General features: G+C 43.7%; 43 protein-coding genes and 2 rRNA genes (1 of these 45 running past the window's edge). 25 read left to right on the top strand and 20 right to left on the bottom strand.

Annotated elements, in window-relative coordinates:
- The 3 genes from mmsB to ACXAGK_RS04980 form a co-directional block, all read left to right on the top strand.
- A protein-coding gene (mmsB, locus tag ACXAGK_RS04990) for a 3-hydroxyisobutyrate dehydrogenase (protein WP_474854562.1) crosses the window boundary here: on the top strand, positions 1-213 show its 3' portion. The gene continues 663 nt to the left of window position 1, outside the view; only the last 213 of its 876 coding nucleotides appear in the window; the start codon falls outside the window, past its left edge; its stop codon occupies positions 211-213.
- A 547-nt stretch (positions 214-760) separates the two neighbouring features.
- The gene (locus ACXAGK_RS04985) at positions 761-1,483 is read left to right on the top strand and encodes a lipocalin/fatty-acid binding family protein (protein WP_474854560.1); all 723 of its coding nucleotides are present in this window, start codon (positions 761-763) and stop codon (positions 1,481-1,483) included.
- Positions 1,484-1,553: 70 nt separating this feature from the next.
- A complete protein-coding gene (locus tag ACXAGK_RS04980; RefSeq protein ID WP_474854558.1) occupies positions 1,554-2,318 on the top strand; it encodes a M12 family metallo-peptidase in 765 nt (254 codons plus the stop codon).
- Positions 2,319-2,388: 70 nt separating this feature from the next.
- On the opposite strand, the gene ACXAGK_RS04975 is transcribed toward ACXAGK_RS04980, so the two are convergent.
- Both ACXAGK_RS04975 and dld read right to left on the bottom strand, forming a co-directional pair.
- Complete coding sequence (locus ACXAGK_RS04975) at positions 2,389-4,419, bottom strand: BCCT family transporter (RefSeq protein WP_474854556.1); 2,031 nt, start codon at positions 4,417-4,419, stop codon at positions 2,389-2,391.
- Positions 4,420-4,665: 246 nt separating this feature from the next.
- On the bottom strand, positions 4,666-6,399 hold the full coding sequence (gene dld, locus ACXAGK_RS04970; protein ID WP_474854554.1) for a D-lactate dehydrogenase: 1,734 nt from the start codon (positions 6,397-6,399) through the stop codon (positions 4,666-4,668).
- A 275-nt stretch (positions 6,400-6,674) separates the two neighbouring features.
- On the opposite strand from dld, the gene ACXAGK_RS04965 reads away from it, so the two are divergent.
- Positions 6,675-7,352 carry a helix-turn-helix transcriptional regulator gene (locus ACXAGK_RS04965; RefSeq protein ID WP_474804939.1) on the top strand — a complete coding sequence of 226 codons (678 nt, stop codon included), beginning with the start codon at positions 6,675-6,677 and terminating at the stop codon, positions 7,350-7,352.
- Between the two features lie 37 nt (positions 7,353-7,389).
- Here the strand turns inward: ACXAGK_RS04965 and ACXAGK_RS04960 are convergent, their stop codons facing one another.
- The 5 genes from ACXAGK_RS04960 to ACXAGK_RS04940 form a co-directional block, all read right to left on the bottom strand.
- Positions 7,390-8,151 carry a CsgG/HfaB family protein gene (locus ACXAGK_RS04960; protein ID WP_474804937.1) on the bottom strand — a complete coding sequence of 254 codons (762 nt, stop codon included), beginning with the start codon at positions 8,149-8,151 and terminating at the stop codon, positions 7,390-7,392.
- Positions 8,152-8,159: 8 nt separating this feature from the next.
- Entirely contained in the window at positions 8,160-8,609 is a 450-nt protein-coding gene (locus tag ACXAGK_RS04955; protein ID WP_474854551.1) for a curli assembly protein CsgF, read from the bottom strand.
- Positions 8,609-8,956 carry a CsgE family curli-type amyloid fiber assembly protein gene (locus ACXAGK_RS04950; RefSeq protein ID WP_474804935.1) on the bottom strand — a complete coding sequence of 116 codons (348 nt, stop codon included), beginning with the start codon at positions 8,954-8,956 and terminating at the stop codon, positions 8,609-8,611. Before ACXAGK_RS04950 ends, ACXAGK_RS04955 begins: the two co-directional genes overlap by 1 nt.
- 100 nt (positions 8,957-9,056) lie before the next feature.
- Positions 9,057-10,502, bottom strand: a complete 1,446-nt coding sequence (locus tag ACXAGK_RS04945) for a curlin (protein ID WP_474854549.1) — start codon at positions 10,500-10,502, stop codon at positions 9,057-9,059.
- Positions 10,503-10,532: 30 nt separating this feature from the next.
- Entirely contained in the window at positions 10,533-11,045 is a 513-nt protein-coding gene (locus ACXAGK_RS04940) for a curlin subunit CsgB (RefSeq protein ID WP_474854547.1), read from the bottom strand.
- Between the two features lie 441 nt (positions 11,046-11,486).
- Here ACXAGK_RS04940 and ACXAGK_RS04935 point away from each other — a divergent pair, with 441 nt between their 5' ends.
- The 6 genes from ACXAGK_RS04935 to ACXAGK_RS04910 all read left to right on the top strand — a co-directional run bounded on the left by ACXAGK_RS04935 (position 11,487) and on the right by ACXAGK_RS04910 (position 19,245).
- On the top strand, positions 11,487-14,009 hold the full coding sequence (locus ACXAGK_RS04935; RefSeq protein WP_474854545.1) for a S8 family serine peptidase: 2,523 nt from the start codon (positions 11,487-11,489) through the stop codon (positions 14,007-14,009).
- Between the two features lie 206 nt (positions 14,010-14,215).
- Complete coding sequence (locus ACXAGK_RS04930; protein ID WP_474804927.1) at positions 14,216-14,872, top strand: response regulator; 657 nt, start codon at positions 14,216-14,218, stop codon at positions 14,870-14,872.
- Positions 14,872-16,443, top strand: a complete 1,572-nt coding sequence (locus ACXAGK_RS04925) for a sensor histidine kinase (RefSeq protein ID WP_474854543.1) — start codon at positions 14,872-14,874, stop codon at positions 16,441-16,443. The genes ACXAGK_RS04930 and ACXAGK_RS04925 overlap by 1 nt, the downstream gene beginning before the upstream one ends.
- Before the next feature lie 293 nt (positions 16,444-16,736).
- The gene (locus ACXAGK_RS04920; RefSeq protein ID WP_474804923.1) at positions 16,737-17,492 is read left to right on the top strand and encodes an SDR family NAD(P)-dependent oxidoreductase; all 756 of its coding nucleotides are present in this window, start codon (positions 16,737-16,739) and stop codon (positions 17,490-17,492) included.
- Between the two features lie 8 nt (positions 17,493-17,500).
- Positions 17,501-18,325 (top strand): 2-keto-4-pentenoate hydratase, encoded by an 825-nt coding sequence (locus ACXAGK_RS04915; protein WP_474854541.1) that lies wholly within the window; start codon positions 17,501-17,503, stop codon positions 18,323-18,325.
- A 101-nt stretch (positions 18,326-18,426) separates the two neighbouring features.
- Complete coding sequence (locus ACXAGK_RS04910; RefSeq protein ID WP_474854539.1) at positions 18,427-19,245, top strand: thioredoxin family protein; 819 nt, start codon at positions 18,427-18,429, stop codon at positions 19,243-19,245.
- A 99-nt stretch (positions 19,246-19,344) separates the two neighbouring features.
- Here ACXAGK_RS04910 and ACXAGK_RS04905 read toward each other — a convergent pair whose 3' ends face one another.
- Positions 19,345-20,793: a DEAD/DEAH box helicase gene (locus tag ACXAGK_RS04905; RefSeq protein WP_474854538.1), complete on the bottom strand. Its 1,449-nt coding sequence runs from the start codon at positions 20,791-20,793 to the stop codon at positions 19,345-19,347.
- A gap of 409 nt (positions 20,794-21,202) precedes the next feature.
- Between ACXAGK_RS04905 and ACXAGK_RS04900 the strand changes: the two genes are divergently transcribed.
- Entirely contained in the window at positions 21,203-23,299 is a 2,097-nt protein-coding gene (locus ACXAGK_RS04900; protein WP_474854536.1) for an EAL domain-containing protein, read from the top strand.
- A gap of 13 nt (positions 23,300-23,312) precedes the next feature.
- Here the strand turns inward: ACXAGK_RS04900 and ACXAGK_RS04895 are convergent, their stop codons facing one another.
- The 5 genes from ACXAGK_RS04895 to ACXAGK_RS04875 form a co-directional block, all read right to left on the bottom strand.
- Complete coding sequence (locus tag ACXAGK_RS04895) at positions 23,313-23,732, bottom strand: hypothetical protein (RefSeq protein WP_474854534.1); 420 nt, start codon at positions 23,730-23,732, stop codon at positions 23,313-23,315.
- Positions 23,732-24,922, bottom strand: coding sequence for a hypothetical protein (locus ACXAGK_RS04890; RefSeq protein WP_474854533.1), 1,191 nt, complete (start codon positions 24,920-24,922; stop codon positions 23,732-23,734). Before ACXAGK_RS04890 ends, ACXAGK_RS04895 begins: the two co-directional genes overlap by 1 nt.
- Before the next feature lie 174 nt (positions 24,923-25,096).
- The gene (gene eda, locus ACXAGK_RS04885; RefSeq protein WP_474854531.1) at positions 25,097-25,708 is read right to left on the bottom strand and encodes a bifunctional 4-hydroxy-2-oxoglutarate aldolase/2-dehydro-3-deoxy-phosphogluconate aldolase; all 612 of its coding nucleotides are present in this window, start codon (positions 25,706-25,708) and stop codon (positions 25,097-25,099) included.
- 89 nt (positions 25,709-25,797) lie between these two features.
- A complete protein-coding gene (locus ACXAGK_RS04880) occupies positions 25,798-26,724 on the bottom strand; it encodes a sugar kinase (RefSeq protein ID WP_474854529.1) in 927 nt (308 codons plus the stop codon).
- 83 nt (positions 26,725-26,807) lie between these two features.
- Positions 26,808-29,036, bottom strand: a complete 2,229-nt coding sequence (locus ACXAGK_RS04875) for a polysaccharide lyase 6 family protein (protein ID WP_474854527.1) — start codon at positions 29,034-29,036, stop codon at positions 26,808-26,810.
- 372 nt (positions 29,037-29,408) lie between these two features.
- Here ACXAGK_RS04875 and ACXAGK_RS04870 point away from each other — a divergent pair, with 372 nt between their 5' ends.
- Positions 29,409-30,140 carry a FadR/GntR family transcriptional regulator gene (locus ACXAGK_RS04870; protein ID WP_179984532.1) on the top strand — a complete coding sequence of 244 codons (732 nt, stop codon included), beginning with the start codon at positions 29,409-29,411 and terminating at the stop codon, positions 30,138-30,140.
- Positions 30,141-30,782: 642 nt separating this feature from the next.
- Complete coding sequence (locus ACXAGK_RS04865) at positions 30,783-32,108, top strand: mechanosensitive ion channel family protein (protein ID WP_474804900.1); 1,326 nt, start codon at positions 30,783-30,785, stop codon at positions 32,106-32,108.
- A 52-nt stretch (positions 32,109-32,160) separates the two neighbouring features.
- Here ACXAGK_RS04865 and ACXAGK_RS04860 read toward each other — a convergent pair whose 3' ends face one another.
- Both ACXAGK_RS04860 and katG read right to left on the bottom strand, forming a co-directional pair.
- Entirely contained in the window at positions 32,161-32,727 is a 567-nt protein-coding gene (locus ACXAGK_RS04860) for a hypothetical protein (protein ID WP_474804898.1), read from the bottom strand.
- Between the two features lie 119 nt (positions 32,728-32,846).
- On the bottom strand, positions 32,847-35,147 hold the full coding sequence (gene katG, locus ACXAGK_RS04855) for a catalase/peroxidase HPI (protein WP_474854524.1): 2,301 nt from the start codon (positions 35,145-35,147) through the stop codon (positions 32,847-32,849).
- Between the two features lie 510 nt (positions 35,148-35,657).
- Between katG and ACXAGK_RS04850 the strand changes: the two genes are divergently transcribed.
- Entirely contained in the window at positions 35,658-36,254 is a 597-nt protein-coding gene (locus tag ACXAGK_RS04850) for a porin family protein (protein ID WP_474804894.1), read from the top strand.
- A gap of 75 nt (positions 36,255-36,329) precedes the next feature.
- Here ACXAGK_RS04850 and ACXAGK_RS04845 read toward each other — a convergent pair whose 3' ends face one another.
- Positions 36,330-38,072 carry a PAS domain S-box protein gene (locus ACXAGK_RS04845; RefSeq protein WP_474804892.1) on the bottom strand — a complete coding sequence of 581 codons (1,743 nt, stop codon included), beginning with the start codon at positions 38,070-38,072 and terminating at the stop codon, positions 36,330-36,332.
- Between the two features lie 252 nt (positions 38,073-38,324).
- Between ACXAGK_RS04845 and ACXAGK_RS04840 the strand changes: the two genes are divergently transcribed.
- Positions 38,325-40,541, top strand: a complete 2,217-nt coding sequence (locus ACXAGK_RS04840) for a VTT domain-containing protein (protein WP_474854522.1) — start codon at positions 38,325-38,327, stop codon at positions 40,539-40,541.
- Positions 40,529-41,236, top strand: coding sequence for an endonuclease/exonuclease/phosphatase family protein (locus tag ACXAGK_RS04835; RefSeq protein WP_474804888.1), 708 nt, complete (start codon positions 40,529-40,531; stop codon positions 41,234-41,236). The genes ACXAGK_RS04840 and ACXAGK_RS04835 overlap by 13 nt, the downstream gene beginning before the upstream one ends.
- Positions 41,237-41,280: 44 nt before the next feature.
- Here the strand turns inward: ACXAGK_RS04835 and ACXAGK_RS04830 are convergent, their stop codons facing one another.
- Positions 41,281-42,261 (bottom strand): LysR family transcriptional regulator, encoded by a 981-nt coding sequence (locus ACXAGK_RS04830; RefSeq protein WP_474854520.1) that lies wholly within the window; start codon positions 42,259-42,261, stop codon positions 41,281-41,283.
- Positions 42,262-42,659: 398 nt separating this feature from the next.
- On the opposite strand from ACXAGK_RS04830, the gene ACXAGK_RS04825 reads away from it, so the two are divergent.
- The 6 genes from ACXAGK_RS04825 to ACXAGK_RS04800 all read left to right on the top strand — a co-directional run bounded on the left by ACXAGK_RS04825 (position 42,660) and on the right by ACXAGK_RS04800 (position 49,864).
- Positions 42,660-45,254, top strand: coding sequence for a TonB-dependent receptor plug domain-containing protein (locus ACXAGK_RS04825; protein ID WP_474854518.1), 2,595 nt, complete (start codon positions 42,660-42,662; stop codon positions 45,252-45,254).
- Positions 45,255-45,370: 116 nt separating this feature from the next.
- Positions 45,371-46,192, top strand: a complete 822-nt coding sequence (locus ACXAGK_RS04820) for a sulfite exporter TauE/SafE family protein (RefSeq protein ID WP_474854516.1) — start codon at positions 45,371-45,373, stop codon at positions 46,190-46,192.
- Between the two features lie 19 nt (positions 46,193-46,211).
- Positions 46,212-47,390: a pyridoxal phosphate-dependent aminotransferase gene (locus ACXAGK_RS04815; protein ID WP_474854514.1), complete on the top strand. Its 1,179-nt coding sequence runs from the start codon at positions 46,212-46,214 to the stop codon at positions 47,388-47,390.
- Positions 47,391-47,640: 250 nt separating this feature from the next.
- Positions 47,641-48,006, top strand: a complete 366-nt coding sequence (locus tag ACXAGK_RS04810; protein ID WP_474854513.1) for a response regulator — start codon at positions 47,641-47,643, stop codon at positions 48,004-48,006.
- The gene (locus ACXAGK_RS04805; protein WP_474854511.1) at positions 48,003-48,587 is read left to right on the top strand and encodes a chemotaxis protein CheX; all 585 of its coding nucleotides are present in this window, start codon (positions 48,003-48,005) and stop codon (positions 48,585-48,587) included. The genes ACXAGK_RS04810 and ACXAGK_RS04805 overlap by 4 nt, the downstream gene beginning before the upstream one ends.
- Positions 48,587-49,864 carry a sensor histidine kinase gene (locus ACXAGK_RS04800; protein ID WP_474854510.1) on the top strand — a complete coding sequence of 426 codons (1,278 nt, stop codon included), beginning with the start codon at positions 48,587-48,589 and terminating at the stop codon, positions 49,862-49,864. Before ACXAGK_RS04805 ends, ACXAGK_RS04800 begins: the two co-directional genes overlap by 1 nt.
- On the opposite strand, the gene ACXAGK_RS04795 is transcribed toward ACXAGK_RS04800, so the two are convergent.
- The gene (locus ACXAGK_RS04795; RefSeq protein WP_474854507.1) at positions 49,861-50,892 is read right to left on the bottom strand and encodes an MBL fold metallo-hydrolase; all 1,032 of its coding nucleotides are present in this window, start codon (positions 50,890-50,892) and stop codon (positions 49,861-49,863) included. The two genes, ACXAGK_RS04800 and ACXAGK_RS04795, sit on opposite strands and share 4 nt — an antisense overlap.
- A 435-nt stretch (positions 50,893-51,327) precedes the next feature.
- On the opposite strand from ACXAGK_RS04795, the gene ACXAGK_RS04790 reads away from it, so the two are divergent.
- The 3 genes from ACXAGK_RS04790 to ACXAGK_RS04780 all read left to right on the top strand — a co-directional run bounded on the left by ACXAGK_RS04790 (position 51,328) and on the right by ACXAGK_RS04780 (position 56,625).
- The gene (locus ACXAGK_RS04790) at positions 51,328-53,697 is read left to right on the top strand and encodes a DNA polymerase II (RefSeq protein WP_474854505.1); all 2,370 of its coding nucleotides are present in this window, start codon (positions 51,328-51,330) and stop codon (positions 53,695-53,697) included.
- Between the two features lie 256 nt (positions 53,698-53,953).
- Positions 53,954-54,532, top strand: coding sequence for an EF-hand domain-containing protein (locus ACXAGK_RS04785; RefSeq protein WP_474854504.1), 579 nt, complete (start codon positions 53,954-53,956; stop codon positions 54,530-54,532).
- Between the two features lie 356 nt (positions 54,533-54,888).
- The gene (locus ACXAGK_RS04780) at positions 54,889-56,625 is read left to right on the top strand and encodes an AMP-binding protein (protein WP_474854502.1); all 1,737 of its coding nucleotides are present in this window, start codon (positions 54,889-54,891) and stop codon (positions 56,623-56,625) included.
- 104 nt (positions 56,626-56,729) lie between these two features.
- On the opposite strand, the gene rrf is transcribed toward ACXAGK_RS04780, so the two are convergent.
- Positions 56,730-56,845, bottom strand: a 5S ribosomal RNA gene (rrf, locus tag ACXAGK_RS04775).
- A gap of 135 nt (positions 56,846-56,980) precedes the next feature.
- Positions 56,981-57,671, bottom strand: a 23S ribosomal RNA gene (locus ACXAGK_RS04770); the annotation flags it as partial.

Here is a 57,671-nt window from a genome sequence, read left to right as displayed (position 1 = left end):
GGTGTGGGGCCACAAAGCCCTGCTGATAGCGATTTTGCTGGCGGTTTCGCTTCTGCGCTTATGCTCAAAGACTTGGGGCTGGCCATGCAGGGCGCGAAGGGCGTCAACGCGCAAGTACCTATGGGTGAGCTTGCTGCAAAGTGGTTTGAAATGCATTGTGAAGAAGGCAATGCAGGAATGGATTTCTCTTCAATAATCAACCGATTAGCATAAGAGAAAACCAACATTTCTCCGACGGCTACTTTCCCTCAGAAGAGGTGGCCTTCTTACTGAGCGAGTAAAGGATTTTACTCGCTCTTTTTTTATTTCAACTTATATCAGTCCACACAGATAATTACCCACTCAGATGGCGCTGTTGTTACATTCGCTAACCCCCGTACCAAGCGGGATTATTCCTTTGTTATTTGGTGTTCCCTTTTCACCATCAAAAATCCACTTTTAGGTGACTTATTCGTTCTCACCAACCTGATTAAAACAAGCTGATTCGATGTTAGGTCTACATCTTGCAGTCCGCTATTTCAACGAAGAAATTTACACTGCACTAAAGGGCTAAATTTTATACCCCCTTATGCAAAGCGATACTTTTTTAACCGTAAAAATATTATACGTTTTAATGACTTACTTAATTCACTAAGCAATTTCACTAAACAAATTGGTTCTTCGTGCCGCTCATTTAAAGCAAGCTTGAAGAAGCAGGGTGTCGCTAATTTCGAACGTTCAACTTCCTAAATTCAGTAAGTAAAAATAAAAGGAACACACTATGAAAAAGCGTATTGTTGCCGCTTCGACGGCAATTGTAGCTATTGGTTGTATTTTCGCCTTTATCGATACTACGTCCTCGGGCAAAAAAGAGGTAGTAGCGACCAAAACGGAGTCAAAATCGGTTGGTAACGGAGGCGCTGTTGAAAAGCAACGAAACGGCAAAGTGCTATCGACAGGTGTCGATACCTTCAAACCGAAAAATAAAGCCGACTTAAAAGCTCAGGCTGTAACTAACACCAACGGTAAGTCAGAGAAAGATACCATCGTCTGGACGACATCAGAAGAAGGTAAAAAGGTACTTCAAGCAGAAGGCCATATTCCCGCTGATGTGACCGATGAAGCTTACATTGAGCTTGATCGTGAAGAATTAATGACGGTAGAAGTTGGCGAGTATCTCGATTTATACATCCCACAGTTCGGTGGCAGTTACACCGGTGAAGTTGACCACGTTGTCACTCATCCAAACGGCGACCGCACTGTAGAGGCGCATATCCCAGGTGCGGGCTCTCTCTACGCTGCCGTTATAACGCTTGGCGAAAATGCTACCTATGGAAACTTAGCCACGCCTCGCGATGTGTTTGTGCTTGAAGGCAACGATAAATACGCATGGATCGCGCCGAAGTCTTCAATGATGCAAAACCACATCGAACGCGAACCCGACAGTGAGCGCCCGCTTAGTGACGATAACGCTGAAGAAGTCTTCGATCTCGGCCAAAACTAATCCCCTAGTGCCTGTTGAGCTTCACAGGAAATTCAACAAGCTCAAATAAAACAACAAGAAGGAAATAAAAATGAAACACACATTTAAGTGTTTAACGGCAATGGCAGTTTCACTGCTTTGTGCAACATCAGTAACAGCAGCCACCATCGATGTAATGGTGCTTTACACCCAACCTGCTGCAAACAATGTGTCTAATATCGACACTAAAATTAACCAATACATTTCACACGCCAACCGTGTTTATCAAAATAATGCTATAGATTTACAGTTGCGTTTAGTGGGCGCTCAGTCTTCTGCTGCTACATCTAGCGACCTACAACCCACTGAAAGTGCATTAGATTTGTTAACTGATAGCAGTGGTGTACAAAACGCGCGAACCTCTAACGGCGCAGACATGGTTGTGCTTCTAGGTAACCGTGAAAACATTTACGAAGGCGGCCAATTGGCAGGCTATGTGTGCGGTATTGGCTGGGTAGGCCAAGGCAACAACGGTACATTGTACTCTAGTTCGCAAAGTCGTATGTACAGCATCAGCGCCGTTGATTGCGGGTTATCTACATTCGTTCATGAGCTTGGTCACAACATGGGCTTAGGTCACTCTGTGCGCCAGGGTTCAGTTGGTGGTGTTTATAGTGACGGTATAGGACACGGCGTTGATAATAACTTCTCAACTATCATGGCCTACCCTCAGGCATTCGGTAGTGCTACCCAGCTAGATTATTTTTCTGACCCTTACTGGTCGGGCTGTAATGGTCAAGCGTGTGGTGTTGAGAATGAGTCAAATGCTTATCGTGCGGTAAACGCGGTCATCAACCAGATCGCTAATTACTATTAAGTAAATAAGCAATTAGGGGATACGAGGGGAAAGCGATAATGCTTTCCCTTCAATTCACTAATAAGTTCATCTACTTTTTTGGCTGGTTAAGCATGTCGTCATAAGCATCCATTTCCCAAGGAAGTTCACCTGGACTGGTATCAAGGAAATGCAAGTAGCTTTCAAACTGGTCTAAGATATCCTTGGCGATACTCTCCTTATCATAGCCATAAATATCGTAGGCTTGACCGCCGCGTCGAAGGAACACTTCAGCACGAAAGTACTTTTCCGACTCGTCATCTTCCGAGCGCAGCTCTGCGTAGCTAAACCCTGGTACTAAATACTCGGTCATGCGAATGTCGTAGATAAAGTCCATATGATCGTGACGCTCAACAGTGAAGGTGGCTCTTCCCGTTTCCTCATCAAGTCTAACGAACGCCTCCCACTCTCGCGCTTTCAAAGCAGCCTGAACGTCTTTCATCCCTGCAATCACCGTTTTATCAATAAATTCATGCACCTCGTTTCGACTCGGGTAATCGACCATTGCGGCAAACCGGCCTTTAAGGCTAGTTGTCCGACCATGATTTCTATTCAGCGTATTTGCCGTCAAACTATTATTTCGATAGCCCTCGATGACAAGTGCACGCCACAGACCAGCTGCAGACGCTAGCATTATGAAAGCAAAAGGTAAGGCGCTTGCTATGGTCATCGTTTGCAGGGCATTCAGTCCACCTGCCAACAGCAACACTGCTGCAACGGTTCCTTCCAAACACGCCCAGAATATGCGCTGCCATACCGGACTTTCTTCTTTCCCCCCAGAAGCAAGCGAGTCGATAACCAGCGATCCTGAATCTGATGAGGTCACAAAAAACGTAATGATTAATAACACGGTCAAACCTGACATGATTGACGCGCCGGGCAACAAGTCGTAAAGCTTGAACAAAGCTACGGCTTCGTTTTCCTGTACATCACTAATAAGCGTTGTCATCCCTTGGTTCATAATGGCGTTTAACGCTGTGTCACCAAACACGGAAAACCAAAGGAAAGTAAACATGGTAGGCACTAGCATTACACCAAACACAAACTGTCTAATGGTCCTGCCTCGACTTATTTTGGCGATAAACATGCCTACAAACGGCGCCCAAGCGATGGTCCAGCCAAAAATAAACAGGGTCCAGTTCCCTATCCAGTCACTACGACTGTAAGCTTGAAGGTTAAAAGTGCGCTCGATAATACCGTTGACATAACTCCCTGTGTTTTGCAGAAAGGTCTCTAAAATATGAACGGTTTCCCCCATGACAAAAACTGTACCCATAAGAGATACAGCCAAAAGCATGTTCAGAATAGAAAGTCGCTTGATGCCTTTATCCATTCCCGCAATAACCGATATTGTTGCGGCTATCGTCACTATAGCGATAGTACCTACCTGTACCATGATGTCGATGGGGATATCACCGGACAGATAGTTAAGCCCCGCATTGATTTGCGTAACAGATAGTCCAAGGGTAGTGGCGATACCAAACAGTGTTCCTAGAATGGCAAATACATCTACTGCATGACCTATTGGGCCATAAATCTTATCTCCTATCAGCGGATACAAAGCAGAGCGAATAGATAGGGGCAAACCATGACGAAAAGCGAAATAGGCAAGCACCAAGCCCACTAACCCATAAATCGCCCATATGTGGAAACCCCAGTGAAAAAACGCGATTTGCATAGCTTGTTTCGCCGCATCAACAGTTTCAGCCGATCCTGCTGGCGGTGAAGAATAGTGTAAAACAGGCTCTGCCACGCCAAAATAGAGCAGCGCTACCCCGTAGCCCGCAGAAAATAACATTGAAAACCACTCAGGAAAGCTATATTGAGGCTCAGCATGATCGGGCCCCAATTTGATATTCCCCCAGCTAGATGATGCAATCGATACGATAAAGACCAAAAAGATCGCCACCGACAGCATATAGAACCAACCGAAGCTTTCGGTGATCCATGCCAGTGTACTGTTAAAAGCTTCGGCGGCGAGTTCGGGGTTACTGATTGTTCCGATAACCAGAAGCAGAATAATGGCAACGGCGGGGAGAAATACAGGAAGAAGAATGGTGGAGTTGTTTACTTGACCTTTCATAGCAAATCCCTTTTCACTTACAGGTAAACTAATAACCTGCGAAAGTTTAAACACTTTCTTTTGTTACTAGCGGAGAGCGGGTTTGGTTCAGGTTAGTCCAGATTTAACAAGGTGGTGTAGATCTCAGAACTTGTTTAAAGCGCTAACTGCAAAAAGTTAGCTAGAAAGAAAAAGGGTTCTACTTGGTTTTAATTTAGAAAACAACAAGCAGAACCCTTTTAAAGTGCTTTTTATGTCATCGGGCTTTTAGTGATGCCCACCACAACAGCCACCTTCATGCTCAGCCCAGTTTTTGAGTTTGGTGGTTTTACCTATGCCCGGGTTAAAGCTGTTGGTTGGGTCAAGTTCGCGATAGAAGTTCTTAAGAGCGTCTTTGGCGAAGTACTCATGACCCACGTTGTGCTCTGCAGGATACTCAGCACTTCTAGCATCAAAGGTTTCAAGGATTTTTCCTTTTAGCACTTTCGCGTCGGCGCCTTTCTTCAATACATAGTTTTGGTGCATTACGTGGCAAAACAAATGACCGTAATAGAGTTTGGTATCTATCTGGTCGTCTATTTCTTTAGGCAACACTTCAAACCAATCAGGGTCGTTACGGCGAAGCGCAACGTCTATGGTCATCATGGCACCCACTTCTTTGCTGTGCATTACGTGGTAACGACCTATTGCTCCACCGGCAACAAAACGATGTAAAATCGCTTTATCAGCTTCGTCTTCTGTACACTCAAAGTAGCTGCCGTCGTTGGTTTTAAAGAATTCATCAAGGTAAGCTCTGGCCTCATCTACCCCATCGTTACTCATTTCCAAAATCCAGTGATGCTGATATTTGTCCCTAAACGCTTCCATGCGCTTGGGTAAGTGATTAGGAAAAATATAGCTCATGTACTGCATGACGCGGTCTGACATCTTGTTGGGTAAAAAACCCAACTTGTCAGTAAATGCATCGAATTTGCGTTTAAACGCAAACAGTTTTGGAATGAACTTCGCCCCAAGCTTGCTGATAACGATAAACATATCTTTGCCGTATTTCTTCGACACGTCGTAGCAATCGCGGTGAAGGTACTCACCCGAGTCAGGCAAGTTCTCAAAGGTAGAAAGAATGTCGCGACGAACTTTGGTAAACACTGCAGCGTCGTTAGACCCCACATAAAATACCTGCTTTTTCTCAGGAATAGGAAACGTGTCTAGCCTCACTGCGAACACGGCAAGTTTACCCGCACAGCCTGAAGCCTCATGAAGTCGCCTGCCGTCATTGTTGAAACGCGATGGCGTGTTAGAGTCAACGTCTCGTACACGTTCGTCATATTCATTATCTGAGGCGCGAGCGTCGGGGTGCTGTACATCAGTTTCTTTATAACGCTTGTTTTCAAGATTATTTAAAATCTCTTCTGGTTCGCTACCTAGATTGATGCCAAGGTTGTTTACTAAAGATAACTTGCCGCTGGCATCAATTTGCGCAAAAAGAGCAAGCTCGGTATAGGCAGGGCCTCTCTTTACTAAAGCGCCACCGGAGTTATTGCAAATACCACCCACGATAGAAGCACCAATGCACGAAGAGCCAATAACCGAATGTGGCTCTCGACCGTAAGGCGCAAGCGTCTCTTCCAACCCAAACAAAGTGCTACCCGCTAAGCCAACAATTTGCTTTCCATTGTCCACCAGCTGAATCTCATCAATTCGCATGGTGCTTATGATAACAAGAGGCCTATCGTAATCTTTACCGTCTGGCGTAGAACCACCTGTCAATCCTGTATTTGCCGCCTGCATAATTACCGCAACATCGGCTTCAACACAAAGCTTCAACACGCGCCAAATTTCGACCAATGTCCCCGGTCTTACTACCGCGAGCGCCTCACCTGCGCCAAAGCGAAACCCTTTGGTATAAGGCTGCTTCTTCGCTTTATCAGTTAACAAATAGGCTTGCCCTACTACATCGCGCATAGATGCAATCAAAGACTGAGTGTCAACATTTACGGTCATGGTTCTCTCTGTGTGTTGAAGTTTTGGAAGGATTAGCTTGGTGATGAACTATACACTAACGTCATTTTTAACAAAGGGGGCAAACGTTTTTTATAGAGATAATTTACTTATATTTAATTCACCGATTACTTAAAAAACAGCTTTTTTTAAGCAAAATTAATATAAGTTTTTCACTGTTACATTTTGTTACGCTTTGGCGCCGCAAGTAAGACCACAGGAGTATTGTAAAGCTATTGTATAGTTCGTAAGGTTGATGTACACGAAAAGGAGCTTTCATGTCACACCAAGCGTTCGTTTTAACAAAAAGTAGTTTCTCGGAAAATACTAAAAAGGATGGGGCTTACGAACGATTCCTTAGTATTTTGCCTTCGTGTGGATTTAACGTTACGACTGGCGCTATCCACCCGCCTAGAAGCGTGCTCAACAACACTTATACCTTCTTCATTGATGCACAGTATTGTGACCCTGCCGCTATGTTCAGCTTGCCGGTCGTTAACGATTACCCTGAATTAAACAAGGTGATTTTCAACGTGCCAGAAAGTAACATCGACTTTCATTACGCGGCACTTCAACACGGTATCAATGGGGTGTTTCATATCGAAGATAGTTTAGAGTTGTTAGTTAGAGGTGTTCAGCAGGTTCAGGCAGGAAACAAATGGTTTAGTCGCGAAATTATGAGCCGTTATATTGATGCCAATCTAGTACCAAAAACTAAGCCCGTTGCTGCGCTTCAATCGTCAACGACTGTCTTAACCAAACGAGAATTGGCCATTACACGAAAAATTGCCGATGGCGCACAGAACCAAGAAATTGCAGATTGCTTGCATATCAGTGTGAATACGGTGAAAACACACGTATACAGCATATTCAGGAAAACAGAATGCAGAAATAGGGTTGAACTCATCAAATGGTTCGACCATCAGTTTAGCCAGCCCCAGCAGGTAAGCTACTAAACTGACGAGCAATGTAAGTTAAAACACTGTATGGCGCTTACGCTTTGGCGCGCCATACTCCTTTCTCCATTCCTTGTAATACTAATTCACTCACCGCTTTCTCTATGCTTTGTTTAACGCATTCAAACATGGGTTCGTTAGTGGTGTAACCCGTCTCTGCTTCAAGCAAGCGCTTTAAAGAAACGTATCTGAATAACCCCGCTCTAATCTCTTGGCTAAGCACCTTTTTAGATGTAGAAACTGATACCAATACTTGACCCGTTCTTACGTCAACCGCGCGCATATATATAGAAATTTGATCTTCTCTAAACAGCTCGCTCGCGCCGATACCAAAGTACTCAACGCCAGCCCCGCCAGTACGAATATTGGTGTCGTAGCTAATTATGCCGCCTTCTATAATAATTCTAGCAGTCGTGAGTGGCGGTAAATCGCCCCCGCTTTTTTCGTCGGCCCGGATAATTTTTCTTTCAGTAAGAATATTTTGTAGCCCTTCGCGCTCAACAGGCAAAAACCACGATGTTTCACTTAGGGTTTGTACAAGGATAGACGTAGCCCCTTGAGTCACTGCAGTTGAAAAAGAGCTCGCTCCCGTACTCGGTTTATATTGCCCAGTTTGATCTCTAAACGCATAAACGGAAACCGGAATTTGCCCCATGGGTGCCGGTAGGCTTTTGACTTCAGAAAGGGTGGCGCTATCTTTGATAATATCCGCAGCCGTAGTATCAGGCGGGATTGTATTTGTGATGGACTGGCAACCAGTTAGTGCCAGAGCCAATAATAAATAAACGGTACTTCTCATGTGTTTCCCTACCCAAACCGTGGAATTTCTACAATGGTGACTTCACCAGTCAATAAGTTAGTAATGTTGACGACTATGCTGTCAGGATTACTTGTTATAAGCTCAACCTGGAAGTCACCGCTAACAAAAATACTATCTTGGTTGAAAATACTGTCTATCGGATTGCCATCTTCGTCGTATTCTTGCTCGCCAAAAGCGATATCTGTAATTTCACGAACGATGCGATTTATATAGGCACGCTCTAGTGACTCTTGAAGACGCTCATCATAGGAGCGCTCGCTTAGAGAAGCACTATGCGCATTTTGTGAATTTGCTTTACTTAATAAAAATGAACCGTTGAGTGGGTTGCCACCAAAAGACGGGTTTATTGGCTCATAAACTAATTCAGTTGCCTGCGTTATTGCAGGCGCTACTGCCGTCGCCGCTGCAAGCGCTGCAATTACAATTTTTTTCTTCATTACCATTCGTCCCCTGCTAAATCTGGGCTTCTACTGTCTATACTCGCATTTGCTACTGCGTCTAATACCAACATGATTGCTTGCTGCACTTTCTCATCTATTGGAACTTGCCTACGCCCCATATAAGTTTGGTAAACCACTTTGTTGTCGTAGATTACTGATAGCAAGGTACCTGCTTGAGGCACTATGATTTCTTTGACTACCAGGTTTTTACCTGAGCTGTCGGGAACCTCCCGCCAATATTGACTAATTCGAGAAGCAAATTCGTGCCCTTGGCGGCTTATACTGTTATCGAGCAGTAACCCGCCTAAGCGAATTTCTTCCGCGTGAATCGGAGAAAAGAGCACACCTAAAACTAGTGTAAGAAAGGAGAATCGATACAGATACTTCATTTTATTGAACTGAGCCGGGCACTCGCCCGGCTATTCACTTTGTACGTTAGTACATTTACATCTGAACAACGGTAGCTACGTTGTAGTCACCAACCTGCGTAACACTTACCGTGCCGCCATTGCCAGTGATGCTACCTGTAACTAAGTTGTCGTTACCCATTTGCGTAACTTCAAAGGTATTCATATCGCCTGAAATAACAAACTGCCCACCCGTTTCGTCCGTTACCCAGTTTCCAACACCTTCTTGCATAACACTAACTATATTTTCGTCACCGTTAACCAGCAGGTCTAGTAAGTTAAGCTCACCTGTTTGGGAAACCATAATTTCGTTGTAGCTTGAAGTAACATTGCTAGCTAACTCAACTGATGCCGTATTTTCAATGCCCTCTTGCGACATTTCGATGATATTGCCATCTGCATAGTAAGTTGCATCACCAATACCGGCTTGCGCTAACGCCAAGTTAGCATCACCATCCTGTTCAATCTCAACCGTATTAAACAGGCCATCAAAGTTTACTGTGCTGATTTCGTTGCCATCACCTACCTGGGTTAAGTCGAACTCGTTTAATAAGCCAATCACGCCAGCGTAAGCCGTATTTCCTTCGCCCACTTGGTTAATTTCGAACGTATTAGATGCTCCGCCGACAGTTTCAACGGTAGCAAGGTTTACATCGCCAATTTGGTCAACATTGACTTCGTTACCCGAACCTTCAAACACGCCAGTGGCAATTTCATTGCCATCGCCGTCTTGTTCGAACTCAAGCACATTAGCATCGCCAACCATGGTCCAACCGATAACGTTCTGATCGCCATCTTGGTCAATTTCAACTTCATTGTCAGAACCAATTACAGTTAAATCTGAAATGTTGTAGTAACCATCTTGAATAACGTCAATTACGTTAGCATCGCCGCTTAGTTCGCGAACATAGGATTCGTGCCAGTCACCGCTTTGATCAACAAAGATTGTGTTGTCGTTACCAGAAATCGCGTTATTAGCCCAGTTTCCGCCGTCGCCTTGATATACTGATAGCGTATTGCCGCTACCCACTATGCTATTTATTGAGCGGTTGAAGATAAAGCCAATGGGGCCGCCGTCACCTAATTGAACAAGTGAAACCGTGTTGTCATCACCCTCAACTACGAAATCAGCCGTGCTGCTTAAGCTATCTTGCTCTGATTCCAAGAAGTTGCCGTTGCCAGTCACACTTGCAAAAAAGGTGTTACCCGATTGCATTTGCGATGCAAGCACTTCGTTAGCGTCACCAGTTACCTCTACAACGATAGCGTTAAGGTCGCCTTCTTGGCTTAATACTGATTCATTACCTACTTCGTTTCCCTCTGGTGCCGTTTGAGTTAGCGTAATTTCATTGCCTTCTGCCGCTGCTACAAAATCTGCTGTGGCGTTAAAATCGACAGTTTTAGTTGCAGGAACTTCTTGAGCTGACGCCCATCCTGACGCTGCGACTAAAAGCAATGCACTAGCTATTTTTGTTTTTTTCATTTTCACATTTGTCTCCCTATGGCAATCACATCATTCTTGATATTGTGTGATGTTAATTACCATTTCGTTCCCTATCTGATAAACAGTGAAAGACTGCTCACCTAATTGATTAACATTGGCAACATTGTCGAACCCGTCTTGAATAATTTCGAAATAGTTGTTGTTATTTTGCTGCAGCAAATTCACAACGTTGCCTTCACCAAGTTGAGTGATGATAGCTTCGTTATTACTGCCGTTTTGAACAACGTTCGATAGGTTGGCGCCGTTGCCGCTTTGGATAATGTTAGTTATGTTATTCAGCCCAAACTGACTGACAGCAATGAAGACCGTTTCATCGTCTATCGTAATAGCTTGAGCATTCAGACTCATTGAAAGAGAAGATTCCACCATGTCGGAGCTTGTTGATAAATCAGACTGTTGGGCATAGACAGAAGAGTTGACGGTTAGAAGACCACACACCGCTGAAGCTAAAAGCGAAGAGGCTTTTAATGCTCTTACGTTTTTGGCGCATTGGGATTTTTTAACCTTTAATTTCTTATCCATTAGAACGACTGCTTCCTTGATTAACAACAAAGGTGACCCTTCTATAAAACGCCTTAAAAGCGAGAGAATCCATCACCATTAAGTTGTATTTATTGCAATCGAAATAACATCATTATGCGCTTCATTAGCGTTCTTGCGGTTAAAGCTAATACCTTAGTACTAGTTTTGTTTAAAAATCACACCAAAAAAATTTATTGGTAAGACCTCTTGATGAAAATAGGAGACAGCGCCTCGTTTTGGGTACGCTGCCTAATAATTAAGTACCACATTACTCATTATTTATAGTAATGGCCTAGTGGTTAAGTTGTATTTTTGTACTATTTTTTGCGTTAAGGGTGGCAGGTTTTAAAATTTGCGTTATAAGTTTTAACCGTTAGTTATATCAGACCGAATGAGAAGGTTTCGTAATTAAAGCATTATTGCTAATTATGGAATCTAACTATGAAAACAACGCCTTTTAAAACAGGCCTTTCAGCACTGTCATTAGCCCTACTTCCGCTAATGGCTTCTAGCCACGCACATGCTGCGAAAGCCGAAATTTTCGATGACAGCGTTATTGTTGTATACAAAGAAAATGTGAGCAAAGCGGAAAAAATGCGCGCTCGTTCATCAGTGGGCGCAAGAATCAGCGACGCTAATCGCGATGAGGTTGATGATCGCTTCGCCAACCTTCTAAATGGCCGCATTGCCAAACTTCAACTTCGTGGAAAATCGGTTAAAGACGCCATTGAAACGTTAAAGAAAAACCCGGCGGTTAAAATTGCCGAGCCAAACTTTTTATATCGCAAAGCATTAATTCCTAACGACCCGTCTTACGGTGATTTGTGGGGCTTGGATAATACCGGGCAAGCAGGCGGCACAACTGATGTAGATATCGATGCACCAGAAGCATGGGATATTACAACAGGTGATAGCGATGTAGTGATAGGTGTTATCGATACCGGCGTTGACTACAACCATGAAGACCTTGCAGATAATGCATGGGTAAACCCAGGTGAAATCGCCGGCAACGGTATTGATGATGATGGCAACGGCTACATTGATGACGTTTACGGAATTGATACAGCAAACGGTGATACCGACCCTATGGACGATGATTCTCATGGTACGCACGTAGCTGGGACTATTGGCGCTGTGGGCGGAAACGGTATAGGTGTAGTTGGCGTAAACCACGATGTGTCTATCGCTGCCTGTAAATTCCTCGGTGCAGATGGAACGGGGTCAACCGCTGGCGCTATCGAATGTATTGATTACTTCACCGACCTGAAAGAAAACCGTGGCGTCAACGTAAAAGCTACGAACAACAGCTGGGGCGGTGGCGGCTACAGTGAAGCGCTAGAGACAGCTATTGAAGTGGCAGGCCAAGCTGGAATTTTGTTTGTTGCTGCAGCAGGTAACTCTGGTTCAGACAATGACAACGTCGACAACTATCCGTCTAACTATGTCACTACAACAAACAGTTTATTGGCAGTTGCAAGCCACACTAGAACTGACGGCGATAGCGGCTATTCATACGGTCTGGAAACGGTGGATATTGCAGCGCCAGGTACAGCTATTTTATCTACTATACCGGGCGACGGCTACGCCGCATACTCTGGTACATCAATGGCTACGCCACATGTTGCGGGTGCAGCGGCCCTTGTATGGTCGTTAAACCCAGAGCTTACGCCGTCAGAAATGAAAGAGCTGTTAATGACTACCGGTGAAACGAGTCTTTGGGCTGACGGTCGCACAGTTTCAGGCAACCGTCTTAATGTGCTAAATGCATTAGAAGAAGCCGACCCAACACCTGGCTTTAAACTAGGCATCACACCAGGCTCAGCGGAAATTGAGGCGGGTGAAGCTTATACTTTCACTATTGAAGTTGGTTCAATTGCTGGCTACGAAGAAGAAGTGCAGCTTTCTCTTGCCGAAGAAAGTGACATTGCTTATTTAAGTGCTAACACGGCAATGCCTGGCGACACCGTTACGCTAACAGTAGAAACCTCTGAAGATACCCCTTGGGGCGCTTATAGCTTTACTGTTAATGGTGTAAGTGGCGAAATTGAAAAGTCTAAATCCGCCAACCTTTACGTTTACCCGCAAGGGCTAAACGAATTCCCTTACGCATATTCAGGCGATGCTGTACCTACGTTACCGAATGAAGAAGATCCAGATGATGTAGGCGTTGACCTAGTGATAAACGTACCGGATGACTTAACGGTGTTTGGTATGCAAGCCTCGGTAGATATTACGCATACATATAGCGGTGACTTAGTGCTATCACTCACTTCTCCACAAGGAACAACTACCGTTCTGCGCCAAAACCAAGGTGGTGGTACAGATGATATCGTTGAAAGCTACAACACTGATGCCTTTAACGGCGAAGTGGCTACCGGCGATTGGACCTTAAACGTGCTTGATACCTTTAACGGAGATAACGGTACCGTTAACACATGGAGCCTAGTAGTTACCGGTATTGGTGAAGTAGGACCAACACCGCCAAACTCTGCATTTACTTATGACGCTTCAGGTCTATCAGTGAGCTTTACTAACAATAGTAATGACGTTAATGACGACATTGTTAGCTACAGCTGGGACTTCGGTGATGGTGCGACTTCAACAGAAGAGAACCCAACTCATGAGTACGCAAGTACAGGCGCCTATGATGTAACCCTTACGGTTACCGACTCTGAAGGCCAAACTGGCGTTTCAACAGAGACAGTGTCGGTTTCAGACAGTAATATTGTTGCAGAAATTGACCGCGCTATGCTTTCTCGCTTCGGCTCACTACGTGTAGACTTATCTTACAGCGGCTCAATGGCTGATACTGTAATGATTTATCGCAATGGTGAACTACTTGAAGAAGTAAGCAATACTGGTCGTTATCGCGATAGAAGCCGTGGCGTTCAGCCTGGCGAATATACCTATATGGTGTGTGATGAAACCTCTGCATGTTCAGCGCCAGTGACGGTAAACCTTTAATACCGCGTTTGGTATTGCTATTACACGCATAGTAGTTCTTAGCATTTAGCATGCTAAACACTAAAGCTTAAGTAACTGCCGGCCATGGATAGGCCGGCTTTTTTATGCACAAAATTGAATACACCACCAATCTAAGCCATCGGCTTATTCCCTATAAGCCAAATACAACGTAAACTTGATGCATTAAGAAATAGATTGATTTTTTCATGCACATACTCCTCATTGATGACCATGAAATTGTAAGGGACGGCATTAAGACTCTCATCGAGCAAGAGTATGGCTGGCACGTTGCTTACGCTGTAAGTTCATTAAGCGCACTCCCCGCCTTCGCATCTTTAGACGATATAGATGTGGCAGTTTTGGATATTTCCTTAGCCCAAGAAAATGGTTTTGACACGCTTATCAAAATTAAGAAAGAGGCGCCATTTGTTAAATGCTTGATGCTAAGCATGTACGATCACGTAGGTTATATTAGTAAAGCACTTGAACTTGGCGCTGATGGCTATGTTACAAAAAGTGCCGCTACGAAAGAGTTAATGGACGCGCTGGAGTCGCTAGAAAAAGATGAAAACTACCTCAGCTCAGATATCAGTAAAAAATTAGCGTTTGGCGATAAGCGTCTGACTTCCATTCTTACAGAAAGAGAAAAGGAAGTTTTTTTACTACTAGCGAAAGGTTTCCAACCTAAACAAATTGCCTATCACATAGATACTGCGCCAAAGACAGTCATGGTTCACAGAACTAATATTTACAAAAAACTGAATGTTACGTCTCAATTTGGCTTGCTTCGCATAGCATTAGAAACCGGATACTTAGATGTATCTGATGTCATTTATGATGACACCTTAGTCAAAGCGGATTAATGAATATTACACGGTATATCAACACTACCTATTTGATGATGGGTTTGATATATACCGGTCTATTTCATAGCGTATGGCTATTTAGCACCCAATTTGAAATTATATCAGGGACTGTGAGTTGGTATTTACCCGCTGGCGTTCGCTTGGCCGCCTTTTTGTTATTACCGTTAGCAAGCTGGCCCTTATTGCTTTTTTCAGAAAAGTTAATCCACTTCATTTTATTTCACCCAGGGGGCGTTCTTGATAACACCGCCTTTTTAAGCGGAAGTGTTGGCTGGTATTTAGTGCACTTATTCATATCGCCCGCGGTAGTTTGCGGATGTGTTTATGTCTTTAGACGCCGTTTTGCAGCACCTTATTTCGATAATGTCCGCAGTACCCTTGCCACCTTGGCATTCGGCATGCTGATAAGCGTAGCGCTAGGGACAGTGTTTCTAGGCAGACGGGCTATTGAATTACAAACTGACGTAGCGGCTTTTCTTTCTATTTTGTTCGATTTCTCTCTTGGTGACTTTGTAGGAATTATCGTCCTTTGCCCCCTTCTATTTGCGCTATACACTCGCCAGTATATTAATAAAAACGAATCAACACTGTTTATAACCGTAGGAACATGGTTACTTACTTTAGTTTTCAGTAGTTATCTTTACTCTCAAAATATTAATATCAGCTATCAAATTAAATACATTGCGGTATTTCCAGCCCTTTTCTTATCGTATCGCTATGCTGTGTTCGGTAGTGCGCTATCTTGTTTGTTTATTGGGATTACAGCGTTTGTGGTAGCCAGTCAGAGCGCTTTACCTCCCATAGAGCATCAATTTTATATTTTAGCGCTATGCGTAAGTTGCCTCATCCTAGGGTCTTCTATCAACCAGTCGAATAAATTGAATAAAAAACTGGCTCGAAACAACGAAGACCTTGAAATTGCAGTGCAAAACGCACAAGCCCTCGCGGCCAAGCTAGTAGCAGTACAAGAGGATGAAAGAAAGCGTTTATCTCGCGATCTGCACGACGATTTTGGCCACCGCATCGTTGATTTAAAACTCCAGTTATCACTAATTGACACAACCAAAGACCACGAGATATTAGTCGGCAAGATAGATGCTTTGTATCAGGCAATGAAAAAGAGCCTAGGCGGTTTACGCCCCTCTGGCATCGACACTCTTCCCATCGAGAGCGTTATTGAACGCTCCGACATCACAACTACGCTTAAGCGCGCAAAAATAGATTTTTCTTTCAATCTTAGCGGTACGCCTATTACTTTTAAGCCCGAGCAGAAAATACATATCTATCGCATAGTTCAGGAAGCGGTAACTAATAGCATCAAGTACGCTGATGCGAAGACACTTTCTATTGATATTTCCTATGAGTCGCAAAGTGCTACCTTCACTGTAGCAGATGATGGTGCGGGTATACCCGAAACCATTGAGGATTCAGTTAACGCTCAGCCCACCCTCGGCCTGCTTTCCATGAGAGAGCGCGCTAAGTTGATAGATGGAGCCCTCAATATAAGCCGCGATTACCCAATGGGGACTGTGGTACGCCTTTCTATTCCTATAAACAAAACCCAATAACGTTTTCTACCAATTTAACTCAAGCACAAATTGGACTTACCAATAAGCATAATAACACCTGCATTATTGTCATTTCATTCGTTCTTGTTGGCACTCTAACCACCCTCTTTCGAATTGCAACCAAAAGCAATAAAATTCAAGTATTTATATATGAGTAAAGTTTAACACCGCTATACATTTGAAGATGAATTTATAAAAGCATGACAAAAAACACACAAAACAGGTAGACCAATTAATTTTATTAACCTAAGATTGGTTATACACAATGTAATACAACACAAAGAGTTATTGTTATGACGAAGAAAGTAGCACTGGTAACTGGAGCAACAGGCGGCATCGGATTTGAAGTTGCTAAAAGACTTGGCCAAGACGGTTTCATTGTTGTTTTAAATGGCATTGAAGACGATAAGGGCGCAGAGCGTGTAAAAGAGCTTAGCGACTTAGGTATTGAAGCAGAATACTATGGCTTTGACGTTACAAGCGATGAAGCCGTTGATAAAAACGTAAAAGCGATTGGCGATAAATACGGCAAGATCGACGCCGTCATTAATAACGCCGGCGGCCTTGGCGGACGCAGCCCAATGGAAGAGATGACAACAGAGTTTTATCGCTTTGTTATGGCACTGAACCTTGATAGTGCGTTCTTCGTTTCTCGTGCAGCTATTCCTTATTTAAAGAAATCTGACAGCGGCTCTATCGTAAATTACACATCTAATGCTGGTTGGAACGCTGGTGGCCCTGGTGCAGGTATCTATGGTGTTTCAAAAGGTGCGGTACATACTTTGACCCGTGCACTTGCTAAAGAACTTGCACCAGCTGGTATTCGTGTAAATGCTGTTTCTCCTGGCACCATTGATACGCCTTTCCATGCGCAAATTAAAGCGACTAAGCCAGAAGTATTTGCTTCTTGGAAAGATAACATCATGCTTGGTCGCCTAGGACAGCCTGAAGAGGTCGCGTCTGTAGTGTCTTTCTTGGTAAGTGAAGATGCGTCATTTATTACTGCCGAAACCGTTCAAATTGGTGGCGGTCAGGCACTAGGGATTTAATCGTCACGATGTTTCCTGATAAACCACTTACAGAAGACAACCTGAAAACGCTTTCGAATACCCTGGTTAACGCACGCAAGCAAGCCACTGTATTAGAAACTTTTCCAGGTGATGTTCCGACAACTTTGGACGCGGCCTACCGCGTTCAAGACATGTCGCTTGAACAGTGGAACGACGAGATCACCGGCTGGAAAGTAGGCATGGTGATCCCCGAACTTCGCGATCAGATGGGCGCAGAGCGCTTAATGGGCCCAATTTTTAAAAAGGTTACCCATTTCATTGGTCGTTCCCACGCAGACGATGAATTCGTTGAGCTAGAAGTCTACGCAGGCGGTATGGTTGCTGTTGAAGCCGAACTGGTATTTGAACTGGGAGAAGATATTACGCCCGGTTCAATTGATACCAAGGGACCATTGAAACACCTAATCAAAGCTGTATATGCAGGCGTAGAAATAGCGAGTAGCCCTGTTATTGATTTAAATAGCTATGGCCCCACTGCCATCATCAGTGACTTTGGTGTAAACCAAGGTATGGTAATTGGCGCCCCTATCGCGTCGTGGGATACGGTGATTGAAAACATGCAGACATCTGTGTTCATTGATAAAGATCACATCAATACTGCACCATCAAACAACGTATTACGTGGGCCTATGGCGGCTGTAGCTTATTTAATTGACCAAGCTGCAGCGCGGAATATTACTCTTCCAAAAGGCTGTATGATCTGCTCAGGCGCTATTACTGGCGTACATGACACTGTGGCTGGTGCCACATCTACAGTCACTTTCGAGGGTGTTGGGAATATCAACATGAAGCTGATCCCTGTATCAGCTTGAACCGACCTGCTAAAGCGGTAGTTTACTACGGTCAATTACCGCTTTTCTCTTTACTTTTTATGCTACATTGATGTTGATTTAACTACTATTTTGATCATTGTATGCAAAACACTTTCTTTGAACGTCAAGCCCAGTTGATTAAGCGCAGCTTAACCATAGCTACTTTTATAGCCGCTTTCTCTATCTTAAATGGCTGTGTCAGCACCCAAAATGAAAACCCTTATACTTATTCCCCTTCTTCCTCACCTTATCAAGACGTGGTTAACGCGCAGCAACGAGCTGTGGAGGAAAGCAAGTTGCTTCTGGTTGTCCTGGGAGCACAGTGGTGCCACGACAGTACAGGCTTAGCTGAGCGCTTCGCAACAAAAGAAATGGATCTTATTCTACGCGCCCATTATGAAACTGTATTTGTTGACGTAGGAACGCTTGAAGACAGAAGAAATATTACCGAGCGATTCAACTATCCGATTTACTACGCAACGCCAACTGTGATGGTAGTTGAGCCTAAAACCAGTGCTTTGCTGAACAGAACGACGATGGATATTTGGGGGCGGGCCGATAGCATCCCCTTATCAGAGTACATAACGTACTTTTCCCGTTTTCCTGCTATGACAGATGCGCAGAAAGCCCCATTCATTAATTGGAAAGCTACGGGTGAAGAAGCTGCCTATAACAAAGAACAGGCAATTAGGCTTCAAAGCGCGTATGACAAGCTTGGGCCGCTGCTTACACAAGATTTACAAGGTGATACTCCAGAAGGGCTTAACCAGCTATGGAAAGAAACCAAAGGCTTTCGTACTGAGCTACAACAAACACTCATTAAACGTGCTGAGCTCACGCTAGACGCTGCGAATAGCAACGGAGTAAACACCACGCCAGCGCTGCGCCATTACAACCCGTTTTCATGGGAGCATAACTAAAGCATTAGTTTTTAGTTTCTAAGGAACATCAAAAAAGGGCCTTTTATACAAAAGGCCCTTTATCAATTAACCATAGCTTTATTGATAAAATATAACTATTTACGCTTTTGCGCTGTTGGAAGTCCTATTACTAGTCGAACTGTTGGACGGGCTGTTTCTGCGCTTAGCAGGTCGTCTAGCAGCATTACCTTCGCTTCCTGAGTGTCTTTGACCTGCAGGTTTACCGCCGCCACTGTTACGAGTATTTGGCTTGCCCCCGTGAGAGCTACCATTTCCACTACGGTTGCCCTGTCGTTGTCCCGCTTTCTTATTACCGCCAGTTGACTTCCCCGCACCGCTCTCACCTTGTGATGCTTTAGGTTTTTTCGGTTTTTTGGGCTTTTTCGGCTTAGAAAGCGTGGTAACAGGTACTTCTTGCTGAGGCTCAAAACCTTCAAGGGTTTTGCGAGGGAGCAGCTTTTGAATGAGTGTTTCGATATCTTTTAGGTTCTGTAACTCTTCGGCAGAAGCAAACGACCAAGCTTGTCCACTCGCTCCAGCGCGCCCAGTACGACCGATTCTGTGAACGTAGTCAGCCGCTGTGTTCGGCAAATCCAGGTTAACCACTATCGGCAGTTCGCTGATATCTATACCGCGTGCAGCGATATCGGTAGCCACCAGAACTTTAATCTCGCCACTTTTAAAATCAGCAAGGGCTTTAGTTCTTGCCCCCTGACTTTTGTTTCCGTGAATGGCTGCACTTGGAATTTTCGAGCGAGTCAGCTTTTCCGCAATTCGGTTAGCGCCATGCTTGGTACGGCTGAAAACCAATACTTGCTGCCACTTTTGCTGTTTAATCAAACAAATCAGCGCAGTCGTCTTTTTAGACTTATCAATGGTCACCAAGTGCTGCTCGACAGCGTCCACCGTTGTATTGGCAGGGGCGGTAGAAATACTTACAGGATCACGAGTTATCGTTTTCGCCAGCGCTGTAATTTCATCAGAAAATGTGGCTGAGAAAAGTAGGCTCTGACGCTCCTGTGGCAATAGCTTCAATACCTTTTTGATGTCGTGAATAAAGCCCATATCAAGCATTCTATCGGCTTCATCTAATACCAATACCTCAAGCTGTGAAAACTTCACGGCGTTTTGCTGATACAAATCGAGTAATCGTCCAGGGGTCGCAATTAGTACGTCCACGCCCTTACGAAGCTTCATCATTTGAGGGTTTATGCCCACACCACCGAATACCACAGCGGTCTTTAATGGTAAAAACTCACTAAATGCTCGAATGCTTTCTTCCACCTGAGCAGCAAGCTCGCGAGTTGGTGTTAAGATAAGCGCGCGAACATTATTGCCAGATACTGGCTTGCCAGACATCAGTCTTTGTAAAATAGGAAGTCCAAATCCCGCGGTTTTCCCTGTTCCCGTTTGCGCAGCCGCCAGCACATCCTTTCCTTGCAATACTTCTGGTATTGCCTTTTCCTGGATCGGTGATGGCGTACTAAACCCTCGTTTTTCAATAGCTTTTAACAAGGGTTCAGCGAGCCCTAATTGGGTAAATGACATTAATAAACTCCTGTCATAGGTATTTATAAAAAGTTGCATACCGCAAAGGTATAAGCGTTAGTGCTTTATTGCTAACCGTGGGGGGTTATAGATTACTGGGAAAACCTAAAGAGACACGCCATTGCCAACTTGGCTTATTGGTGTTTGACATCAAGAAAAGAACGTAGGTGTTTACTCTTACAAATTGCGTGCGGAGTCTACCACTAAACACCTTAGGCCACCAGCGCATTTTTTGTTCAAAAGACATCTAAATAAAGCATAGCTCTACCCCTTCATACAATTTCAATCTAATTACTAATTAAGAAATGACGAAAACCGTCTATACTAGATTTGTGAATAGGTGACGGTCCTTTCCTACATTTTATTCAAAGTCGTTACTGCGATCCCATTCAACTTAAAAGAGCATTTTTTGAAAAGTCTTAGGTCAGAGATATCCTTCAATACACTTGCATCTATCGCTATAGTCAGTGCCCTTATTATCGGCCTGTCTATTTATGTTTATGAAAAGCTTTATATTGAATTTGTCTCAGAAGAGGTCGACGCATTAAGCGTAAACATGGCTGTCGATCTCATTGACTATATAGAAGAGCCATCCGGCAGTTTCAATCAAACGGAAATTCTGCTTCGCTTAGATGAATATGAATATGCTGAAGCAGCTTATATTTTCAGTAATAGCGGTACGCTGTTGAATCATTATGTGGGTCCTGCCGGTTTTGAAGGGAGGCTCACTAAACCGCAAGAACAAACGTCCTCGCAGCTCAGAGGGACCAACATTGATCGTAATATCGCGACGCTACCCATTGGCTTACATCGCACTTCTAGCAAAGTAATAGTAGTAAAAACAGTGGGCGAAGACGTTTTTCCGTTGGGAAAACTTGCCCTGGTCTTCAATCTTGAAGAAGCATTAAAAGTAAGTCGGCAACGATACATTATTTTGGTCACGCCTTCCGTGGTACTTCTCATTATCATCTCGTTATTTGTATCATCACGAGCGCAGCGCAGAGCAATGCGTCCGCTAAACACCCTAATTAAAACAATGGACAGTGTCGTGGATGACAACGCTTACGATGTCAAGGTTGAGGAAGTAGACAAAGAGGAAATGCTTGCTTTGTCTCGAGCCTTTAACAATATGATGGAGAATATAAAAAACCAGTCTGAAGCGAACCGGCAAAAAAACGAAATGCTAGAGAAGCAACAATCTCAGATGGAGCGGCTTGCTAATTTCGACGCCTTAACAGGGCTGCCTAATCGACAATGCTTAATGAAGCTTTTATCAAATGAACTCGCTATAGCGCAGAAGAATGCTCACGAACTGGGTTTGTTGTTTATCGATTTAGACGGTTTTAAGACTATCAACGATTCGTTTGGGCACGACACGGGAGATAAGTTTCTCCTTCATATCAGTTTGTTGATGGACAGTACACTTGAGGATAACTGCACACTGGGGCGTTTAGGCGGTGACGAGTTTATTGTTATTGTACCCGAGCTTACATCCCCTAGTTTTTTAGAAGAAACAGCGCTAAAACTCGTAGAAGCAGTATCTCAACCTCATATCATTAACCGGCTGAGGCTAGACTCAAGTGCTAGCATAGGTCTTGCACTTGCAAGTGACTGTGAATACTCACTAACCAACCTCATAACTAACGCTGACGTTGCCATGTATAAAGCTAAGGACGATGGCAAATCTCGATTTGTATGGTTTACCGATGAAATGCTGGCGCATACGCAGCGCAAAATACTCATATCTACTCGCATTACTGAAGCTCTTGAAAACGATGCGTTTTACCTAACTTATCAGGCTAAAGTAGACTCAGATAAGAACATAACTGGGTTTGAGACTCTGCTTCGCTGGCAAGACGAAGTGTTAGGTCCAGTTTCGCCTGCTGAGTTTATTCCTATTGCAGAGCAGACTGATAAAATATCACAAATAAGCCTATGGGTATTAAAACAACTTCGCTACGAATTTCCCGTACTCCTTGAAGCCTTTGGCAGCCACTTAGTTATATCGGTGAACTTGAGCCCCCACGATTTAAATAACCACAATGTCACGCAATTTTTACTGCATGAATTAGATAATGGTAGACTCCCCGCTTCAAACTTAGAAATTGAAGTTACGGAATCTGCATATATAAACAATTTCAATGCGGCGAACCCGTTTTTTGCATCGCTGAAGCAATTAGGCTGTAGACTTGCCCTTGATGATTTCGGTACAGGCTACTCTTCTCTGAGTTATTTAACGCAGTTTGATATAGACACACTAAAAATAGACCGAAGTTTTGTAAACAAAATAGGTGAATCTAAGCAATCAGAAATGATTACCAAGACTATTATTGATATGGCTAAAAGCCTGAACTTTTCGGTGTGTGCAGAGGGTGTTGAAACGCAAGAGCAAGCCAACTTTCTAATACGCCAAGGGTGTAACACGCTTCAAGGTTATCTTTACAGTAAACCAATTCCACTGATGGCATTGGTTAATAGTACTACAAAGCAATCACAAAGCTCTTAAGATTAATGATTGCTTAAAGACTTCGATAAACCACCTTTACGTTTTCAGGTAGTACTGTTCCAGAGGGAACATAACCTATCGCACCTTCAGTATTTGTTACGTGTTCAAGCAAGGCGTTTGAATTATTGAACTCGATTGGCCGTTTTTGACGTCCACTAAAGCGCATCTGTGCCCAATAGGATTGAATTCGTGATTCGGGCAAAGCAATTATCTTGGTATTGAAAATTGCTCGAGCTCTATTGCCAGGGCTCATAGCTACGGGTATTAATGCATCGTCGGAAGATGTTCCACTGCTCATGAAAAGGTTGCGCACTTCCGCTTTTGTTAGTGCGAAATTTTGACCAGGAAGGTTTGCAACGACCCAAATGCCATCTTGGGCAACGGCTATACGAGAACAAAATAAGAGAAAGAAAATGAGCAAGTATTTTTGCATTAAAATACCCACTCTACTGCCACTTGATACAGGGCCGCATTTCTATCGAAACTACTCTCTTTTATGTCGTAAAACGATGTTTTACCTTCTTTACCATCAAGAATCGACAGCTCAGCTTTAAGTGCAATATTGGTTTTCACATCCCACCTAGCGCCAAGAGTCCAAGTATCAAGATCATCCGTCGGAAAAAAGCTATTTAGCTGCTCGACTGCGAAATAAAGCTGATCGAGTTCAGGCGACACACCTACAGGTATTACATTGTCGATGGTATTGAGTGATTGTCTGGATGAAGCATAAGTTAAGTGTAAAAGAACCTCATCAAAATAGTAGCCATATGAAACATAAAAACTTTCTAAATTCGCAAGTACATCGATATCAGACGAGACCTTCATCCACTCACCGCTTACATACCAACTAAGCGTGTCATAGCTGGCGCCCAGTAAAAAAGAGCCCGCGCGATCGTTAATATCAAACTGTTCAGCTATGAAGTCAAACCCAGCAGCTCTAAGCCCCTGTAAAAATGGGGCAATTTCATCAATGGTAGTTTTAACTTTGGGGGCATTGATAGTGGCTGTTCTTAGCTGCAAGCCACCATAGTTGACTTCAATAACGCCGCCGAATAAGTTTTTCACTTCAACATCTACGTTGATACCGCTTGAAGCTAGCGCATCTTCATACTTTCCGTAGTAAGCCTCAAAATCAACTACAACATCGCCAAAAGACCTTCTCAACCTAGCATTACCACCTTCATACTGAGAGAACAAATAACTACTGTAGAGTTGCTGCGGTGCATTAATCCATGGGTAGGCAAACCCAACATCAATAACATCAGAATACTTTAAAAAAGGCGTGCGCAACCGGCCAACATTAATTTGAAAACTTTCACTAGGTGAGTAGGTTAAATACAGCCACTCTATGCCTGACTCTCTATCATCGTCGGTATGCAAGAGAAGTTGAGCGGACGCTGAAAACGACGATGAGTAAGTATAGTCAGCCTGCAAAGCAATAAGGGATTTTTCAGAAAAACTTATACTGTCGTCATACCCTTCATAGGTAGCTTTTTTGGTATCTAGTTGACCTGCAACCGCCCTTGCAAAACCTGAAAACTCAAGTTCATTAGCACGGCTTTCGGCGACAGACAAAAGTAGGGCGGCTGCAATGGTGAAAGGCAGCACTATCAATTTGATCATAGTCACGTTTTCATTCTGATTGTATAAAGCTAGCGCCACTGCGTTGTATGCGCGAACTATTTCACTAATGATAGCTCGGTTAAGCTATAACACCAATTAATACGCTGAAAAATCAAAAAGCTGGCGAATGTGCCAGCTTTTTAAGGAATGAAAATTAGGAAGGTGTCGCGTTCGCTACACTTGCGAACATGCCTCTGTGATGAGGTCCCACTGTTTATCTGCTACCCATTGAGGTTTCGCAACCCAAGTACCGCCTGCTGCAAACACATTACCTAGCGACAGATAGTCGTTGAAATTCTCTGGCGAAACGCCTCCCGTTGGACAGAACTTTGTATCTTTAAATAAACCACCTACCGCTTTCAGGAAAGACGCACCACCTGACAAAGATGCTGGAAACAGCTTCATTTCTCTGAACCCGTGCTCCCGTGCTAACACGATATCTGATACGTTTGATACACCAGGCAGTACAGGTAAACCTGAGTCTACTAGCATAGTTAGCAGGCGCTCGGTTACCGCAGGCGTCACGATAAAATCCGCTCCAGCATTGATAGCGGCATCTAAAGATGCTTTATCGATTACGGTACCAGCGCTAACTATCATATCTGGCAGCGCCTCTTTAATAGCTGTAATGCATTTCGCTGAATTTTCCGAACGCAATACAACTTCAACTGTGTTAAGGCCCGCAGCTGACATTGCTTTAGCAATGGCCACACCGTCTTCTACATTATCGGCTTGAATGATTGGGAGCAGGGTTTGGCCGCCCATAATGTCTGATATTTTTTTCATGGTTTGTCTCTTGTAATACGAGGGGCGGATGCCCTTATAAGTTCGATATAGTGTTTTATTTGGCATTCGAATACTTCGCTTTAAGTTACTTAAGCGATAGATGTCACTAGGTCTGCATAGGCCTTTTTATCTACAATGGCGCCAGGGTGCTGAATCACAAAACCTGCACACTTAGCGGCTTTGTTTACGCAGGCCTCAGGACTCTCGCCCGTAAGGTACGCCCCTAGAAAAACACCGTTAAAGGCGTCACCAGCAGAGGTAGTGTCAACAACATTAGTAACGGGGGTTAGCCCTACTTCTGAAACCTCTCCGCTTTCATCCACTAGCGTTACAGCGCTTGCGCCATTTTTAATAACGAGCTGCTTAAATGAGAAAGGCGCTAAAAAGTTTATGATCTCTTCTACCGTTTCAAACCCATACAAGAAGTTGAAGTCTTCTAATCCAGGTAACGCAACATCTGCAATTTCAAACGCTTTTTCATACAATGCAGTGGCATCATCCCTACCCTTCCACAGGGCTGGCCGATGATTCATATCAAAAACAATTTTGGTTCCACTTTCTTTAAGCGTTGCAAGTAAACGCCAAAACTTTGGTAAGTCTTCAGTATTTAAAATAGCGAGTGAAATGCCCGAAAACAGCACTAAGTCTAACGCTGTCATCGACGCTTTATCGTCATCAGTAATTAAAGACATCAAGCACTTCGCAGCAGAATCATTTCTCCAGTAAGTAAAAGAGCGCTCGCCTTCTGCATCGGTATAAATTTTATAAAGCCCAATATGCTTTTCTGGATGGGAAAACATGAAGCGTGTATTAATCGACTCGCTTTGCGCAAAGTCGAGCATCTCTTTTGAAAGCGCGTCACTGCCTACTGCACTGACAAAGTAGCTATCTAATTGAGGAAACGTGCGCTTTAGATAAACGGCAGAATTGAAGGTATCGCCAGCAAACCCTTCTTCTAATACACCGTTTACTTTTTTAAGCTCGGCCATGCACTCACCAATAAAACCAACTCTCATATCATCCACCCTACGAACTCGTAGTCTTTAATTGTTACTGTAATTACTTTCGTTACATAAGTTGCGCGCTAGTTTGAGCATTTTTACTCAGAGCAGCGACATTCGTCTTTCGCTTTCAAGAAATCGACAATGTCGATGCCTTTTTTATTTTTAAATGTATTGCCGCTATGCGATGTTTGCGGCTCGCCAACGGTATGTTCAATTTTGACTGGCGCACTTGCGCTAAACTCGTTATTTCGAATCTGTGTTTTTTGTACACCGTGAAGAAAGATGCTTGCTTTACGCTTGTTTCTTTTACCCAAACCTACATTCGTCAAAACGTTCTTAGCTATCGTTACCTTGGGCCCAAAAGTACTTTCGTCGGTGCCACCGCGATAGATAAGTGCTAGTGCCCCTTCAACATCGCTAAATGTGTTGTTTTCTAAATTCAACACTTCAACGTTGTAGATACCTAAATCATCTTTTTCTTTGTTTAACGCAAGTACGTGACCAGTGATAGTGTCGAATTGGCTATTAGTGATAGATAACAAAGTCGCAAAGCTTCGGGCGCCTGCCGAAAAGAAGTGATAGCTATGGTTTATGTCTAGGTCAGTTACTGTCACCTTATCCATTGTGAACCGGTAATTTGTTAACATGCCCCACTTTTTAGTGCGGATGAATGTATTTCCAGCCGCATCTGGTGCATCACTACCTGAAAGCGTTATGTCTTCAATTTCCAGTGAACCATTGTCACTTATTTCAAAAAGTGCAGAGCGCTGAGGACGGATAATGACTTTTGCGTTTCTGCTTGCTTTTACAGAGAGAGTTTTAGTTACCTTAACAATTTTTTGCTCGCTATATACGCCATCATTAAGTATAAGAACATCACCATCATTCGCTTTCGCGACCGCTTCAAAAAGCGAATTTACACCTGGCTCTACAGTAATTTCATCTCCTGAACCAAACGGCGTTTCGTATTCTTTTTTCTGATACCAACTTGGCCCTACCTCTGCTTTTTGAAGTGGCTTAACGCTGTCGTCAGCGCCTACTTTTATCTCCTCCAAAGAAATACTGTTCGATGAAGATAGCTGTATATCGCTTCGCTTCGTAAAGCCTTTTTCAATCTGACTTTCTACGCTGTAGTTAGCCACATTGTTGGTAAATGCTATACCGCTAATGTCATCAAAAAAGCTAAATGTAGTAGGCACCGTTTTAGCGATAACAAGGTTGTTAGCAAAAACACTATCCACAGGTGGCGCTGAACGTTCTTCATCTGCTCCAGCAGCCAATTGAATGTGTGAAACGTCAATGAAAGTGTTGTGATGTATGTTGGCATTTTTTACTTGGTGGTAGCGATTTTGAGGTGAGTTGGGCACGCCATTCATTACTGTAAACCCACTGCCAAAGCGGTAGCCAGTAAGCCCTTTAAACACGTTATTTGCTACTTCTTGATCGGCATTAATGACGCGTACTCCACCCGTATTTGGAACACCATTACCCAGAAACACGTTATTGGTAATTGTGTTACCGTTGCCATGCCTTAGCGTTAGCGTACCGCGAGACTCAATGAAGGTATTGCCATGAAGAACGTTGCCACCCGATTTAACGCTGATAATTTCAACTTCGCCATTACATCGGTCAAATACATTGTTTTCGACTCGGGTAAAAGAGTTTTCAAGTGAATAATGGCTGGTACCAATTCTTAAGGTTTCTCCACCATTTGAACCTAACTCAGGTCGGAAGCCAAAATAGTTATTGTCTATTTTGTGATAGTTTTCTACGCTATCTTTTGAATCTAACCTTACTGCGACCGTTACACCTCGGTTTCGCTTGCCTGCTAAGTACGAGCTATCTAGCCTGTTATGCTTTCCATACAGCGCAACCCAATAGTCACTTTCAAATTTGTCTGGCTTAGAATAGTCTTCGATTACGACTTCAGTGACGCGGGTATAATTCGCGAGTTCGTCCTTACTCGTTCTATAGCTAATTACTGAACCTGATGGAGAGTAGCCGTCTTTAAATACAAGCCCAGATACAATTAAGTGGCTCCCCGCAATAGATAGGTTTGATTGACCAGAGAGAATAACACCGCCTTTGCTTTGCGCTCTCAATGTAATTGGCTCTTGCTCACTTCCTTGCGCTTTGAACTTAATTTCAAAATCATGGTAAGTACCATTTTTCAGTACGATATCGTCGCCAGGGGCGACTTTCTTTAACGCGTTGAGGTAGCTTTTCTTAGAGTCAACTAAGTAGTCTTCGGCGTATGCCGTTGTATTAAACGCCAAGAGCGTAATAATTCCGATCGCTGACTTACAGATATTTGCTACTTTCATACTTTCCCCATTTCGCTGGCAAGATCTTCGGTGATATCTACCGTGATAGTGCCACTGACCTTGCTAAATCGTATAAATCGCACATAAATTGCCAATCTTCTTTTGCAAAAACGCAATTATGCTGTTATTTATTTGTTACTGACTGTTTTAGAATCTAACCAATAAACAGACCAAAAACAACCAATTTATTTTACCAATAACAATAAAATGTATTACCAATTGAAAGAACTTTTCTGCTCATAAAGTGTTTCAAAGCACACTACTCGGGACTTTGCGCTTTATGCTAGTTTCGATATACAATGGTCAGATAGAATTAATTTACCAATTGTCTCTTCTTTTTAGGTAAGCAACAGGCAAACAAGGGCTGTAAATATGAAGACTCGTCGTCTCTTCTGGAGCATAGTTGAAAAACTTGAAGCGCTAATCGACCAAGGAATTTATCCTGAAGGTAGCCGCTTACCCGCAGAAAGGGAACTCGCGGAGACGTATAACGTTAGTCGCCCTACTATCCGTGAAGCCATCATCGCGCTGGAAGTACGAGAGCGTGTAGAAGTAAAAACCGGTTCTGGTGTGTATGTGTTGCACCAGAAAAAACAAGGCCAAGCAACCAAGCCGATCAGTGCGTTTGAGCTTACCCAGGCGCGCGCGCTTGTTGAAGGTGAAGCTGCTGCGCTTGCTGCCGCAACTATTTCAGATGAAGAGTTAGAAGCACTAAAACAAACCTTAGTTGAGATGCAGACTCCTCAAAAAGCAGACGAGGCAGACCAGCGCTTCCATCAGATTATTTCTCAAGCGACACGAAATAACGCCATTATGCTTTCAGTTGAAAATTTATGGGAATTGCGAAGAACTGTCCCTCAGGTTATATCTGCCTACAGCGATGTGTGCTCACAAGGTGAAGAGCAAAGGCTGAGAGAACATACGCTTATCTATGATGCTATTGCTAGTAAGGATACCGCAGGCGCAAGGCGAGCAATGCATCAGCACTTTAATCGCCTTATCAACGCGCTTTTCGATGCGAGTGAGGCAAAAGCGTTAGAAGAGATAAAACGTAAAACTGATGAAACCCGTGGGCTCTACTCTATCGCTCATCTAAGACAGTAGTTACGACTACGTACATTTCTTATTACAAAATAAAACAGGCTTCTTATTTCTAAGAAGCCTGTTTGCTTTGTAGGGTACTCTTGAGAGTAACTGTTTTTATTATCTTTGCTTCAAAGCGCAAAACAAAAACTGCGGTTTGCTATTAAGTTTACACTCTTCAACATGCCGATTTTCGCATAAGCGCATAGATAAGCTAGTCCACACTCTGCTTAAACAAGCAGCAGAAAACAAATCCATATTACAATTCGGCCTTACCAGATGTCAACCAATTATTATTACCAATAATTGGGAGGATTTAATTTTTCTATCTAGTCGACAAAATTCATTCGGTAGGAATATCATCTTTGCTTGAGTCTTTAACTGTCACAAAAACAAAAAAACCTTCTATTTCAATACAATAAAGTCAACCCATATCGATTAGTATATATCTGAAAGGTTATATCGAGTTAAGTCCATCCTCTATTCGCTGTAAAAACAGCCGAAATCTGTATGACCAGTGATGAATAAACAATCGACATATGTTGATTCGGTGAAAAAAGCTTTACCCTAGTTGATAATAAAGATAAAAAGCGCGCAGGGATTCCACGCTCATTAAGCAACACCCGCACTTACGTTGCGCGGTAATTAAATTAAGTAGAACACATGAATGTTGATAGTTTAACCCAGCACTTCGAAGAGAAATTGGCGTTAGTCAAAGCGTCAGTAATGTCTGATAGCTTTATTATCCAGCTTACAACTATCGCGGTAATATACTGCGTAGCGTTTTTACTTGCCAAGCAGGTAAAAAAGCCTTTTAAGTTTACTCGAGAAAAGCCACAGCAAGGCGCACATACCATGCACGGCTTTCTATATAATCTTGGCGAGGCACTGTTTCCACTTATCACTATAAGCTTATTAAAGCTTACCACTGTGTTAGGTGCGCAATTCCAGTTCGACGCATGGCTACTGGAAATTGCAGTGGTCGTAGCGCTTATGCTGTTCGTAAACTCTTTAATCATAGGCTTCGTTGAAAATAAAACCATCGCTGCGTTTATGCGTTGGATAGGCCTCCCTATCCTGTTTTTACATCTTATAGACGTGCTTCCCCTCATTACTTCAGCTTTAGAGTCGATAGCAATATCAGTGGGTAATGTTGAAATTTCTGCGTATGGCGTAACAAGAGTCTTATTGTTTGGTGGTTTGCTGTTCTGGCTCGGTCGCAGCTCTAATGCGATAGGGCAAGATATTATTCGAAACCACAAATCGCTTGATGTATCTACCAAGGAAGTGTTCGCCAAACTGTTTGAAGTAGCTCTGTTCTGTATTGTGTTTCTTCTATTACTTAACGTTATGGGCATTAACCTTACCGCATTAGCCGTTTTCGGCGGAGCCTTGGGTGTGGGTTTAGGCCTAGGCTTGCAGTCTATTGCTTCAAACTTTATCTCCGGCATTATTATTCTGTTGGATAAATCGTTGACCGTTGGCGATTTCGTTGAATTGGAAGACGGGCAAAAAGGTATCGTTAGAGAGTTTAAGATGCGCTATGCCGTGTTAGAAACCTATGACGGCAAGGACATCCTAGTCCCAAACGAGAAGTTTATCAGTTCTTTGCTGATAAACTGGACGCATAAAGATCCTAAGCAGCGTTACCGTATCGATTTTTCGGTGGCCTACAAAACAGATATACGCGCAATGGTAGAAATCATTAAGGAAGCGGTATCAGAGCACCCGCAAGTTATCAGTGGCGACAATATCCCTTTTGAAGAACTACCAGACTGTGAAATAGACAGTTTTGGTGACTCTGGCGTAAACATGTTTGTCGAGTTTTGGATGGAAGGTGTAGACGATGGCAAGAACCGCGTGGGGGGTGATTTGCTGCTTACTGTCTTTGAAACACTACGTGAGCACGATATTGAGATCCCTTTCCCTCAACGAGAAGTTCGGGTTATCAACGAGCAAAGTATGAATATCAGAAATACCACGCCATAGCGCTTAAAGCGTATATTAAGGTGTGCATATTAAAACCGTACCTTCGCGCTGGTTAGAACCTGGCGCGAAGGGTATCCCACTGCCACTCCTGAGCAAACAGGCCTAGCGTGTTAACAAACTTTTTATAGTCTTCTTTACCCATTGCAGACGCCACCGTTTTCAACTGAGATTTCGCCTTTATAGCTTTAACCTGAAGCAACTCTAACCGTTTATCGGCTTTTGAATCGAAGTTTTCACTAATAATAGCGTTCGCTTTATCGGTAGCCTCCCATGCGGAGATCACATAACCCACCAGCTTAATGTAAACCCTGACCATACCCTTTCTTTCGAAAACGTCCTCGAACATAGAGCCAAATAACAATTTATGAAAGCTTGCTTCTGTCTCGAAGGCAACAAATGACTCTGCGTTTTTGAGTTCTTCTAACACATTACGCAGAAGTTTTATGTGAGCGGCGGAATTAATAGCATTGTCATTTAATGCATTAATATCCTCACTTAGCATTTCTAAGTTTACCAAGGTTCGTTGAAGGCTAGCCATCGCGATATTTGTCTGATGAGGCGTAAAGTAAAGATTCAGTGTATCGAAATAAAGAAAGCTTTGCGACGCTCCCAAGGCCATTTTAGCTACATTAACAATTTATAAAGTACTTTTAGTTCAGCATAGAAAAAGGGCGCCGAAGCGCCCTTTTAAACGTTGATACTATCGCTAACAAGTTCGCGATTGCAGACTCGCTTTATCTATTTACCTAGGCTGGCATTTAGGTCATGACGTAAGTCAAAGCGGTCTAGCGTCATCACTTTAGTCCATGCATCCACAAAGTCTTCAACAAAACGTTTCTTCGCATTGTCGTAAGCATAAACTTCAGCTACAGCACGTAACTCGCTGTTCGAACCAAAGATGAGGTCTACAGGTGTACCTGTGTACATAACTTCACCTGTGCTTCTGTTCACGCCTTCATATACCGATGGATTGTCAGTTTTTCTCCACTTAACGCCCATATCAAGTAGCGTCACAAAGAAATCATTGTTAAGCGTGCCTACTTCGTCAGTAAATACACCGTGTTTGGCATCACCTACGTTAGCCCCTAATGAACGTAACCCACCTAATAATACGGTCATTTCAGGTACCGTCAGGTTTAGTTGATCAGCTTTGTCTACCAACATGTCAGTTGGCGAACGATAGCTACCTTCAGCGTTGTAGTAGTTTCTAAACGCATCAGCTGTTGGCTCTAGCAAAGAGAAAGAGTTAACGTCTGTCTGCTCTTGAGTTGCATCTGTACGACCTGGTACTACAGGTACAGTTACTTCAACACCGGCGTCAGCCGCTGCTTTTTCGATAGCCGCAGCACCACCAATAACAATCAAATCGGCTAGTGACACTTTCTTCTTAGAGAACATGCGCTCGTTGTAGTCTTCCTGTAGCTCTTTAAGCTTAGACACTACAGCTTTTACTGTCTCTGGCTCGTTAGCTTCCCAGCTCATTTGTGGCTCTAGCGCGATACGTGCGCCATTTGCACCACCACGCAAGTCAGAAGCACGGAAACTAGCCGCCGCTGCCCACGCTGTTTTTACAAGCTGCTGAACCGTAAGGCCACTTTCTAAGATGTCTGCCTTAAGCTTGTTAACGTCTTTAGCAGAAATCATTTTGTAATCAGCTTTAGGCACAGGATCTTGCCAGATAAAGTTTTCTTCTGGGATATCGTTACCTAGGTAACGTGCTTTTGGCCCCATATCACGGTGTGTTAGCTTAAACCATGCTTTAGCGAAGGCCGTTTGATACTCTTTAGGATCAGCCAAAAAGCGTTCGGCAATTTTGCGATACTCAGGGTCATACTTAAGCGCAAGGTCCGCTGTAGTCATTACAGGTGGATTTTTCTTACCTTCCACGTGTGCATCTGGTACTGACTTGTGAAGCGATTCATCAGTAGGGACCCACTGAATAGCACCGGCTGGACTACGCGTTTGCTTCCACTCAAAACCAAGTAGGTTTTGAAGGTATAAGCTTGTCCATTTAGTCGGCAACTGTGTCCACGCCCCTTCTAAACCACTGGTTACTGTGTCTTCAGCATTACCCTTACCACAGTTATTTTTCCAGCCTAGACCTTGCTCTTCTAAGCCTGCGCCGCCAGGCTCAGCTTCTAAACAGTCAGCAGGTTTGTGCGCACCGTGCATTTTACCGAATGTATGACCACCAGCAATTAGCGCTACAGTCTCTTCATCGTTCATCGCCATGCGACCAAATGCAGTACGAATGTTTTTCGCTGATCCCATTGGATCAGGTACACCTTTAGGACCTTCAGGGTTAACATATATTAGGCCCATGTGCGTGGCACCAAGTGGACGCTGAAGCTTGCCGTCCCGCTCTTCACGGTCACTAGCTAGCATTTCTACTTCCGGTCCCCAGTACACCATATCTGGTTCCCAGTCGTCAGTACGACCACCTGCAAAACCATAGGTATCAAAGCCCATGTTTTCCATGCCTACTGTTCCGGCAAGGATCATTAAGTCGCCCCAAGATAAACTTTCACCGTACTTTTGCTTAATTGGCCAAAGTAGGCGACGTGCCTTGTCTAAGTTGCCGTTGTCAGGCCAGCTGTTAAGCGGGTCAAAACGCATTTGACCACCATCACCGCCGCCGCGACCATCTAATGTACGGTAGGTACCAGCGCTGTGCCATGAAAGACGGATAAAGAAAGGACCGTAGTTGCCAAAGTCTGCAGGCCACCAGTCTTGAGATGTGGTAAGCAGTTCGTTTACGTCTTTTTTGACTTCATCAAGGTCAAGTTTTGCAAACGCTTTAGCGTAGCTAAAATCCTCACCTAACGGGTTAGAACGGTTGTCATGATCTCGAAGTGGTGAGAGGTCGAGTTGGTCGGGCCACCAAAACTGATTCGTCTTCGCTTGGAAAGCTTTAGTCATCCCTGTGCCTTTAGCACCAGCGGGCTTACTTATCTGATCATTGGCAATAGCACCTGACGCGCCTAGCGAAAGCGCCACTAGCGCCGATAACGTAGTTTTTTTAAACCTATTTAAAGTCATGGTCTTTTCCCATCTGAGTTTGTTTTAGTTATCACGTGATAGACACTTCTAAGCGCCACCACTTGTTAACATTTTGTTTACCTCATAAGCCGTTAAAAGATAGACATGCTTACGCAATATTTACAGTTGATAAAATGAATTCAAATGATTGGAAAATCTAATCAAAATAAACCTGTTTAATTTCAGCAACTTAATAAAATTCTCGATTATCAGCGCCATCACTGTCTAAAATATAGTCGATGCATTTCTACCCGCAACGCATATTTATGAATCTCTTTCAGACGCTAGGAAAAATTTTCTTACGGTGTTTGCCCGTAGTTTTTACTACAAATCGAAAATGCCTAAATAACAAACAATTATGTGACCACATCTGTAAATTTTGCTCTAGTTTGAAATGAATACTGAAATTTCTACCATGGCACAGCAGTTGAAACAGAAAGTGTGTAATCAGGACACGTCGGCTTCAAGTGAGAAGTCGATGATTTATTAAGAAGTAATGAGGATGAACTTATGAAAAACACACTTAAAACACTTTCTGGACTTGCTGCTGTTGCCTCTATTAGTGCGATGGCATCGTTCGGCGCACACGCTCAGTCCAATCAAATTGAAGCAAAAGACAGTGGTTTTTATGTAGGTGGTAATTACGGTTACCTGCGCGTTGAAGGCGAAGATGATTTCGATGACGACAAAGACGTATGGCAAGGTCTTGTAGGCTACAAGTTTAACGAATGGGTCGCTATTGAAGGTGGCTATATCGATTTTGGTGACTACGGTAACGACATTGCAGGTGCTGAAACAGATGGTTATACAGCCGCTATTAAAGGTATCCTTCCGCTAACCGAACGCTTCTCTCTTTATGCTAAAGCAGGTCAGCTATGGTCTGAAACAGAATACAACTTTGCGGGTGTTTCTCGTGACAACGATGACGAAAGTCTTTTCGTGGGCGCAGGTCTGAGCTATGCAGTTACCAGTAACTTCCTAGTAAACGCCGAGTACACGGTATACGACACAGAACTAGACGCGGACGAAGCGTTTGATGATATCGACGATACTGACTTTGAAACTGATCTTAAACAAGCAAGCATCGGTGTAGAATACCGTTTTTAATTACTTGCAGCGTTACAGTTTTAACTTGAATTGATGTGAATAAAAAGCCTTCGTCGTACGACGAAGGCTTTTTAATTAACCGTCTATGCGCTGAATAAGTTGCGCTAACTCTTCTATCTTAGATACCGTCGTTTTTACAAGGTTATCAATTTCATTTGACGATGATTGTGAGTTGCCCGCAAGCGTTCTTACCTCATCAGCAACGACAGCAAACCCTCGCCCCATTTCTCCTGCTCTGGCCGCCTCAATAGCTGCATTTAACGCTAACAGGTTAGTCTGTTCGGAAATGGAGTTAATTGTGCCAACAATATTACTAATAGTTTGACTGGTTACCAATAGCTCTTTCATTGCTTCTTGCGTATCGTTCACGGCTTGCTTTCTAGACGTAACATTAATAGCGAAAAATACGTAGCGCGTTACTTGCCCATTGAAATTTTTGAGCGCACTTATTCGAGCATCAAAGGCTAGGTAATTATCCCCAAGATCCAATTCGATAATTTTTGAAACGAATCCTGACGTTTCTAATGTCGATTTGTCCTCTGCACTTAACCCCCCCATAACCTCATCAGCAAATGCCTTTGTATTCATTACACCATTCAAGGTTTCGCGCAATAATTTGTTTGCCTCGATGATTTTTCCGTTAGGCTCCATTTCAAGCAAGACAAGTGCACTGCCGATGGCTTTTAATTTATTTGTAAAGTCTAGCGCCATCTGTTTAACACGGGTAATATCAGCCTGAACTGCGATAAAGTTAACTAAGTTGCCCTCTTTGAAAACAGGGTTTATTGAAAGTGAAGTCCAATAGGGAGAACCATCTTTGCGGTAGTTGAGGATTTCGTCATAAAACGCTTCGCAGTTTTTGATTTTCTGTCGGATAACACTAACGGTCCGCTGATCCGTCTCTTCGCCTTGTAAGAATGAGCCCGGCTTTTTACCTTTAACTTCTTCAAGCTGCCAGCCCGTTAGCCGGTAAAATCCATTATTCACATATTCTATTAATCCGTTGGCGTCGGAGATAATCACCGCGTTATCCGTTTCGTTAGCAACAAGAGAAAGCATTCTCTGCATCTCTCGCTGTTCGACCTCTTCGGTAACATCCTTTATAAAGGCCGTATAAAGTGTTCTATCAGCGAGTCTTACTTTCGATAACGAGAGCCTTCCCCACAAGCTTTTTCCGTCTTTTCTCTCGACTTTTACTTCGCGGCTCGTGCCGACAATCTTATCTTGACCCGTTTCTCTATTTGCGTTCACATAATTGTCGTGGTTCGCCTGTATCGCCTGGGGAACAAGCATCTTTACATTTTGGCCAATAACTTCATGTCGCCCGTACCCCCAAAGCTTTTCAGCCGATGCGTTAAATAGAGTGACATTATTGTTCTCATCTATACACACTACTGCATCTAACGCTTGCTCTAGGGTTTGCTCCACAATTTCACGAGATTCACGCTCTTCTGTAACATCGCGTACAAACGCCGTGTAATGCTTTTTGCCTTGCACAACGACTTGTGACAAGGCGAGTTGAACCCAAATTCGCTCACCGTTTTTGGTTTCCAGTTCAACCTCTCGTGAACTTCCAACAATCTTATTTACGTTGGTTTGTCTGTGTGAGTTGACGTAGCTATCGTGATTCGCTTTGTGTTCCTGAGGTACAAGTATTTTTATATTCTTTCCCATTACCTCGCTAGGCGTATAACCCCATAGTTTTTGAGCTGCGTCATTATAAAACGTGATGTTATTTTTCTCATCAATAGTCACGACCGCGAGTATCGACTGTTCTAGTGCCTGCTTAGATGCGTTTTCTTTGGAAAAAAACTTCATTGCCCCTAACCTTTTATATAACCCTAAAGTTATATAGAAGACATTACGACCTTTTGCCAATACTAAACATGAAACGCGTTCTATCGTGAAAAAATTACACAAACTAGACCATGAAAAATACACACAACTTTCTTTAAAAGTAAATTAAACATTTAAATCAACCACTTAAAACAAGGAAATTCATCAAGTATTGAGGTACGGATTCTGCAACAACACGTGAATAGATAGATTTAATATAATAGGTAAGGAACCATGCAATCAGGTAAGAGTGTTTTTCAACCAGGTCAAAACTGTTGGGTAGAGAGCAAAGCTCGCTTCTCTACTCCTCTGATAGATTGCGGAAACTATTACAAAGCCTTGCATAGCTCAATTGTTAAAGCAAAGCACAGCATTTTTATTGTTGGTTGGGATATTGATAGTCGTATCCGCTTGTTACGAGGTGATGATGAAGCCTCTAGCGAAGCGCCTAGTGTTATCAGTGACTTGCTTAAATGGAAAGCTGAGCAAAACCCAGACATCAAAATTTACTTACTGCGCTGGGATTCTTCTTTGGCCTTCTTCGCTCAACGTGAAATGTGGGCAAAAGAAGTGTGGGAAGAGAAAACGCCTGACAATGTTCAAACAGAGCTAGACGATACCATTCCAATGGGCGGCAGCCAGCATCAAAAAATTGTAGTTATTGATGACGAACTTGTTTTTTCAGGCGGTATGGATGTTTCGACTAACCGTTGGGATACCCGAGACCATCCCGTGGTCTCCGAGGAAAGAGATGGTCCCGATGGCGAGTATGGCCCGTTACACGATGTTCAAATGGTTTCAAGCGGGCCTGTTGTTGCTGATTTTGCACAACTTGTAAGGTGGAGATGGCAGCGAGTAGCTGAAGACACTCCTATTAATATTCGTGAAGATGCGCGTAATGGTGAGAATGCGCCTTTGCCTGAAGCATGGCCAGAAGACTACCCTCCACTTTTTGAAAACGTAGAGTGTGCACTTGCTCGAACCATCCCTTTTATGGATGAAGCAGAGCCAGCACAAGAAGTACGTCATATGCTGCTCGACCTAATTGGCGAAGCAGAATCGGTTATTTATATCGAAAATCAGTTCACGACCCGTCAAGAAATCGCTGAAGCGCTTAATAAACAACTTAAGTTAAAGCCAAATCTTTCCGTTGTTATTGTTAGTTCTTACGAACCCAAAGGTAAGTTTGAGTGTGAGGCATTTTGGGCTAGCCGTATTGAGTTCAAGGCGATTTTGGAAAAAGGTATAGACCCCAGACGAGTAAAACTGACTTACTCTTCAATAGAAGACATGCAGGGGCGAAAAGCATACAAACGCATTCACTCTAAGGTGATGACCATTGATAACAAGTACCTTGTTATTGGGTCTTCAAACCTAAGTAACCGTTCAATGACCCTCGACACTGAAATTGATACGGTTTTGTTCGGCAATAGTAAAGATAACCAAGCATGTATAGAGCAAGTGAGAAACGACCTACTTGCTGAGCATACAGGTCGTGATATAGATGCGATGCCGGAGATATTTAACAGCCAGTACCCTGTAGAAGCATTGATGCAAGATCAAATAGCACATGGTTACGTGCTTACCGAAGTTCGCGACGAAGTATTTACAGAGCACTCGGTTAAAAATGTATTTCGCGCCTTATCAGACCCAGAAGAACCGCTTATTTCAGTACCTACATTTGATGGTGACGCGCTACCCGCTCGTAACCCTAAGCGACGCAGCATAATGATTTTAATTGGCATTGCCATTATTGCAGTACTTGGCGGGCTGATGTTTTGGGCTAGCCAGTCAATCCCATGGTTAAGTTCAGAAAGCATCAACGCCTTTTTAGAAAAAAGTAGAGGCACTTATTTTGCCCTTCCAACTGTTTTGCTCGTGTATGTAGTTGGCGGCGTTTTGTTCTTCCCTGTGACTGTACTATCTCTGGCAGTAGCCGCTATCTTTGGCCCAATTTGGGGGCCTATTTACGGCATCATGGGAGCACTAATGAGTTCAGCAATTATGTTTGGTATCGGCAAGTTATCGGGTAACGCAGGACTTAGAAAGATTGGTGGGCCAAAGGTTGCCGCAGTTGATGAAAAGCTGAAACGCAGTGGTGTAGTTGGCGTAGCAGCCATACGAATGTTGCCGATTGCACCATTTAGTTTGGTAAATTTGGTCGCGGGCATTTCATCTATAGGCATTTTTCAATTTTTGGTAGGTACGTTTTTAGGCATGTTCCCTCCAATGATAGCCAAAGGCCTTGTTGGCGATTCTATTGCGCAAATTTGGCAGGATCCATCTGTTAAAACTATTAGTTACCTAGTGGGAGGCATCATTTTATGGGGCTTAATGATTTGGGGGTCGCAAAAATTCGCGCGCTACTACCAAGCTCGAAAAGAGGGTAATACCGACACGGAAGAAGACAGTAACAACTGTAAGGATGAGTCTGAAAAATGTGCCGCATAGTAACCTACAATATCCATAGCGGAGTTGGCAGGGATAAGAAGCACGACTACAAACGTATCGGGCAGTTTCTTGCGAACAGCGGTGCTGACGTAGTTTTGCTTCAAGAAATGGATACGCGCCCTCCCGAACGAGATACAGCGCAAGATGTAAAAGACATCTGCGCTGGTAATACGTTTAAATTAATTCCCTCCCCAGCAATTAGAGAATCTGATGGGTGGTACGGCAATGCAATTTTGACCCGTTTTGATGTGTTGGAGCACGACACCATAGATGTGAGTCAAACAGGACGACAGCCAAGAAATGTGCAGATTGTTGAATTAAAAACTGAGAAAACGCCTCTGACGGTGGTGAATACCCACAAAGGTCTCAAGAAACTTGAGCGTCGTTCGCAGTTTTCTCTGCTCCATGAACATCTGTCGCGGCGTTTAAAAGATAAACAAACTCCGCTATTTTTAGCGGGTGATTTTAATGAATGGCAATTTTTTTCAAAGGCCTTTAAGGCTTTAAATGATTTGCTATTGCAGCAAAAAATTGGTGCCACGTTTCCTAGCAACTTTCCCATATTTTCTCTCGACCGCGTATGGGTGACAGAAGATATTAAAGTAAGGTCGTGCAGGAAAATTAAGAACGAAAAAACTAAGGTTCTATCTGATCATTTACCCGTATTGGTAGATATTGTTCTACCTGAAGCGTAAGTAAAAATGCTATTTCCATTAAACGAAAAGTGGGATTTTTACGATTACGCTGATTTCGCTACAAAGGATGATGCCGCAAACTCTAAGGTACCACACCAATGTTTGAGCGCATTCTCCTTAGCTACCACTTTTCGAATGATATCGATAATTTGCTGATATTCGTGCGTAGCTTTTCTCTGTTTGTTTGTAGCAGCTAGCACAGTTCGATGCATTTCAGGCTGGGTGATTTTTAGGGTAGAAACCAGCCCTGATTCTCTTAAATGAAAAATAGCTGAAGTGGGCAATATCATTACCCCCTCCCCTTGCATTACTTGCCTTAACCCTGTCATTAACTGCCCAGAATATGCAAGATCATGCTTAAGGCTCACTCCTGTAGCTCTCTCGTAATCAGCAATAAGCTGACCGAGTGCATCTTTGTTTCCAGGCGATAAAAGAGGTAGTTCACTTATTTCCCAGAATTTTATCGTTGATTTATCTTTAAGCTTTGCGTATTCGGGATAAGCTGGGGAACCAGTAAAAACGAGATGTAGCTCTTCTTGAATAAGAGGGGTCACGCTCATAAATTTAGGTTCTATCGCCTGCTGGTAAGTTAAAGCAATATCTACCTGTTTTGATTCGAGCCAATCGTTGATGGTGTATGAAGGCCCAGTGCTGATCTCTACTTTCAACGCTTTATGGTTACTCGTTATTTCAGTTAACAACGGCAGAGAAAGTACGTTGCCAATTGACGGAAGCATTCCTATTTTTATTACTTTTTGTTGTTCTCCCTGAAATGCTTGCAACGCTGATTTCACGTTGTCAATTTCACCCATTATTTTCTCTGCATGTTTGTAAAATACTTCTCCAGCGGGCGTTAAGCTTATACCCGAAAAACTTCGTTCTAGCAGCGTTGCTTTGACTTCTCGCTCCAAGCTTGCAAGTTGCTGACTAATAGCAGGCTGAGCGATATCTAAGGCTCTTGCCGCCGCAGCAATACTGCCTCGCTGTACTGTGGTTATAAAGTAATGTAGCTGTTTAGAGTGCACTTAACCCCCTTTTGGAAGGCAATAGAGAATAGCCCAGCGTAACTGCATCTGAAGTCAGCAAGGTATATGCCATTCCAATAGGTTATATGAAGCAAAAATGTAAATAAAAGCGCCCACAGACGGGTTAAAAAAATCTCACATTAGATGCTACTTAAGTCTAATATCAAGAAAACCGTGAGTTTCCGAAGGGGTCAATATTTTTCTTATACCCCTGAATATTCTTCTTTCTTCCACCAGCGGCAAAGAGTTTTTAGCCTAGTCCCTGTACACGAGTTACACAATAACAATTACAAGATGTGTATGCATCAATGTGGTGCTCGTGCGTGCCTAGAAAGAGTGCAGATCCAATTAATCCGCATTCATAAATTATGTAGCAATAAGCACGATTGGGAACACTAATGAATCAAAAGAAACTCCACACTGCAGTACGTTACGCACTTACCGGATTAACCCTTTTTACTACCTCAATGCTCGTACAGGCGCAAGAAGCCAGCGAGAAAACTACAGAAGCTAAAGATTTAGAGCGTATAGCCGTTGTAGGCGCTCGTGGTGCGCCGCGCTCAGTAACAAGTTCGCCCGTTCCCGTTGACGTGTTAACCGCAGAAGACGTTGAAGCCGTTGCGTTTACCGACATGAACAACGTTCTGATGACCCTTGTACCTTCCTACTCTGTTGGCAGACAGCCTATCTCAGACGGCGGCACCTTTATTCGTCCAGCGACGCTTCGAGGCATGCCTACAGACAAAACCTTGGTTTTGGTGAACTCTAAACGCCGTCACAGAGCTGCGCTTGTTTCAATCGGTGGCTCTGGTACTCAAGGTCCAGATATCGCAACTATTCCTACAGCAGCAATCCAAAGTGTTGAGGTGTTGCGAGACGGTGCCGCAGCCCAGTATGGTTCGGACGCCATCGCGGGGGTAATTAACTTCCAACTTAAAAACAATACCGAAGGCGGCTCTTTCACCATCGATTATGGTAGCTACTTTGAAGGTGATGGCGACCAGATTACCGTTACAGGAAACAAAGGTTTCGCCCTTGGTGACGATGGCTTTTTCAGCATTTCAGCTGAATATTCAGATAGTGAAGCGACCTATAGAGGCGAACAATATTGTGAACCCTGGTTTTGCGTAGACGAGCAATCTGCCGAGTATATCGCTGATGCTACCGCTATGGCCAACAGTGTGCATGGTTCTGACGTAGTACAACCTTGGGGGCAACCTAATACCAGCGGTAAACGCGTCTTTTTCAACGCGGGGTACGCACTAAGCGCTGAAGCGGAGTTATACGCTTTTGGTAACTATTCTGAAAGTGAAGGCGACGGGTCTTTTTACTATCGCTATCCAGGCAACGGGACTATTGAAGATATCCGCCTTGAAGACGGTTCTATTTGGAATCCTACAGAGTTTTTCCCTGGCGGGTTTACACCGCGTTTCTTTGGTGATGTCACTGATTATTCAATGGTGGGTGGCATAAAGGGCATGTCGGGTGATCTTACTTACGATATCAGTGGTCGTTACGGCAACAACGAAATTTCTTACACGCTAGCAAATACCATTAACCCTTCTCTGGGCAATGAGTCGCCTACATCGTTTGAGCCCGGCGATTTAACTAACGAAGAAACACAAATTCAAGCTGATTTCACCTACGACCTGAGTGAGTACGTACTCGCTTTTGGCGCTAGCTACCTAGATGAGTCTTATGAAATATCTGAAGGAGAGGAAAGCTCTTATTTTGCAGGCCCTTACGCTACCTCTGACCCGTATGGTTTCTGTGACGGAGCTACCGCTACCGCCGAAGGGCTAGCTGTTATCGCAAACGGCTCGACATTAAATTGTGCTGACCCAGATGATGCTGTTTATACAGTCGTTGGCGTTGGCTCTAACGGATTCCCAGGTTATTCACCTGACTATTCAGGTTCATATGAACGTGATTCTTATGCGGTGTACACAGACATTTCGGGAGACATTACTGACGAGCTATTTGCCCAAGCAGCATTGCGCTATGAGGACTATTCAGACTTTGGCTCTGAGGTAGTGTACAAAGTCGCGGCGTTCTATCAATTAAATGATGATGTAGGCTTTAGATCTTCATTTGGTACAGGCTTCAGAGCGCCCACACCAGGTCAGCAGGGTACCACTAATGTATCGACTCGCTTACCTGATGGCTTCCCTGTAGCTACAGGCTTATTCCCTGCAGGCGGTGAAGTTGCGCAGGCACTTGGTGCAGAAGAGCTTTCACCAGAAAAGTCGACCAACTTTACATTAGGTATGACGGCTAACTATGGTGATTTAACCCTTACCGTAGATTACTACAATATCAAATTAGAGGACCGCCTTTACTCTGTATCCACACGTGATGTCTCAACAACGGTGGTCACCGACCCAGATGCTGATGGTTATGATGCTTACCAGAATTACTTAGCCCTTGCTGGAGCAAACGTGTCGGGCGCTGAGTCAATCGGTGGTGTTTTCTTCTTCCAAAACGCATTCGATACTGTAACAGAAGGCTTGGATGTCGTAGCTACCTACAAAATGGAATCCAAGTATGGCTCAACCGTTTTAACCGGCTCGGTTAACTATAATAAAACTGAGTTTGACTCTGACCCCAGCGAATATCTAGACGCAGAAGATCAGTTCGATTTTGAAAATAGCCGACCTGAAATGCGCGGTGTGTTCTCAGTCACTCACAGTTACGACGTATGGTCTGCGGTAGCTCGCCTTAGCTATTTCGGCGAATACGAAAACGCGGGGAGCGATGATGGTGTGGACCCAACAAGCATTCAAACCTTCGGCGACGAATTTATGTTTGATATCGAAGGCTCTTACCTAATTAGCGAAAACCTTACGCTTTCAGTGGGTGTCAGAAATCTATTTGATAACTACCCAGACCTGAGTACTAACGGTGACGCTTGTTGTGGCGAGCTGTATGACTCTGGATCGATAGTCGACTGGCAGGGTGGGTACTATTACACACGGTTAGCTGCTCGTTTCTAACCCGGGTTAACAAACACCGGCGCAAGCCGGTGTTTGCGTTTTTAAATAACTGTATATAAGTAAAACTTAAAAGGTCATTCAATGTTTAAAGCTGTATTGTGTGGGGTAGAAAACTGATGGAAATAGAACTACTGTGGTTTGTAGTTACCTTGTGTATAACCGGTGCCATTGCTGGTATTACCGCAGGTCTATTCGGCAATGGTGGAGGCTTTGTTGTTGTTCCTGCCCTACTCGCTGTTTTCCCTTTCTTTACTCCCCCTTCTGAATCACTAGTCAAAGTTGCAATAGGCACGTCATTGGCATCAATTGTCGTATCTAGCGCGCGTTCTGTTATGGCGCATCGAGCCAAAGGTGCCGTAGATTTTGACATCCTTAAGTCTTGGAGTATTTGGCTTATCCTTGGTGTTGGCGGAGGCTTATTAATAGCTAATAACTCTAGTGCGAATGGCTTAACCGTAGTATTCGCTGCAGGTGTACTGCTTTACTCTGTATATTTTCTTTTCCCTGAATTTGTCGTGCGCCCTGGCCTTGTTTTCGATATGCCTAAGGGCATAGGCAAAGCGGTATTAGCATTTGTATTGGGCGGCTTCTCTGCGTTACTTGGTATAGGAGGCGGCACGCCAACCGTCATAACGATGGTGATGTGCCAACGTACTATTCAGCAAGCTGTTGCTACCGCTGCCGGCGTAGGCTTCCTGATAGGTCTTCCTGGCGCCATCGGCTTTCTATTTATGAAGCATCCAGACACGGCATCTCTTCCTGTTGGCACTATTGGCTACATCAACATTCCAGCGCTCATCGCTATCAGCATAGGCGCAATTTTTACTGCACCTATGGGAGCGAAGATGGCGCATAACTTTAGTGAAAAAAAGCTAAAGCGATTGTTTGGCATTTATCTCGTCATTGTTTCAAGCGCAATGTTCTATAAAGCCATTTAAAATAAAAAGGAGAATATCTATGAGTTATAACCGTTCAAGACGTTTATTTTTAGGTGGCTCGGTAGCAGCATCAGCCATAGGAGCAACAGGTTTTAGCGGCCTAGTTAGCGCTCAATCTACAAGTGCCGCAATGACTGAAGCTGCATCAGTCATTTATGGTCCAAAACCTGGTGTAGCGAAACTAAACGCTAACGAAAACCCATTTGGCCCTAGCCCCAAAGCGTTGGACGCCATTGCTCAAGCCTCAGCTGAAGGCGGTGCATATTACGCTTATCCTGCTGCGATGACCCTGTTAGATATGATTGCTGAGCGTCATGGCATAACGCGTAAGAATATTTCCCTAAGCGCAGGGTCTAGCCCTATCCTTTCCTACGCTGCCGTGGCAGCCAGTAAGAATGGGAGAATTCTTGGACCGGACCTGTTTTGGGACACCACCTCAAAAGCACCTGAGAAACAAGGTGCGCCTGAAATAGTAAGAATTGCTAATACAGCAGATCTCGACATTGACCTTGACGCCATGTATGCCGCTATTGATGACTCTATCGGTATGGTACATATCTGTAACCCTAATAATCCCACGGGCAAAGTGCTTGACCCAGATAAGCTTCGCGAGTTTTGTATCAAAGTCTCTAAAAAGACACTGGTTTTAGTTGATGAGGCCTATAACGAACTTATCGATGAGCCACCAAAACACTCAATGATTCCACTTGTGAAAGCTGGCCACAATGTCATCGTAGCAAGAACCTTCTCGAAAATTTATGGTTTAGCGGGTATGCGAGTAGGCTATCTTATTGCTTCTGAAGAAAATACTGAATGGATCAATCGCTATGGTATGGGTGGCTACACATTGAACCAAGCAGGCCTTGCTGCCGCAATAGCGAGCTATAATGACGACGCCTTTTTAGCGTTCTCTAAAGAAAAAATTTATGAAGGTAAATCTATGGTAATGGATGCCGTTAAGGCTAACGGTTTGACAGCTCTTCCCTCTAGTACTAACTTTATTTTTGTTAATCTTGGCGATGGCAATGCCGAATATTTTCGACAAGCTATGGCTGAAAAAGACGTACTTATCCGAGGCATTTATCGTACTTACAATAATTGGTCTCGTGTAAGCATGGGTAAAATAGCTGACGTTAAACGTTATGTCGATGCAATGCCAGCTGCGTTAGAAAAAATGCAGGCAATGCAAAAAGGCTAAAAATATAGGGGCATGTGTCAGCTTAGATACGTGCCTAGCCCTCTTCATTCCCCCCTAAGCACCAGCCTTCTAATTCAACTAAAAGTCTAATACGCACAAAAGTCACCTTTGTCATATACTGAAATTAGTAAATAAACAGGTAAAGCATAACTGTAGCAATAATTTTCAACGGTATTGTTGCAGTAACGTAAAAGTTGCACATACTTTACTAAAAAGGCATTGCGTTAAATGCCGCTTAAGGAGGCTGTAAATGTCACTTTCTGTACTAGTTGCTGATGATTCCAAGTTGTCGAGGCGTAGTGTTATACGCTCGCTTCCCCAAGATTTAGAATACGAGATAACTGAAGCAACAAACGGACAAGAGGCAATAAATGCTCTCTGCGAAAACGAATTTGCGCTCATTCTTTTAGATCTTACTATGCCCGAGGTAGACGGCGTTGGCGTGTTAGAGCATCTGCATGCAAGGTCTAACATGCCAAACGTTATTGTGATAAGTGCTGATTTTCAGCCTGAAAAACAAAAAATTGTGATGTCTTTAGGCGCTAAGCGTTTTCTTCGCAAGCCTTTAGATAAAGAAGAATTGGCCATGGCACTGTTTGAGCTGGGGTATCTATGAGTATCGTACTACCACTGGATGAAGAGCAAAGAGATGCCCTTCAAGAGCTGCTAAATATTTCGATGGGGCAAGCCGCGAACTCGCTCGCTCAACTTATTGAAACAAAAATCGACATTTCTATACCTAAAATTTCAGCCGTCACGCCCACTCAGCTCTACAGCCTTTTATTTGAAACGAAAGATGCTTTTTATACCCGTCAGTCTTTCTTAGGCGATGTGCACGGTGAAGTCATGTCTGTGCTGTCACAAGAAGGTTTAAGTGAAGTTGCTACTTTAATGGATTACGACGAACCGTTAAGTAAGGAAGATATTCAAGAAATCATTTTGGAGCTTTGCAATATCTTAGCCGGCGCATGCTTAGCTGGCCTTTCTGATCAATTAGAGCTTACCACCAACTTAAACATGCCTACGTTGTTTTTACCCGATAAAGCGAACTTTGATGAGCTTCAGTGGCAGCACAGCCTGGTGATGGAAGTACAGTTCGTTATCGCAATTTCTTCGTTTAGCATGCGCGTTGTGTTTTGTTTAGACGATGAATCTCTTGCACGCATGAAAGATACGTTGGATGAGTTACTTGCATAATGTTTGAACAGCTGGTAGGTAAATTGCCTGTCGGAATTGGAATAGTCGATGAGAACTTTAACGTCGTTTATCTCAACGACTTCTTTTTAGATCGCCTCCCTCATAAAATGCGCGACTGTTATAAAGACACGCCTGTGGTTGAGTTGTTTCAGGGGCAAGGTAAGTTCCTCAAACGCAGACTAAAGTCGGTATTCGTGCTGCAGCACCCAAGCTTTAGCTATTGGGAGCAACGACCGCATATATTTCCATTCAAAAGTTCTCGGCCTATAACGGGCGAAGAGACGCAGATGTACCAAAATATGGAAATTTTGCCTATTAAAGATAAGAAAACCGGGCAGCGTTTAGCCTGCATATTCCTGCAAGATGTAACAGCCCAAGCGAGCTATTTCAGAGCCCAACAAAAACTTTCCGAAGCCCTAAAAAAAGAGCACGAAGCGCAGCGAAAGCTCATTCGCAAACTCGATACCGCCCAAAGCCAGCTTATTCAAGCTGAAAAGATGGCCTCTACGGGGCAACTTGCAGCAGGTATAGCTCATGAAATTAACAATCCAATTGGTTTTGTAAATGCTAACCTCAATACGCTAGATCAATACGCATCGCACCTTCTTGCGATTTGTGACGGTGTGAAAGGGCAAATTGAGCTCTTTAATGACGAGCTTAAGGAACAAATAGATGCCTTATTTGAGTCGAATCACTATGACCTACTGAAAGAGGATATTACCGAGCTAATTGCGGAGTCCACTGAAGGACTTACACGAGTAAAGGACATTGTTGAGAACCTTAAAAACTTTTCACTAGAAACTGCCGAAGGGATGCAAACCGTAGATATATGTGCCATATGTAATCAGCTCATCACGCTCATTTCCGCTCAATACAGCGCCCCCCAATATAAAATTGAATGTGAGCAAGAAAAGGTGGAGGTTATGGGAAATCCAGGGCCACTGAAACAAGCCCTGATGAACGTAATGATAAATGCTGCGCAGGCGATAGAAGATAAGGGCTTTGTTAAACTCACCGTAATTGATGCCGCGCAATCAGTAACGATTAAAATACTGGACTCAGGCTGTGGCATCCCAACAAAACACTTAAAACGCGTGTTCGAACCTTTTTTTACCACCAAACCTGAAGGGCAAGGTCAAGGGCTGGGCCTTTCTGTGGCTTACACCGCCGTAGAACAACACCAAGGTAAAATATCGATTAGCAGTAAAGAGGCTAAAGGAACTGTTGTAGAAATCACCATACCTAAAGCCCCAGCAGCGCCCACCAGTGTTTCCTAGCCCGCTAGTTTACTCGCTTCGCACCCCTTAAATATAAATACACCTTCCTCATTGAGTGTTCGCGAAATACTCCCTTCATTTATTAAATAGTTAAGGTGAGATAAACACTCCGCCACAGCGAACACCATGTTACGGCTTGAAAGCTTGCGCTTAAACATAACGGGTAACAGCTCGACCACCGTTTGAGGTTTCTCACAAGCGTTCAACAAGGCTTTAAGATGTTCGTGGTGATGTGCAATGAGCGAGTCAACACGCTCATGCAGGCCGATAAAGGGAAGTTTGTGTGCGGGTAACACGGTTGTATTTTTCGGCAAGCTTTTAAACTGGGGCAAGGTGTTCAGGTAGTCGTCTAGGGTGTTGGCGTCAGGCTCTGTTGAATAGGCGCCAATATTAGGTGTGATGATCGGTAGAATATGATCGCCAGAGATAAGAATATTTTTCTTTTCATTGTAAAGGCAGGCATGTTCGGGAGAATGGCCGCGCCCAACCATAACCACCCATTCATTATCGCCAAGCGATAATGTCATGCCATGCTTTAAACGGGTATAGCTTAAGGGAAGTGGCGAGACTACACTGCTGTAACCATTACCCTCGCCAGAGGTCAGCTTTGCAATCATTGATTCATCAAGCCCTACCCGCTGGTAATACAGAACATCTCTTGCGTTAGTAGCGCCGTTTCTGCCTGCTGCGAAGGCTCGCGCAGTGAAATACTCGGTTTGGGTCATATAAAAAGGTACGTTATATGTATCAGCTATCCAACCTGCTAAGCCCACGTGATCAGGATGTAAATGCGTAACAATGACACCAACAATTGGTGCATCTAATTGTTCAAATATGCGCTTCCAAAGTGATTTGGTAGTAGACATTCCGATGCCAGTGTCAATTACTACCCAGCCGCCTTCACCGCGGATTAAGTACAGGTTTATATGATCGAGTTCAAATGGAAGGGGCATAGTTAGCCAAAGTACATCTTCGGCTACTTCAATTAGCTCACCCGGTTCTACTTGTTTGTCGTATAGATACTCCATATCGCCCTCACCTTTTCTAGCCTGCATCTTTTAATATTCACTGAGTCGTTCCACTGTTTCCAATGGCTGCTAAAATAGCCTAGGTACGACCGCCTTTTTTGATAAAACCGTCAGTCGATAATGCTAGTGTGTAAACGCAGCATAATCTTATCGGTCTGATACCTTCGTTCTCATGTAAGATAATTGGTACCAGTCTCGTTCTAACTCGCTCCGTTAACAAAAACAAACATATCTGTCGAATAGAGATCTATAGGACTTGGTGATAACAAACGCTATACTGTGGTTGTTGAAGTTGATAGCCGACGTATTTTGTACCTTTTGCGCTTTTGACTGAATACGTAAAATGTGGGTTAGAAAAATTCAATCAAGGTTCACGCACTTAGGGCTTTCCTAATGAATTGACACCTTTAAAAAGCGGTTAGTAAAAACAAATTCATGTCAGCCCCAGTAATACAGCAAGGGTTCATACTCAACAAAAGTACGTTTACCCAGCGAGGCAAAGTCTATGTTGAACTCTGGGTTAAAACCGCCAATAACACCGCTAGATTAGTATCGTCACCTCAGAACCCCACTTGCTTTGTGTCCCTCGAACAATGTGCTGCATTGCGCGACATGGCTGCTCGTATGCCAGTTAAGATCATAATTTCAGAAGATGGTTTTCACACGCTAGAACAAGTTCCTGTGGCTACGGTCAAGACCGCCACCGAATCGCATATGCACCAGCTTCGCCAACGCGCGCAAGAGCAAAGTATTGTATTGTATGAAGCTGATATTCGCGTGGCCGATCGCTATCTAATGGAGCGCTTTGTGTATGGCGCAGTGGAATTCGTTACCCCACAAGTTGTCGATGATACGTCACAACTTGTTATAGAAAATGCGCAAATCAGACCCTGCCATTTCAGAACTACTTTTACGTCATTAAGTATAGATATTGAGTGTAATGAACACGAAGAGCTGTTCAGCATTGCACTGGCAGGCGAAGGAAAAAGTGTAGTGCTGCTTGTTTGTCCACCGAGTTTTATTGGTCAGACATTACAGGAGCAAGAAGACAGTCCATACACGCTTGTTACGGTCGAGTCTGAAAAAGAACTGCTAGAAGCTTTTTTTTCACACCTAACCTCCCACGACCCAGACATTATTTTGGGTTGGAACGTTAAGCAGTTTGATATGGCTGTGCTGGGCCGCCGTGCTAAGGCAAATTCGCTCAAGTATGCTATTGGCCGCCATGGCCGAGAGGCTTCAGTAAGACAGTGGGAAGACCAAACACTTGTTGATGTACCCGGCCGATGCGTGATTAATGGTATTGAAGCACTTAAAACCATGACCTATCAGTTTGAGTCCTTCTCTCTTGACCATGTTTCCGAAGAACTGCTTGGTGAAAACAAGCTTATTCAAGCTGCCGACAAACTTGAAGCGATAAAACATCTTTATCATAGCGATCCTGTTGCACTCGCGAACTACAACTTTAAAGACACCGAACTAGTAAACCGCATTCAGGATAAAACCCAGTTTATTGATTTTCTGGCATTGCGCAGCATTCTTACCGGCTTAGATATGAGCCGACCGGGAGGCTCGGTAGCGGCGTTTTTAAACGTTTATTTACCTAAGCTTCACCGCAAGTCTTATGTCGCTGGAGTGAGGCCAGAAAATGGCGGTTTAGCTAGTCCTGGCGGTTATGTCATGCGCTCCCAACCTGGCTTGTACAAAGATGTTTTAGTACTCGATTTTAAAAGCCTATATCCTTCTATTATTCGAACGTTCAAAATCGACCCATTGGGGCTTGCAGAAGGACTTAAGTCTCCTAATACGGCAATAGAGGGGTTTAAAGGCGCAGTATTTAGCCGCGAATCACATTTTCTACCTTCCATTATCGAAAACCTATGGCTTCAGCGCGACGAAGCCAAAAAACAGAAAGACGCACCACGCTCTCAAGCCATTAAAATATTAATGAACTCCTTTTACGGAGTACTTGGTAGCGGAGGCTGTCCTTTTTACGATCCTCGTCTTGCCAGTTCAATTACATTGCGTGGGCATGAGATCATGCAAACCACCGCGAGTTGGATTGAGGAACTAGGCTATACAGTTATCTACGGTGATACCGATTCAACGTTTGTGCATGTTGAAGGAAATACTGCACTAGGTACACCTTCTGAAACCGGTCGCGAGCTTGCCAAAATTATCAATGAGAAGTGGACTGAGTTACTTAAGCGTCAATTCAATATTGATTGCCATTTGGAGATTGAGTTCGAATCTCACTTTTCTACCTTCTTTATGCCAACAATTCGTGGCTCTTCTGAAGGTAGTAAAAAACGCTACGCAGGGATGAAAGACGGTGAGCTTATCTTTAAAGGCCTAGAGAACGTGCGTTCGGATTGGACAGTGCTTGCTAAAGAGTTCCAATACGAACTATACAAAAGAGTCTTTACCAATGAACCTGTAAAGCAGTACATCAATAAAACGCTAAACGCAATAAAAGCGGGAAAGATGGATGACAAGTTGGTGTATAAAAAGCGACTCAGAAAACCACTTTCTTCGTATGTAAAATCTCTTCCTCCTCATGTTAAAGCGGCGAGACGGGCCGACAAATTATTCGAAGAACAGGGCTTACCACTTCGCTACCAATCTAATACTTCCATAGCCTATGTAATTACCGTTCAAGGGCCGCAAACAGTAGAAACAATCTCTGCGCCGCTTGACTATGACCACTATATAGAGAAACAGATAAAGCCTATTGCTGATAGTATATTGCCACTGATATCCCTTAATTTTGAGCGCATAGCTAACGCTCAGCTTTCCTTATTTTAATTATGTTTATCTGTATGAAGATCTTTCAGGCTTCGTGACAAATTAACAAAAAAATTACACTCTGAATCTATTCGCACCTTAAGAAATTACAAATATTTTCAATAATTTAGATCGTTGGCACGACAAGTGAATAAGATATTTGTGAGTAGCTAAATAGGTTTGTTTGAAGAATTAACTTCAATCAACATGCGTTCAATTTAGTGATTAGGGCAATTGATAGCCCGTGTTCGCAATGAGAAACAGAAGGAATTTGATTATGAAGATCACAAAGTTAAGTATGATTACTAGTGCTGTTGTTGCAGCTACACTTTCTGCGTCTGCATTCGCAGGCCATCATGAAGAAAAAATTTCTAAGAGCTTTAATGCGCTTGACCAAGACGGTAATGGCTACATAGTCGGTTCAGAATCGTCAGGTACGATCGACAGCAAGTTAGTATCTAAAATGGATACTGACGGAGACAGTATGGTTAGCCGCGCAGAATTCAATTCATTTGTCGATGAAAAACCATCGATGTTCAGTGATGAGGTTATCACGCAGGTTAAAGCTAAAGGTACAACAGACGCTGTACTAACTGAAGAAGGCAATCCAGCACTTTTTTCTAAAGCTGATAATGAAATGATTTCAGAAAAGAATAAAGAGTTGCGCACAGAGATGTCTGCAACGGCCAATACTAAGTTCACTAAAATCGACAAGGATAGCGATGGTAAAATCAGTGAGAAGGAGCTAGAAATGGCCGACGTTGAAGGCGACTTTGACTCAATGGATGAAGATGGTGATTCGTACATAACTCGTATGGAATACCGTACCTATTTTGAAGAGATTGAATCAGAATAGTTAAACTAAATAATTCATAGTATTCCCAACTATGTAGCCCCGCTTAAAGTGCGGGGCTTTTCTATTTTCCTTTAAACATTACACCCCACGAAACTCACCAGTTCGCCCCCTAATAAATAGCCTGCGACGAAACGCTAATATTTTTCGTTGAACAGCACCGTATACGACCAACATCTTGTCGACAAAACGCATTTGCAACCATATTGTTAATAAAGGTTAAATATTTTGTTTACTCAATCGCGCATTCTGTAATTAGCGCAAAGGTCGCTATTGTGTACTTCGATTTCAAAATCATGATAGCGATTATCTAAAATTACATTTAAATCATATGCGTACGCGCATGGAGGCAAGAAATAATGGAATCAAATACACAGTCAAACACTGTATTTCCACTTCAAAAAAGTGAGTTTAGCGGTCCTTGTGATGCTGAACTGACATCACTCACAATAGGTCAATACTTCAAAAAGGTTGTCGACAATTATGGCGATAACCCAGCGATCATCGTAAAACATCAAAGTATTCACTGGACCTATCAGCAATACTGGCGTGAAGTAGAACGTGTGGCTTGTGGTTTACTTGCCAATGGCGTAGAGCCAGGTGATCGAGTTGGGATATGGTCCCCCAATAACATCGAGTGGTCACTTGTACAAATGGCCACGGCAAGAATTGGCGCGGTCATGGTATGTCTTAACCCAGCTTACCGCCCAGATGAATTAGCCTTTGCTATTAACAATGTCGGGGTAAAGCACTTGGTGATGGCACAGTCTTTTAAACACTCAAACTACATCGCCATTTTGAAAGAACTAGCTCCGGAACTAGATTCTGACGAACAGAGTCAAACGGACGCGGCGCTATCGCTCTCGAAGCTCCCTTCTCTTAAACACGTATATACTATCGGCGAGACAACGGTAAACGGACTACAGGCATTTTCAAAACTCCAAGTAGAGCCTACTAAGGCTTTAAAATCGCGGTTAATAGACATCGAAAGAACGCTAAATGCTGATGATAACATCAACATTCAATTCACCTCAGGTACGACCGGTAACCCGAAAGGCGCAACACTCACGCATCGCAATATATTAAATAATGGTTTATTAGTATCAGAAGCAATGAGATTTACGCACCAAGACAAGCTTTGTATTCCCGTACCGCTCTATCATTGCTTTGGTATGGTGTTGGGCAACTTAGTCTGTTTAGCGTCCGGAGCATGCGCAGTATTTCCTGGGGAGTCTTTCGACCCCGAACAAACGCTTCGCACAGTAGAAGAAGAAAAGTGTACTGGCTTGCACGGCGTGCCAACCATGTTCATCGCCGAGCTAGAGCTTCCTAACTTTGGAAGCTTTGATTTATCGAGCTTGAGAACTGGCGTTATGGCGGGAAGTACATGTCCTGAGGAACTAATGCGTAAAGTCCATAGTGAGTTTCATATGACCGAAGTCGTTATAGGTTACGGTCAAACAGAGTGCAGCCCTATCAATCATATTACCGATATTGAATCACCATTTGAGAAACAGGTTAAAACAGTCGGACGAGCTATGCCTCATACGGAAGTAAAAATTATCGACGCACAAGGCAGTACTGTTCCAATTGGAGAGCCAGGTGAGATTTGTGCAAGAGGCTATTGCGTGATGAAAGGTTACTGGGGAGATGAAGCTAAAACTAGAGCTACCATAGACGACGAAGGTTGGCTTCATTCTGGCGATCTTGGCGAAATGGACGAACAAGGCTATGTCACTATTGTAGGCAGAATAAAGGACATGATCATACGTGGGGGGGAGAATATTTATCCACGAGAAATCGAAGAGGTGCTGTACCAACATGACGACGTATCCGACGCAGCTGTATTTGGCATACCCGATAACAAATATGGCGAGCAAGTGTGCCTTTGGATCAAAGCAAAAGACAATAGGCATGTAGATGAAGAGCAAATACGAGACTACTTAAAATCGAAACTTGCCTACTTTAAAGTACCTAAATACATCAGTGTAGTAAAAGAGTACCCAATGACAGTAACAGGCAAGCTACAGAAGTTTAAAATGCGTGAACACATGATAGAAACTCTGAAGAACCAAGCCCTACAAACCGAGGCGTAAACCTACGGCAAACAAATGGGGTCAGAGTCGTGACTCTGACCCCACTATTTTTTCTTTCGTGCAAACGCAAAAAACCCGCCGTTAGGCGGGTTTTTCTTAATGGGACCTGGCAGTGTCCTACTCTCACATGGGGAAGCCCCACACTACCATCGGCGCTAATACGTTTCACTTCTGAGTTCGGAATGGAGTCAGGTGGTACCGTATCGCTATGGCTGCCAGGAAAAACTGGTAACAATCTAGAAAACTGGATATCTATTCAATCAGTGAGTAACTGCTTTTCACTCTACTTGCGGCTCTTTCTCAGAGCTTAGCTTGTCTACAACACTTCAAAAGCCTAAAGCTTTTTGGGCGTTGTATGGTTAAGCCTCTCGGGCAATTAGTACAGGTTAGCTTAACGCCTTACAACGCTTCCACACCCTGCCTATCAACGTCATCGTCTATAACAACCCTTCCAGAACTTAAAGTTCAGGGATGACTCATCTTTGGGCCGGCTTCCCGCTTAGATGCTTTCAGCGGTTATCCGTTCCGAACATAGCTACCGGGCAATGCCATTGGCATGACAACCCGAACACCAGCGGTTCGTCCACTCCGGTCCTCTCGTACTAGGAGCAGCTCCCATCAATCATCCAACGCCCACACCAGATAGGGACCGAACTGTCTCACGACGTTCTAAACCCAGCTCGCGTACCACTTTAAATGGCGAACAGCCATACCCTTGGGACCGACTTCAGCCCCAGGATGTGATGAGCCGACATCGAGGTGCCAAACACCGCCGTCGATATGAACTCTTGGGCGGTATCAGCCTGTTATCCCCGGAGTACCTTTTATCCGTTGAGCGATGGCCCTTCCATACAGAACCACCGGATCACTATGACCTACTTTCGTACCTGCTCGACGTGTCTGTCTCGCAGTTAAGCTAGCTTATGCCATTGCACTAACCTCACGATGTCCGACCGTGATTAGCTAACCTTCGTGCTCCTCCGTTACTATTTGGGAGGAGACCGCCCCAGTCAAACTACCCACCAGACACTGTCCACAACCCCGAT

This window comes from Alteromonas sp. ABM1_013 (assembly GCF_056160505.1).
The sequence above is the reverse complement of the archived record's forward strand: the minus strand, read 5'-3'. Positions and strand labels throughout refer to the sequence as shown.

What these genes read in the sequence shown, in the direction of transcription:
- ACXAGK_RS04985 (WP_474854560.1), top strand. Translation starts at nt 761, where the DNA reads ATGAAAAAGCGTATTGTTGCCGCTTCGACGGCAATTGTAGCTATTGGT.
- ACXAGK_RS04980 (WP_474854558.1), top strand. Translation starts at nt 1,554, where the DNA reads ATGAAACACACATTTAAGTGTTTAACGGCAATGGCAGTTTCACTGCTT.
- ACXAGK_RS04975 (WP_474854556.1), bottom strand. Translation starts at nt 4,419, where the DNA reads ATGAAAGGTCAAGTAAACAACTCCACCATTCTTCTTCCTGTATTTCTC.
- dld (WP_474854554.1), bottom strand. Translation starts at nt 6,399, where the DNA reads ATGACCGTAAATGTTGACACTCAGTCTTTGATTGCATCTATGCGCGAT.
- ACXAGK_RS04965 (WP_474804939.1), top strand. Translation starts at nt 6,675, where the DNA reads ATGTCACACCAAGCGTTCGTTTTAACAAAAAGTAGTTTCTCGGAAAAT.
- ACXAGK_RS04960 (WP_474804937.1), bottom strand. Translation starts at nt 8,151, where the DNA reads ATGAGAAGTACCGTTTATTTATTATTGGCTCTGGCACTAACTGGTTGC.
- ACXAGK_RS04955 (WP_474854551.1), bottom strand. Translation starts at nt 8,609, where the DNA reads ATGAAGAAAAAAATTGTAATTGCAGCGCTTGCAGCGGCGACGGCAGTA.
- ACXAGK_RS04945 (WP_474854549.1), bottom strand. Translation starts at nt 10,502, where the DNA reads ATGAAAAAAACAAAAATAGCTAGTGCATTGCTTTTAGTCGCAGCGTCA.
- ACXAGK_RS04940 (WP_474854547.1), bottom strand. Translation starts at nt 11,045, where the DNA reads ATGGATAAGAAATTAAAGGTTAAAAAATCCCAATGCGCCAAAAACGTA.
- ACXAGK_RS04935 (WP_474854545.1), top strand. Translation starts at nt 11,487, where the DNA reads ATGAAAACAACGCCTTTTAAAACAGGCCTTTCAGCACTGTCATTAGCC.
- ACXAGK_RS04930 (WP_474804927.1), top strand. Translation starts at nt 14,216, where the DNA reads ATGCACATACTCCTCATTGATGACCATGAAATTGTAAGGGACGGCATT.
- ACXAGK_RS04925 (WP_474854543.1), top strand. Translation starts at nt 14,872, where the DNA reads ATGAATATTACACGGTATATCAACACTACCTATTTGATGATGGGTTTG.
- ACXAGK_RS04920 (WP_474804923.1), top strand. Translation starts at nt 16,737, where the DNA reads ATGACGAAGAAAGTAGCACTGGTAACTGGAGCAACAGGCGGCATCGGA.
- ACXAGK_RS04915 (WP_474854541.1), top strand. Translation starts at nt 17,501, where the DNA reads ATGTTTCCTGATAAACCACTTACAGAAGACAACCTGAAAACGCTTTCG.
- ACXAGK_RS04910 (WP_474854539.1), top strand. Translation starts at nt 18,427, where the DNA reads ATGCAAAACACTTTCTTTGAACGTCAAGCCCAGTTGATTAAGCGCAGC.
- ACXAGK_RS04905 (WP_474854538.1), bottom strand. Translation starts at nt 20,793, where the DNA reads ATGTCATTTACCCAATTAGGGCTCGCTGAACCCTTGTTAAAAGCTATT.
- ACXAGK_RS04895 (WP_474854534.1), bottom strand. Translation starts at nt 23,732, where the DNA reads ATGCAAAAATACTTGCTCATTTTCTTTCTCTTATTTTGTTCTCGTATA.
- ACXAGK_RS04890 (WP_474854533.1), bottom strand. Translation starts at nt 24,922, where the DNA reads ATGATCAAATTGATAGTGCTGCCTTTCACCATTGCAGCCGCCCTACTT.
- eda (WP_474854531.1), bottom strand. Translation starts at nt 25,708, where the DNA reads ATGAAAAAAATATCAGACATTATGGGCGGCCAAACCCTGCTCCCAATC.
- ACXAGK_RS04880 (WP_474854529.1), bottom strand. Translation starts at nt 26,724, where the DNA reads ATGAGAGTTGGTTTTATTGGTGAGTGCATGGCCGAGCTTAAAAAAGTA.
- ACXAGK_RS04875 (WP_474854527.1), bottom strand. Translation starts at nt 29,036, where the DNA reads ATGAAAGTAGCAAATATCTGTAAGTCAGCGATCGGAATTATTACGCTC.
- ACXAGK_RS04870 (WP_179984532.1), top strand. Translation starts at nt 29,409, where the DNA reads ATGAAGACTCGTCGTCTCTTCTGGAGCATAGTTGAAAAACTTGAAGCG.
- ACXAGK_RS04865 (WP_474804900.1), top strand. Translation starts at nt 30,783, where the DNA reads ATGAATGTTGATAGTTTAACCCAGCACTTCGAAGAGAAATTGGCGTTA.
- ACXAGK_RS04860 (WP_474804898.1), bottom strand. Translation starts at nt 32,727, where the DNA reads ATGGCCTTGGGAGCGTCGCAAAGCTTTCTTTATTTCGATACACTGAAT.
- katG (WP_474854524.1), bottom strand. Translation starts at nt 35,147, where the DNA reads ATGACTTTAAATAGGTTTAAAAAAACTACGTTATCGGCGCTAGTGGCG.
- ACXAGK_RS04850 (WP_474804894.1), top strand. Translation starts at nt 35,658, where the DNA reads ATGAAAAACACACTTAAAACACTTTCTGGACTTGCTGCTGTTGCCTCT.
- ACXAGK_RS04845 (WP_474804892.1), bottom strand. Translation starts at nt 38,072, where the DNA reads ATGAAGTTTTTTTCCAAAGAAAACGCATCTAAGCAGGCACTAGAACAG.
- ACXAGK_RS04840 (WP_474854522.1), top strand. Translation starts at nt 38,325, where the DNA reads ATGCAATCAGGTAAGAGTGTTTTTCAACCAGGTCAAAACTGTTGGGTA.
- ACXAGK_RS04835 (WP_474804888.1), top strand. Translation starts at nt 40,529, where the DNA reads ATGTGCCGCATAGTAACCTACAATATCCATAGCGGAGTTGGCAGGGAT.
- ACXAGK_RS04825 (WP_474854518.1), top strand. Translation starts at nt 42,660, where the DNA reads ATGAATCAAAAGAAACTCCACACTGCAGTACGTTACGCACTTACCGGA.
- ACXAGK_RS04820 (WP_474854516.1), top strand. Translation starts at nt 45,371, where the DNA reads ATGGAAATAGAACTACTGTGGTTTGTAGTTACCTTGTGTATAACCGGT.
- ACXAGK_RS04815 (WP_474854514.1), top strand. Translation starts at nt 46,212, where the DNA reads ATGAGTTATAACCGTTCAAGACGTTTATTTTTAGGTGGCTCGGTAGCA.
- ACXAGK_RS04810 (WP_474854513.1), top strand. Translation starts at nt 47,641, where the DNA reads ATGTCACTTTCTGTACTAGTTGCTGATGATTCCAAGTTGTCGAGGCGT.
- ACXAGK_RS04805 (WP_474854511.1), top strand. Translation starts at nt 48,003, where the DNA reads ATGAGTATCGTACTACCACTGGATGAAGAGCAAAGAGATGCCCTTCAA.
- ACXAGK_RS04800 (WP_474854510.1), top strand. Translation starts at nt 48,587, where the DNA reads ATGTTTGAACAGCTGGTAGGTAAATTGCCTGTCGGAATTGGAATAGTC.
- ACXAGK_RS04795 (WP_474854507.1), bottom strand. Translation starts at nt 50,892, where the DNA reads ATGGAGTATCTATACGACAAACAAGTAGAACCGGGTGAGCTAATTGAA.
- ACXAGK_RS04790 (WP_474854505.1), top strand. Translation starts at nt 51,328, where the DNA reads ATGTCAGCCCCAGTAATACAGCAAGGGTTCATACTCAACAAAAGTACG.
- ACXAGK_RS04785 (WP_474854504.1), top strand. Translation starts at nt 53,954, where the DNA reads ATGAAGATCACAAAGTTAAGTATGATTACTAGTGCTGTTGTTGCAGCT.
- ACXAGK_RS04780 (WP_474854502.1), top strand. Translation starts at nt 54,889, where the DNA reads ATGGAATCAAATACACAGTCAAACACTGTATTTCCACTTCAAAAAAGT.